Source organism: Streptomyces sp. NPDC001750, from assembly GCF_042892615.1.
In the GTDB taxonomy this organism is placed as follows: Bacteria; Actinomycetota; Actinomycetes; order Streptomycetales; family Streptomycetaceae; genus Streptomyces.
Window position 1 is genome coordinate 225,661 of sequence record NZ_JBIAUE010000007.1, and the last position, 56,743, is coordinate 282,403.

Consider the following 56,743-nt stretch of genomic DNA (forward strand, 5'->3'; position numbering starts at 1 on the left):
CGGCCCGGCGCGTCAGTTCTTCCTCGATCAGGCGTTGTCGATCAGTGCTCGGTGCGGGTTGTGGTGCTGGGGTGTCGACGGGGTGTACCCAGAAGATGGAGTTGCCACCGGGCAGGGCCGTTATCCCGGTGAAGCGCATGTCGCCGGCAAACCAAATCAGCCCTCGCCCATCTGTGAGGCCGATCCATGTTTCGTGGGGCATGGCCGGGGCGAGGAACTGGCGGACTGCCTCTCCTTGGGGGTCGAGTAGTAGCAACCGCCTGGTCTGGTTTCCAGGGATGGCGTCCACGCGGCATGGCCATGCCTGCCACGGGCTTGTCAGGACTGCCGAGGATATTTCCTCAAGTTTGGCTGCTTTGCGTTTTAGTGTGCCGACGGCTGATCCGATCAGGGCTCCCAAAATCAAGGTTGTGAAGAGGAATGAGAGGAATGCGCCCCATTGCTTGGAGACGATGCCGATAATGCATGAACCGATGAAGGAGATAGTCAGAACTTTCCCAGTTGACGGAAGGTCGCGTTGCTTCTGCGCGATCTCGTCGCGCGCTCTCTCCACTTCCGGCCGTAAAGCGGCTGTCAGTTCGGCGGCGGGCAGTGACGTGACCTGGTACCCGAACTCTTCCGCCAGCACAGCGCCCCCCGTGGCAGTCCATGACCTGTGGAGCCATTGAACCGCCAAAGGCCCTGCGTCCGGCAGGGGTTGAACAGGCCAGGGGATGGGGTGGTGCAGTGGTGAGGCCCTGCTCCCGGGGGATGTGGGGCGGCGGCCTCGGTCCGTAGCGGCGCCGAGCCAGGAGCGCGGAATGGGACGGCTTCTGCGGTACGGGCGGGGTCCGACATGCCCGGGGCGTCCGACAGGGTGGGGCGCGGTGTCGGACGGGGCCGTCTACGGGGTGGGCTGCCGGACGGGGAAGGATCCGGGGATGGGGCGGCCGGCGCGGGGAGTTCGGATGCGTCGGACGACGCGGAAGGCGGGTCGGGCGCCGGGTTTCGGTGGGGTGGGGGCGGTCTTCTGGGCAGGGTTCGGCTTGGCCATGGAGGGGCCTGTCCTGCGTGGTCGGGGCCCGTCCGGCAAATGCGACTGCTGCGGGCCTACTGTGTGTCAGGCGGCGTGCCGGCCGGCGAAGTACCGGCCGCGGGCTGAGCAGATGTGGCGTGGTGTTGCACCATCGCCGTCGGGGAGGGGCTGGAAGGGACCGCGGGAGTCGGTGACGCGGCCGTACAGTCACAAGGCCGCGTACTCGGCGTCGGGCGTCGGCCGGTCCCGGGGCCTCTCGGGCGCCCCGGAACTGGGCGAGCGCGTCCCCGGCGGGCGGTCGCTGGAGGCTTCGGCGACCGCGTCGGCGCAGTCGAGCAGCTGCTCATGTACGGCCGTCATGGTGTCGAGGATGTCGATGCGGCAGGGGGCGGGGGATTCGCCGGTGCCGGATCCGTCGCGTGCGCCACGCCGGCATACGTTGGGCCATGGTTGGGCCGCGAATCGGAAAGAGATCGACCCCTGACCCGTTTTCCCAGGTCAGGGGTCGATCATTCAGGGTGAGTAACGGGACTCGAACCCGCGACATCCTGGACCACAACCAGGTGCTCTACCAGCTGAGCTATACCCACCGTGTCCGGTCGTTTCCGACCGGCCGAGAAAAAGTGTACAGGGTCCGGGAGGGTGCTCGCGCCACAGTTGTTCGGCCGTCGCCCGGAACCCCCGAAAGGCCCATGACCAGTGACTTCGCCACGGGCCGCGGCGTGTCCGCGAAGCCCCGCCGTACTGCCCGCCCCGTACGCTGCGCGCGGGCCGGGCGGTACGGCGGCGCTCCGTGGGCCCCGGCCTACGGAGCGGGCGGCGCGACGCGCTTCGCGATGGCCTTGGAGTGCTCCGAGTCCGGCCCGGGCTGCGGGACGAAGACCGCCTCGCGGTAGTAGCGAAGCTCCGTGATGGAGTCGCGGATGTCCGCGAGCGCCCGGTGGTTGCCGTTCTTCTCCGGGCTGTTGAAGTACGCCTTCGGGTACCAGCGGCGCGCCAGCTCCTTGATCGAGGACACGTCGACGATCCGGTAGTGGAGATAGCCCTCCAGCGCCGCCATGTCCCGTGCCAGAAACCCGCGGTCGGTGGAGACCGAGTTCCCGCAGAGCGGGGCCTTGCCGGGCTCCTTCACGTGCTCGCGGACGTACGCCAGCACCTGGGCCTCGGCGTCGGCCAGGGTGGTGCCACGGGCCAGCTCGTCGAGGAGGCCCGAGGCGGTGTGCATCCGGCGCACCACCTCGGGCATCGCGTCCAGGGCCGCGTCCGGCGGGCGGATCACGATGTCCACCCCTTCGCCGAGCACGTTCAGCTCCGAGTCGGTGACCAGCGCGGCCACCTCGATGAGTGCGTCGTCCGCCAGCGAGAGCCCGGTCATCTCGCAGTCGATCCACACCATGCGGTCGTTCATGGCCCCACCCTACGGGGCGCTCCTCTGCCCCGGCAGGGCCGGGCGTCCGGTGACGTATGCGTCGGGGCCCGGCTTCCCGAGCTCCGGCACTCCCGCCGCGACTGCCGACGGCGTCACGACATGAGGCCCCGGCGTCATGGCCGCACCGCGCCGGCCCACCGCACCCGCCTGGGCGGGCACGATCGTCTCCAGCACGTCACCGCTCCCTTCGACGCCTCCGCCCTGCGGACGACGGGCCCGGTAGGCGGCCCGGTACGCGGCGGGGGAGGAGCCCAGCTGGCGCCGGAAGTGCCCGCGCAGCGCGACCGGCGAACGGAAGCCGCAACGGCCCGCGACCTCGTCGACCGAGTACTCGGACGTCTCCAGCAGCCGCTGCGCCTGCAGCACCCGCTGGGTGATCAGCCACTGGAGCGGCGCGCTTCCGGTGAGCGAGCGGAACCTGCGGTCGAAGGTCCGCCGGCTCATGTAGGCGCGCGCGGCCAGCGTCTCCACGTCGAACTGCTCGTGGAGGTGCTCCAGCGCCCAGGCCACGACCTCGGCGAGCGGGTCGGAGCCGATCTCCTCAGGTAAAGACCTGTCGAGGTAGCGCTCCTGACCGCCACTGCGCCGCGACGGCACGACGAGCCGACGGGCCAGCGCCCCGGCGGCCTCCGTGCCGTGGTCGGTGCGGACAATGTGGAGGCAGAGATCGATCCCGGCGGCGGTCCCGGCCGACGTGAGCACATCGCCGTCGTCGACGAAGAGTTCACGCGGATCGACGTGGACCGACGGATAGCGCTTGGCCAGCGTCGGCGCGTACATCCAGTGCGTGGTCGCCGGGCGGCCGTCCAGCAGGCCGGCCGCGGCCAGCACGAACGCGCCGGTGCACAGCCCGACGATGCGGGCCCCCTCCTCGTGGGCGCGGCGCAGCGCGTCCAGCGCCTCCGCGGGCGGTGGCGAGGTGATCGAACGCCAGGCGGGCACCACGACGGTGCCGGCCCTGCCGATCGCCTCCAGTCCGTAGGGCGCGGTGAATTCGAGTCCCCCGGTGGTTCGCAGCGGTCCCTCTTCCCCGCCGCAGACGAGCAGCCGGTAACGCGGGACTCCCGCGTCCTGTCGATCGATTCCGAACACGGAGAGCGGGATCGAGCTCTCGAAGATGGGGCCGCCGCTGAAGAGCAGCACGGCGACGACTTCTCGTCGTCGTCGGCCGCTGAGCTTCCGTGCAGCCTCCGTTGCGGTGGCGGAGTCCTGGCTCATGACGCTAAGCCCCCCTCGGTGTTCGCGTCTTCCTGGTCCTTGCGGGCCTGTCGCTCCTGCACTTTTCCCCTCGGTCCTGCACGGGTCCCCGGTCCTCGATACCCAAGATCGAATCTACTGCGTCCCGTGCTGCAGTCGTGACAAGTTCACCAACCGGCGTTATGTCGACAAGGCAACTTGGCGGGAAGCATTCGATCACGAAGCGTTTCACTCGGCAGCCCTCCATGGAAGGGCGTCTGGCCTTGATGGCCCGTCCCCGTCCCGTCTTCGACGGGCAGAATCGTACCGCGCGGTCTCTTCCTTCCTGGTGGCAAGGGGGTTGATCGGCCATTTCGGCAAGGGGCCTATGGGGGTGAGAAGTTGGCTGAAAATAGATGGTTGTGTATACGTGATTCAGTCAGTAGACCGGCGCACAACCCCGTTGCCCGACTGCTTCTTTGCGCCCCCCTGGGCAGGTCGGGCGACCGATCGTCCCGTATGTCGGGGTGCTGTCGACGAGCGAACGGATTCCGACCTGCGGGCCGGTATCGGTCCGTCGTCGGGTGACGGGGGCCGGGGTGGGGTGGCGGGGGCGGGTGGGGAGGGCGGGTGTCGACGAGGCGGGCCGCCGTCGCGCCGGCCCCTCGCGGGGCGGTGATCCACTCCGTGCGGAGGCTGCGATTCCGGGGCGGTGCGGGGTTGCGCGGGGGCGGGCGGCGGTGTGACGGACGGGGCTGCGGAGCCGCCGCGGAGTCACGGAGGGGAACCGTCCGGGGGCGTACCGGAGTCGCTCCCGTCGGTGTACGGCGCAACCGGCATTGCCATACGGGTCCGCCTCGGGCATGCTCCGTGAAACGTCGCGCGCGCTTTGCGCGGGTCTGGGCAGTGGAGGAATGGCGCCGTACCCTTGGGGGTAAGGGGTTGGGAAGATGATTCCCGGACACCGCCACACCGCCCGCTGACACTCTTTCCCACGTCGCTCTCCTCACGAGGACTCTCTTCGCCGAGACACCGATGGCCGGTCACGAAATCCCCGAACCCGCCGACCGCAAGCAGGTGGCCGACCCCGTGTCGGGCCCGCAGGCGGCCGAAGAAACACGTCATTCCTGCGACCCTGCCTTCCAACACGGGGTCGTCGTCGGCTTCGACGGCTCGACCTCCAGCGAACGTGCGCTCGCGTACGCCATCGGCATGGCCCGTCGATCGGGTTCCGGCCTGATCATCGTCCACGTCGCCAACCGGCTGCCGACCACCGTCTGGGCGGGCTGCGAGCCGCCCGTCTTCGTCGACGTGCCCGACCACCGCACCGAGGTGCTCGGCCTGGAGCTCGCCTGCGCGGACTACCTCTCCGAGGTTCCCTGGGTGCTCGTCGAGCGTGGCGGGGACATCTGCCACGAGCTGGAGGAGGTCGGCCGGGAGTACTCGGCCGACGCCATCGTCGTCGGTTCCACGCACGGCGTCGTCGGCCGCATCTTCGGCTCGGTGGCGGGACGCCTCGCGCGGCGCGCCCAGCGCCCGGTCGTCGTCATTCCCTGAGCGGGAGAGCGGCGAGGCCGTAGGGCGCGTCGGCCGGTGGGCGGCCCCGTCCGCGCGGCGGCTGTCTCCGCGCGGCCCGGCCCGGTGCGCATCGGGCCCGCCGGTGCGCACCGGGCCGTCGTGGATCGCGCTCCGTCGCCTCCGTCGGCGCCGCTCCCGTCGTTCCGCCGTTCTCGCTGCCTCCGCTGCCTCCGCCCCTTCCGGGGCCTTCGCCCGTATTGCCCGTGACGGCGTCCCGGACCGGTCCGTCGTTCCGTAGTACGTCGCCGCGGTCGCCCTGGTCGCCACCCCCGTTGTAGGGGGCCGACCCGGCCGTGAGGTGTGATCCACTCGCCCGACGTGGCGTCAAGTCGCCTCTCGGAAACCGGCGATCCGCCGGGTGATGGTGGTGAAGTACCGGTGCGCGAAAGGTGCATATCGCTCAACGGGTTGCAGGGCGGGCGCTTGCGGCGGGCGTCCGCCGAGGGCGACGGCCGCCCGGGCGCGAGCCGTTGGTGCCGTCGGCCCCGGACGCGCCGTGCCGTTGTCGGCTCCGCGGGCGTTCGGTATCGGTCACTCACGAATGTGCCCGAGGGGCCGACAGGGGCCGGTACGGGAACGGCCCCGCACCCACCGCGACAGCGGGTGCGGGGCCGTTCGGCCGGGTGTGCGGCGGGCGCCGGGAGGACGGGACCGCCGCGACCGAGGCGGGTCTACTCGACGGTGACGGACTTCGCCAGGTTGCGCGGCTTGTCGATGTCCCGGCCCATGGCCAGCGCCGTGTGGTATGCGAAGAGCTGGAGCGGGATGCCCATCAGGATCGGGTCCAGCTCGTTCTCGTTCTTCGGCACGACGATGGTGTGGTCGGCCTTGTCCTGCGGCTGGTGGGCGACGGCGAGGATACGGCCGCTGCGGGCCTTGATCTCCTCCATCGCGGCACGGTTCTTCTCCAGCAGGTCGTCGTCCGGCACGATCGCGACCGTCGGCATGGCGGGCTCGATCAGCGCCAGCGGGCCGTGCTTCAGCTCGGAGGCGGGGTAGGCCTCCGCGTGGATGTACGAGACCTCCTTGAGCTTCAGGGACGCCTCGCGGGCCACCGGGTAGCCGCGCACCCGGCCGATGAACATCATCGACTTGGCGTCCGCGTATTCGGCCGCCAGCCGCTTGATCTCGTCCTCGTTCGCCAGGATCTCGTCGATCTGGGCGGGCAGCCTGCGCAGCCCGTCGATGATCCGCTTGCCGTCGGCGACCGACAGGTCCCGGATCCGGCCCAGGTGCAGGGCGAGCAGCGCGAACGCGACGACCGTATTGGTGAAGCACTTGGTGGACACGACGCAGACCTCGGGCCCGGCGTGCACGTACGTGCCGCCGTCGGCCTCGCGGGCGATGGCGGAGCCCACCACGTTGACGACACCGAGCACCCGGGCGCCCTTGCGCTTGAGCTCCTGGACGGCGGCCAGCACGTCGTACGTCTCACCGGACTGGGAGACCGCGATGTACAGGGTGTCCGGGTCGACGACCGGGTTGCGGTAGCGGAACTCGGAGGCCGGCTCGGCGTCCGAGGGGATCCGGGCCAGCTCCTCGATCAGCTGCGCGCCGATCTGACCCGCGTGGTACGAGGTGCCGCAGCCCAGGATCTTGATCCGGCGCACCCCGCGTGCCTCGCGGGCGTCCAGGTTGAGACCGCCCAGGTGCACGGTGGCGAACCGGTCGTCGATCCGGCCGCGCAGCACCCGGTCGACGGCGTCGGCCTGCTCGGAGATCTCCTTGTGCATGTACGTGTCGTGGCCGCCCATGTCGTACGACTCGGCCTCCCACTCCACGGTGGTGGGCGTGGCCGTCGTGGACGAGCCCTCCGTCGTGTACGTACGGAAGTCGTCGGCCTTCAGGGTGGCCATCTCGCCGTCGTCGAGGGTGACGACCTGGCGGGTGTGGGCGACGAGCGCGGCGACGTCGGAGGCGACGAACATCTCCTTCTCGCCGATGCCGAGGACGACCGGGGAGCCGTTGCGGGCGACCACGATCCGGTCGTTGAAGTCGGCGTGCAGCACGGCGATCCCGTACGTGCCCTCGACCGAGCGCAGCGCCTCGCGGACCTTCTCCTCCAGGCTGTTCGCCTGGGCTCGGGCGATCAGGTGGACGAGCACCTCGGTGTCGGTCTCGGAGAGGAAAACGACACCGTCGGCGACGAGCTTCGCACGGAGCTCGGAGGCGTTGTCGATGATGCCGTTGTGGACGACGGCGACCTTGTTGTCGGCGTCCAGGTGCGGATGCGCGTTCTCGTCGCTCGGGGCGCCGTGGGTGGCCCAGCGGGTGTGGGCTATGCCGGTGGTGCCGCTGAAGCGCTTGGGGACACGGGCCTCCAGCTCACGGACCCGGCCCTTCGCCTTCACCATCTTCAGGGCGGCGGGCTTCCCCGCCGACGCCTTGCCGGTGATGACGATGCCCGCGGAGTCGTACCCCCGGTACTCCAGTCGCTGCAGCCCTTCCAGCAGCAGCGGGGCCACATCGCGCTTCCCGATATATCCGACGATTCCGCACATAAAGTCTCTGCCCCTCCATCGATGTACTTGTCGTGCCCGACGCCCGGCCCTCGCGGTCGCGCCGTCCTCATTGGCCGGGCCGGCTCTCGCGGTCCTGCCGGTCCTTCGGCCGCTTCGGCTCAGCCGTAGACGATGCGGCGCAGCTGGCGGAGCGAGAGCTCCGGTGGCGCGACCGCGCGGTGCGGCAGCTCGGCCGCGATCCGCTCGAAGATCTCCGCGTTCACCAGGCCACCGGACTGAAGTTCCCGGTGACGGCGGCGCACGAAGTCGTCGGTCGTCTCGTCGAAGTACGCCAGCACGTCGAGTACCACCCGGGCGGCCTCACCGCGCTGGAGCGCGGTGCTGCGCACCAGGTGGTCGATGAGGTCGTCATGCGACGGGCGGCGTTCGAGCACTCGTTGATATTGCGGTGGAAGGGGCGCTGACGCAACAATCCTGCCCGATATCGGGCAGAAGCGAGTGTGATTACGCTCTCGAGCGGGTCTGGAACCGGCAAGAGCGGTCAGAGGCGTTTCAGTACGGCCTGCTTGGCCGCGGTGAACTCGTCCTCGGTGAGCACCCCGCTCCGATGCAGCTCGCCGAGTTCCCGGAGTCGTCGCAACAGCACGTCGTGATCGTCGGCGGCCGGTGGCGCGTCCGGTGCGGGAGCCGGGGTCGGGGTCGCCGCGGTCGGGCCGGGGGGCGTGGCCGTGGCGGTGGCCGGGGGAGTCGCGGGGGCCTTCGAGAGCCGCGCCCCCTCGGCCGCACCGCCCTCGTCCGGACCCGCCCCGATGGCCCCCGCCGCCGTCGCCCCGATCGCCGTGCCGGATGCCGCTGCTGCCGCGCCCGGAATCGCGGCTGTGCCCGGTCCGGCGGTGTCGGGGGCCATCGCGTTCGGGAGTCTGACCAGGACCGCCGCCGCGACGAGCACCGCCGTGTACTCCTTCTTGGACAGCCCCCACAGGTCCAGCGCGTACGGGTCGTACTCGGCAGCCGGGGCCGGTGCGGAACTCAGTCCGGCCACGCCCCGGAAGAAGCGCAGATGCCCGTTCGCCAGACCGATGGACGGCATCCAGTGGACCCCGGTCACCTCCGACACCGGGAAGGCGACCGGACCGCCGGAACTCTTGACCTCCTCGGCCTTCCAGTTCCAGGTGAGCCGGACGGTCTCCCCGTCGAACGAGGCCGTGCCGTCCCCGCCGCCCCCGGCGACCGGCACCGAGGGGCCCGGCAGCAGGAAGCCGTCGGTGGGCCCGGACGGCACCTGTTCGAGCAGCAGGGCGTTGCGTACCTCCTCGACGAAGTAGTCCGCCACGCCGCCGCGGTCCTTCTCCACGGCCAGCTGATACGGATCCGCGGCGTCCTTGAGCCGGCCGTCCGCGGCGCGCAGGACCGGGCAGGCCCCGTCGCGCAGCCGCAGCCGCAGTCGGCCGCCCTTGCGGTGGGGTTCGAAGGAGATGCCCGCCACCGCCCGCAGCGGGACGGTGAGTTCGCCCAGTTCTCGCCGGACGGGGTGCACCCCCCTTCCCTGGCCGGGCACGATCCGTACCGTCTCGCCGTCGAAGGTCCATGTCCCGTCGTGCTGGGTTATCTCCGCCATGGGGCGGATTCTCTCAGGCGCGCTCAAGGGGAGGCGATCCGCGCATTGACTGTGCGTGGGGCGGGCGCCCGTCGCTCCTCCCCGCCTCCTCGGCTCGCTGCTGCTCGTCATGGCGGCCGGTGCCGGGACGCGTACAAGGCGTGGCTCGGCGCGCAGGGGCCGCGGTTCTCGGCGCTCGGCATCGACTGCTACCGGGCGCCGGAGGTGCCTTGGTCGGCGGAGTCCCCCGGGGCGGCGTAGGGGGCCTGAGGAGACTCCTGGGGATGGCGGGGGAATGCCGGGCGGCGGAGCGAGGTGGTCCTCCGGGGCGCGGAACGAGGCGTACGCCCGCGCCCCGGCGAGGCTCGTCCCGGGGCTCCCCGTACTCGTTCCGGGCCCCGGGGAGTCCCGACCGCCGGGATCTGTTCCGCGGCCGGGCAGGGGAGGAAGCCGTCGCCCGAAGGTGAATCGGTGTGATCGGTGAGCGGTCGTCGACCGCTGGCATCGGGGCCGGGGCCCGGCTCACCAGATCAGTACGCCGCCGCCCACGGACCGCGCCCGCCGGGCGGCGGCGGTGATGTTGGCGAGCCGGACCGCCACGTAGTCCTCCCAGTAGCCGCCGCGTGCGGCGAGCATCGCCGTGTGTCGCCCCAACAATGCGCATTCCGTGAGGAATTCACCGATGTCCTCCGGCTCCACGCGGAGAATGCCGTCGGCCAGCTCGGGGAAGAACCTGGCCCCGAGCGCCCGGGTGTACCCGGAGCCCCACAGGCCGGTCCGAGTGCTCTCGAACCCGGCCATGTCGCTGCCGTCCTCGGGGTCGTCGAGCAGTCGCGACGTTCCGTCCCCGTCGTAGACGAAGGTGTGCACCAGCAGTGTCATGAACCGTCCCCCGCCAACCCGTTCCCGTTCCGCCGACCGCGTCATCCTGCCTCGCGGCATGGTGTGCGTGCCCGCGCATTGATGATGTGACCGCATCAAGATCACCATTGGGCTCCACCGGAATATGATCGGCGTATGTTCGAGGGTGAATTGGTCAGGCTTCGCGCGCTGCGCGCGGAGGACGCGGAGCACCACGTCCGGTGGCGCAACGATCCGGAGGTGGTGCACTGGGCCACGGCCGGCGACCCGTGCTTCGGCCCGGTCACGGCGGAGGCCGTCGGGCTCGCCTTCGAGACCATGCTGCGGCTGAGCCCGAGGGAGTCGGCCGTTTTCACCGTGGAGGACCTGGCCGACGGCATGGTGATCGGCATGGCGGACTACCGGGACCTGGACCCGTTCGCCGGGTGTGCCACGGTCGGCATCACCATCGGCGAGCGGGACCGCTGGGGCCGCGGCCACGGCTCGGACGCGCTGCGCCTGCTGGTGGGGCACCTGTTCGGGGCGTACGGGCTGCACCGCATCGAACTCGATACCTGGAGCGGCAACGAGCGGGCCGTCCGCGCCTTCACCCGGGCGGGCTTCCGCGAGGAGGGCCGCCGCCGGGAAACCGTGCTGGTGGCGGGCAGGCGGTACGACACCGTGTTGTTCGGGATGCTCCGCGAGGAGTGGCCGGGCCTGCCGGGCTGACCGGATCAGCCGGGGTCAGCCGGTCTCCGCGCGCCTCCGTGCCGTCCGCCACGAGCCGGTTCGTGAACCCGACACGGCTCGGCCGCTCGTACCCCCGCCACCGCGTCGCCGGGGACGGGGCCGACGGCCTGACGCCCGCGCGCCGCCGTTTCCCGGGCGTTCCCGGAAGCGGCGGCGCACAGGCTCCGTGGCAGGGGGCAGGGTCAGGCCGGGAGGCCCAACTCCCTTGCGATCAGCATGCGCTGGACCTCGCTCGTGCCCTCGCCGATCTCCAGGATCTTGGAGTCGCGCCACATCCGGGCCACCGGGTACTCGTTCATGAAGCCGTAGCCGCCGTGGATCTGGGTGGCCTCGCGGGCGTTGTCCACCGCGACCGTCGAGGAGTACAGCTTCGCGATCGCCGCCTCCTTCTTGAAGGGCTCGCCCGCCGCCAGGCGGGACGCCGCGTCGCGCCAGCCGAGTCGGGCCATGTGGGCGCGGGCCTCCATGTCGGCGATCTTGAACTGGATGGCCTGGTTGGTGCCGATCGGCCGGCCGAAGGCGTGGCGCTCGTGTGCGTACTTCACCGACTCGTCCACGCAGCCCTGCGCCAGGCCCGTGGACAGGGCGGCGATGGCGATCCGGCCCTCGTCGAGGATGCGCAGGAACTGCGCGTAGCCCCGGCCCTCCTCGCCCAGCAGGTTGTCCAGCGGGACGCGGACGTCGGTGAAGGACAGTTCGCGGGTGTCCGAGGCGTTCCAGCCGACCTTGGAGTACGGGGCGGCGACGGTGAAGCCGGGGGTGCCGGACGGGACGATGATCGAGGAGATGAGCGGGGCGCCGTTCTCCTTGCGGCCGGTCACCGCCGTGACCGTGACCAGGTCCGTGATGTCCGTACCGGAGTTGGTGATGAAGCACTTCGAACCGTTGATCACCCACTCGCCGGTGGCCTCGTCGCGCACCGCCGTCGTACGCGTGCCGCCCGCGTCCGAGCCGGCCTCCGGCTCGGTCAGCCCGAACGCGCCGAGCGCCTCGCCCGCGCACAGCCTCGGCAGCCACTTCCGCTTCTGCTCCTCCGTGCCGAAGCGGTAGACCGGCATCGCGCCGAGCGACACTCCGGCCTCCAGCGTGATCGCCACGGACGAGTCGACCCGGGCCAGCTCCTCCAGGGCGATCCCGAGGGCGAGGTAGTCCCCGCCCATGCCGCCGTACTCCTCCGGGAACGGCAGCCCGAACAGACCCATCCGTCCCATCTCCCGCACGATTTCGTACGGGAACTCATGACGCTCGTAGAAGTCCCCGATCTTCGGGGCGACCACATCGTGCGCGAACTCCTCGACGGTGCGCCGCAGTTCCTCGTGCTCGGCGGTCAGCCGGTGGTCCAGGGGCATGGCAGGTCACTCCTTGTGGGCGACTGGGACGGTGCGGGGGGACAGGGGGCGTCGCATGGCGGTGGTCACCGCGCCGACAGCGCGCGGACGGTACGGGAGGGGCTGGGACGGCCCAGTCGCCCGGCGAGCCACACGCTGGTGGCGGTGAGCGCTTCGAGGTCGACCCCGGTCTCGATGCCGAGGCCGTCGAGCATCCACACGAGGTCCTCGGTGGCGAGGTTGCCGGTCGCGCTCTTCGCGTACGGGCAGCCGCCGAGGCCGCCCGCCGAGGCGTCCACGGTGGTCACCCCGTGCTGGAGAGCGGCGAGGGTGTTGGAGAGGGCCTGGCCGTACGTGTCGTGGAAGTGCACCCCGATGGTGTCGGTGCGCACGCCCTCCTCGTTCAGCTCGGACAGCAGGTCCAGTACGTGACCGGGCGTGGCCACGCCGATGGTGTCGCCCAGGGACAGCTCGTCGCAGCCCAGGTCCATCAGTGCCTTCGCGACCCGGACGACCTGGTGGACGGGGACGGGCCCCTCCCACGGGTCGCCGAAGCACATCGACAGATAGCCCCGGACGTGCACCTTGTCGTCCTTGGCGCGGGACACGACCGGCTCGAACATGGCGAGCGACTCGGCGATCGTGCGGTTGAGGTTGCGGGAGGCGAACGTCTCGGTCGCCGAGCCGAACACGGCGATGCGGCGGGCGCCGAGCGCCAGCGCCCGGTCCAGCCCGCGCTCGTTCGGCACGAGGACCGGCAGGGCCGCGCCCCCGATGTCGCGGAGCCGGGGGAACAGGTCCTCCGCGTCGGCCAGTTGGGGCACCCACTTGGGGTGCACGAAGCTGGTGGCCTCGATGGTGGTCAGGCCGGCCGCGGCGAGGCGGTGGATGAACTCCGCCTTCACCTCGGTCGGTACGACGGTCTTCTCGTTCTGGAGCCCGTCGCGGGCGCCGACCTCGTGGATGCGCACCCTGGGCGGCAGATCCTGGGCGGGCACGGTCATGGGCAGGGTGCGGGGGGTCATGCGGTCCTCCCCGGAAGTCGTGGTCATGCGTCCTCCCCGGGAGAGGTGGCGGACGCGTCGCCGGGACCGGTTTCGGCGGGGGCCACGACGGCCAGGACCTGGTCCATGGCGACCGTGGCACCGGCGGTGACGTCCAGTTCGATCACGGTCCCGGCGTGCGGGGCGGAGATGACGTGCTCCATCTTCATCGCCTCGACGACGAGCAGGCTCTGACCGGCCACGACGTCGTCCCCGACCGCCACCTTCACGACGGTGACGGTGCCCGGCATGGGGGCGGCGAGGGTGTCGGCGCCGGAACGGGCGGCCCCGGCCAGCGACGCCGCCACCGGGTCGTGGTCCTGTACGTGCCAGGTGTCGCCGTCCCGGCCCAGCCAGACCTCGTCCGGGGCCGCCGCGTAGGTGAACGCGTGGGTGACACCGGCGAGTTCGACGACGATGCGGTGCTCGGAGATCTCGACCGCCCGGGCCGTCTCCCGGCAGCCGGGCATCGGGGCGAGCGGGCCGCACGCGCCCGTCGCGGGCTCCGGCGGCTCAGCGCCCTCCCCGACATGGCCGAACGCCAGCTCGGCGCCCGTCGCACGGGTGCGCAGCGAGACCTGCACGGGGTCGCGGCCCGGCAGCCGGAAGTCGTACACGGTACGGGCCGGGGTGCCGCCCAGTCGCCAGCCGTTCGGCACCGAGAAGGGGTCCATCCAGCCGTTCGGTGACGAGGACGGGTCCACCCGGCCGTTCGGCACCGAGAACGGGCCATTCCCACCGGAGGAGTCCTTCGGGGCGTCGGGTCCGGGGGACTGCCGCAGCAGCGCCGCCGCCGCGTACACCTCCTCCGGCACGCCCTCCGGCACCAGATCGTCGACCTCGCGCTCCACCAGGCCGGTGTCCAGTTCGCCCGCCGCCACCGCCGGGTGGGCGAGCAGACGGCGCAGGAAGCCGGCGTTCGTCGGGACGCCGAGGATCACCGTGTCCGCGAGCGCGGCGCGCAGCCGACGCAGCGCGGCGGCGCGGTCGGGCCCGTACGCGATGACCTTCGACAGCATCGGGTCGTACAGGCTGCCGACCTCGCCGCCCGCGCGCAGCCCGGAGTCCGTGCGCACGCCGTCGCCCTGCGGCTCGTGCAGTGCGAGGACCGTGCCGCCGGACGGCAGGAAGCCGCGGGACGGGTCCTCGGCACAGATCCGGGCCTCGATCGCGTGGCCGGTGAGAGTGATGTCCCGCTGCTCGTACGGAAGTTGCTCGCCCGCAGCGATCCGCAGCTGCCACTCCACCAGGTCGAGTCCGGTGATCAGCTCGGTGACGGGGTGCTCGACCTGGAGGCGGGTGTTCATCTCCATGAAGCAGTACGCGGCCGGGTCGTCGCCCGGGACGATGAACTCGACCGTGCCCGCGCCGACGTAGCCGCAGGAACGGGCCGCCTGGACGGCCGCCTCGCCCATCGCCGCCCGGGTCTCCTCGTCGAGCAGAACGGACGGCGCCTCCTCGATGATCTTCTGGTGGCGGCGCTGGAGGGAGCACTCGCGCTCGCCGAGGTGGACCACGTTGCCGTGGGTGTCGGCCAGCACCTGGATCTCGATGTGCCGGGGCCGGTCGATCCACCGCTCCACGAGCAGGGTGTCGTCGCCGAACGAGGCGCGGGCCTCGCGCCGGGCGGCGGCGATCTCGTCCGCGAGCAGCGCCTCGTCACGCACCAGCCGCATGCCCTTGCCGCCGCCGCCCGCCGAGGGCTTCAGCAGCACGGGGGTGCCGATCTCCCGTGCCGAGGCGACCAGTTGGGCGTCGGTCAGTCCGGTACCGGAGGAGCCCGGTACCACCGGAACCCCGGCTGCCGCGACCGTCTCCTTGGCCCGGATCTTGTCGCCCATCAGCGAGATGGCGTCGGCGGGTGGGCCGATGAAGACCAGCCCCGCCTCCGCGCAGGACCGCGCGAAGCCCGCGTTCTCGGCGAGGAACCCGTACCCGGGGTGGACGGCCTGGGCGCCGGTGCGGCGGGCGGCGTCCAGCAGCGCGGGCACGCTCAGGTAGCTCATGGCGGCGGGCGCGGGGCCGATCCGTACCGCCGTGTCGGCCTCCCGCACATGGCGGGCGTCCGCGTCCGCGTCGCTGAACACGGCGACCGAGCGGACGCCGAGGGCGCGCAGCGTACGGATGACCCGTACCGCGATCTCGCCGCGGTTGGCGACGAGAACGGTGTCGAACATCGTCATCTGTTCCTCACATCGCATCCGGAGGTCATCTGCTGCACATCGCACCTGGGGGTCATCCGCACCTCGCGTCCGGAGGGCATCCGCTCCCCATCTCTTCCGGAGGTCATCCGTTCCTCACTCATGGAAGGCATCCCTTCCTCACATCCGGAAGACGCCGAAGCCGGGCGCTGCGGGGTCCTTTTGGGGAAGCGGAGCGTTTGCGCACGCGGTCAGGGCGAGCCCCAGTACCTGCCGGGTCTCCGTCGGGTCGATCACACCGTCGTCCCAGAGCCGGGCCGTGGCGTAGTAGGCGTTGCCCTGGGTCTCGTACTGTTCGCGGATCGGGGCCTTGAACGCCTCCTCGTCCGCCGCGCTCCAGTCGTCGCCCAGCTGGTCGCGCTTGACCGTGGCGAGGACGGAGGCGGCCTGCTCGCCGCCCATGACGGAGATCTTCGCGTTGGGCCACATCCACAGGAAGCGGGGGGAGTAGGCCCGGCCGCACATGGAGTAGTTGCCCGCCCCGTACGAGCCGCCGACCACCACCGTCAGCTTCGGTACGCGGGTGCAGGCGACCGCCGTCACCATCTTCGCGCCGTGCTTGGCGATGCCGCCGGCCTCGTAGTCGCGCCCCACCATGAAGCCCGAGATGTTCTGGAGGAAGACCAGCGGAATGCCGCGCTGGTCGCACAGCTCGATGAAGTGGGCGCCCTTCTGGGCGGACTCGGAGAACAGGATGCCGTTGTTGGCGACGATCCCGACCGGGTGGCCGTGGATGTGGGCGAAGCCGGTGACCAGCGTCGTGCCGTACTCCGCCTTGAACTCGGCGAACCGTGAGCCGTCCACCACTCGGGCGATCACCTCGCGCACGTCGTACGGCGTGCGCGAATCGACGGGGACGGCCCCGTACAGCCCGGCGGGATCCGCCTTCGGCTCCTCGACCGGCCGCACCGGCCACGGCAGCGCCCCGCGCCGCGGCAGCGTGGAGACGATGTTCCGCACGATCCGCAACGCGTGCGCGTCGTCCTCGGCGAGATGGTCGGTCACGCCGGACGTACGGGAGTGCACCTCGCCGCCGCCCAGTTCCTCCGCGGTCACGACCTCGCCGGTCGCCGCCTTCACCAGCGGCGGGCCGCCCAGGAAGATCGTGCCCTGGTTCCGTACGATCACGGCCTCGTCGCTCATCGCGGGGACGTATGCCCCGCCCGCCGTGCACGAGCCCATGACGGCGGCGATCTGCGGAATGCCCGCCCCCGACATCCGGGCCTGGTTGTAGAAGATCCGGCCGAAGTGCTCCCGGTCCGGAAAGACCTCGTCCTGCATCGGCAGGAAGGCGCCGCCGGAGTCGACGAGGTACAGGCAGGGGAGACGGTTCTCCAGCGCGACCTCCTGCGCGCGCAGGTGTTTCTTCACCGTCATCGGGTAGTACGTGCCGCCCTTGACGGTCGCGTCGTTGGCGACGATCACGCACTCCCGGCCGCTGACCCGGCCGATCCCCGCGATCACCCCGGCCGCCGGGGCGGCACCCCCGTACAGCCCCTCGGCCGCCAGCGGGGCCAGCTCCAGGAACGGGGAGCCCGGATCGAGCAGGGTGTCCACCCGGTCGCGGGGCAGCAGCTTGCCGCGCGCCACGTGCCGGGCACGGGCCCGCTCGCCCCCGCCCAGCCTGGCCGTGGCGAGCCGCGCGCGCAGCTCGTCGGTGAGCGCGAGATGCGCCGCCTCGTTGGCCTGCCAGGTCTCGGAGGCGGGATCCGCCGCGCTCACCAGCACCGGTGCCTGCTGCATCGTGTCGAGCCCCCTTGCCCGTACCGCTCGCTGTCCGTACCGCTGTCCACTGTTGTCCGTACGGCCGGCCACTGCCGTCGCGCGGTCGAGTTGTTAATGACCGTTAACGTCTCTCGCCTTCAGGTTAACGAGCGCTAACAGGGTTGTCTAGAATGAATCCTCATGAGCACCAACGCCGCCGCCCGCGTCGCGGCCCCCACCCGCCGCGAGCAGATCCTCAAGGAGGCCGCCCGCCTCTTCGCCGAGCGCGGCTTCCACGGCGTCGGCGTCGACGAGATAGGGGCCGCCGTCGGCATCAGCGGGCCGGGCCTCTACCGGCACTTCCCCGGCAAGGACGCGATGCTCGCCGAACTGCTGGTCGGCATCAGCGAGCGACTGCTGGCCGGCGGGCGGCTGCGGGTGTCGGAGGACGCGGCCCGCGCGGACGGCTCCCCGCGGGCCCTGCTGGACGCGCTCATCGAGGGGCACATCGACTTCGCCCTCGACGACCGCCCCCTCATCACCCTGCACGACCGTGAGCTGGACCGCCTCCGGGACGCCGACCGCAAGCGGGTCCGCCAGCTCCAGCGGCAGTACGTCGAGGTGTGGGTGGACGTCGTCCGCGAGCTGTACCCGGACCTTCCCGAGCACGAGGCGCGCGCCGCCGTCCACGCCGTCTTCGGTCTGCTGAACTCGACCCCGCACCTGGGGCGCCCCGACGCGCGGCCGGACCGCGCGGACACGGCTGCGCTGCTGCAGCGACTGGCGCGCGGTGCGTTCGAGGCAGCGGCCTGTCGCTAGTGCTGTGGCCGGGAAGGTTTGCCGGGTGGCTCGCGGCGTCCGGTGCGGTGCATCGCAAGGCGGAGCATCGTCCGCGTACTGGACGTACGCGGGTGATGCGACAACACCGCGAGGTGCCGTGCCGGGCATCGCGAGCCGGTGAACCTTCCCGGCCACAGCACTAGTGCTGTGGCCGGAATGGTTCGCCGGGAAGCAGCGGCGTCCGGTGCGGCGCGTCGCAAGGCGGAGGATCGCCCTCGTGCTGGACGTACTCGGGTGATGCGACAACGCGGAGAAATGCCGTGCCGGGCGTCGCGAGCCGGTGAACCCTTCCGGCCACAGCACCAGGTGTATTGAAGACCTGCGTTGCGCGGCCCCTTCCGTCTGCTCGGGGTCTGCACCACGGCGCAGTGCAGAGCCCGAGCCGTGGTCACCGTGCGCGGCCTGTCACCTCCGATACCGCTGCGCCACTGCCGTGAAGGCGGCCTTGGGTTCCCATTCCATGTCGGCGTAGGTCTGTCCCCGGCATCCTTCGAGGAGTTTGACGATGCCCAGGCCGGCCCGGTCCAAGTCGTCCCTGGGGTCGCCGTCCGGGCGGTGCGGGTAGCCGGGCAAGGCGAACAAGAACACGAACGCGCTGTCCACGCCCTCGGTCTCGAAGATCTCCAGTAGTTCGCTCAGATATGCGGCCTGGCCGGCCTCGTCACGCTCGTATATACCGTTCAGCCGTACGGGGGCCTTGGTCTCCGGGTCGTACTCGACCACTTCCAGCACCCGCCCACCGCGGTCTCCCGCGCCGCGGTAGGCCGCGGTGCCGAACCCGGTGATGGCGAGCGGCTTCGGGCCTTGGGTCAGGGTGCGCACCGCGTCCCGGAACCGGTCGGCGACCTCGGCGGAGCGGATCAGCTCGAACGTCACAATGTCGAAGGGAGTCCAGTCGACCTGCTCGAACTGGATGGACGCGTAGGTGAGCCCGCCCTGGAAGCGCTCGCGGACCGTGGCCGCGGCCTCGCGGAGGAATGCGTTGATGCGCACGCCGAGCTCGCGCATCGCTTCGGCCCGCCGCTCGGGTGGGCTCATCAGCCGCTCGACCCGCTCCTCGGGGCTCTCCCCGGGCAGGAACCCGCGGTTCATCACGCTCAGCTCGACCCCTGCGACGAACACGACTGTGGCCCCCTGCTGCCGGAGCCGTTCCGCACGCTCGGCGCAGTCGCGGAAGAGCATGAGGATCCGCTCCGGATCCAGCTCCAGCGGATAGGGCGAGAACCAGACCTCCATGCCGAGCTCGGCGGCGGCACCGGCGGCCAGCTCCAGTCGGTCCGGGTCGCCGCCGATGATCTGGACCGCGTTGCAGTGCAGGTCGTCGCGGATGATGGCGAGCTCGCGCCGGACCACCGCGGGGTCGAAGTGCTCGCGGGATATCTGGCCGTGCACGACGAATCCGGTGTCGTAGGTCATTCCTCTTGCTCGCACGGCGATGTCCTCTCTGTCGGTCTCGGTCAGGTCGAGGCTGACAGGAAAAGTGCGTGCCAGCAAGTTTGTGCTGCGATTAATTTTGCGCTGACGCAACTTTGTGCGTACGTAGCCCTGTGTGGAACGCTGACGCCGTGACGACACCACCACCAGGGCTGCGGGAGCGGAAGAAGCAGGCCACGCGCGAGGCGCTACGCGAGGCGGCCCTGCGCCTGGCCGTGGAGCGCGGACCCGACCAGGTGCGGGTCGAGGACATCGCTGCGGCGGCCGGGGTCTCGCCGCGCACCTACAACAACTACTTCGCCAGCCGCGAGCAGGCGATCGTCTCTGCTGTCACCGCGGACCGGGAGGCGCGCATCGCGGCGGCGGTCGCGGCCCGGCCCGCAGGAGTGCGCCTGGCCGACGCCGTCACCGAAGCAGTGGTCGAGCAGTACACGAACACCGGCGAGCGCGAACACAAGGCGCTGCTGCTGATCACCACGCAGACCGCACTGCGTGACGCGTTCCTCGATGCCGCCGCCGGCATCGAGCCTCCTCTCGCGGCGGTGATCGCCGAACGCCTAGGTGACGCCGGAGCGCACACAGCCCGAGTTCTCGCGGCGAGCGTGGCCGCGGCGGTTCGCATCGCGTTGGAGGGCTGGCTCCGGCCGGCCGGGAACGCGGAGGCCGCCGAGAGTTTCGCCGCCGGAGGACTGGTCATGCCCTCCGGCTCGCTGCCCGACCAGCTCCGCATGGCGCTGGCCCCGCTCGCGCCCGCGTTCGACGCCGCCGAGCAACACACCCAGCCGTGAAGCCGACCGTGCTTCCGGCTCCGGGGGCGCCCTGAATATATGAATTGATGCGGCGGAGCGGAGGTCATTCCTCAAATTCCCTTTCCTTTTTCTTCGCGGGCTCCGTCGCTCAGGTGTCGCGATGATCCCCAGGCATATGGTTTGAGCTGTCCCGCCACGCCTGATGGGGAATTTGAATGAAAACATGTCAGGTTTCGGTCGTTGTCCCCTGTTTCAATGAGGACGAGGTGATCGACGCATTTCATCGCGCGCTCGTCTGCGCCCTCGACTCGACCCGTCGGACCTTCGAGATCTGTTATGTCGACGACGGCAGCAGCGATCGCACCAGACTCAGGATCGGTTCGCTCGCCACCGCCGACCGGCGGGTCCGCTACACGTCCTTCAGTCGCAATTTCGGCAAGGAGGCGGCCATGCTCGCGGGGCTGCGCATGTCCCGCGGCGACTCCGTCGTCCTCATGGACGCAGACCTCCAGCACCCGCCCGAATTGCTGCCGCGCATGCTGGAACTGCGGCGCTGCGGCTACGACCAGGTCGTCGCACGACGGGACCGTACGGGGGAGAGCGCCCTGCGCACCCTCCTCAGCTCCGTCTACTACAAGGCCATGGGCCGGTGCATGGATGTCGAGGTCGTGGACGGGGAAGGCGATTTCAGGCTGCTGTCGCGCGACGCCGTGGACGCCGTGCTCGCGATGCCCGAGACGAACCGGTTCTCCAAGGGGATCTTCTCCTGGATCGGCTTCGACACGGTCAGCTTCACCTACCAGAACATGCAGCGTGCGGCGGGACGCTCGAAGTGGGGCGGCAGGCGGCTGTTCAACTACGGGATCGACGGGCTGATCTCGTTCAACAGCCGCCCGCTGCGCCTGGCCATCCACGCCGGTCTCGCGCTCGCGCTCACGGCATTGGGATACGCCGTGTGGATCATCGCCGAGGTGGCCCTGCACGGCGTCGTCGTGCCCGGCTACACCACCCTGCTGACCACCGTCGTCGCCCTCGGTGGAATCCAGCTCGCGACGCTCGGCGTCATCGGCGAATACGTGGGGCGCATTTACTGCGAGACGAAACGCCGTCCGCACTACGTGGTGAGTGAAACGAACGATACGGCGAAGGCGAGGGCACTTCCGCGGGTCGACGGACGGCGGGCGGACGGCCGCCCGGGGCCGCCGGCCACCGCGGCCGAGCGGTCACGTGCGCGGCCGTCCGGGGCGACCGCGATCGGCGCATCCAGATTCCGTACGTTGCGCCAGTTCATCGCATTCGTGGCGATCGGCTTCATCAATACGGCGGTATATCTGGCGGTGTACGTCTCGCTGAACAATTGGATTCCCTATCTGGCCGCGCACGTCGTCGGATACATGATCAGCGTTCTGGGTTCGTTCCTGCTCAACTCGTACATCACCTGCCGGACGAAGCCGACCTTGCAGGCCCTCTTCCGGTATCCGCTGTCGAGCGTCGTCAATCTCGTGCTCACCGGGACGCTGCTCTACATCGGCGTGAGTCATCTGGGTCTGGGCAAGAACGTCGCCGCCCTCGCCGCGGGAATCCTCGCCACGCCGTTCTCGTTCCTCCTCGCCCGATGGGCCATCGACACCGGCGCGGACCTGGCCCGTCGACGTACTACCGCACCGGCCGGGAGCCGCGCCGGACACACCGCGCCCTGAGCCTCCGTGCCGTCCGCGAACCCCTAGCGCACGACACACAGACACCCGCATCGCGACACGGACACGCGTGGCGACAGAGACACGCATGGCGTGAGCCCCGTACGGAAGGTCCCAGCGCACATGACCGCGGAAACGCCGAAGACCGCCGACGACGACGAGCGACGGAGTGGCGGGGGTCCGACCCGCCCGGACGGCGGCGCGGAAGCCGCCCCGGACTCCGGGACCACCCCCGACGCCGGGAGCGCCCCGGACTCCGACCGTGTGGGCCGGTGCGTGACGAACCGGATCCCGGTCCGGGCGCTGACGTTGCTCACCCTCCTGCCGGTCGCCCTGCTCGGCACGGCCTTCTGGATCGGCCGCCTGGTCCGTCCGGGCGCGGACGACTGGTGCTTCCTCCCGGTCGTGCGCGACGAGGGCGCCGCCGGGATGATCGCGAAGTTCTACCTCCAGGACAACGGACGGGTCGCCAACGCGCTGCTCGTCGTCGCGTACGGAGCCTTCGGCGTCGCCGGACACCAGTGGTTCGCCCTGGTCAGCGGAGTGGTCATGCTGGGCGTCCTCTGGGCACTGGTCGCCTCCGCGCTCGGCAGGGCCCGGCTGACCGCGCCCCGCGGCCTCGCCCTGCTGGTGGCGGCGATGGCCACGGCCGTCTTCCTCCTGGCCACATCGAACACGTACAAGGTGTTCTACTGGCCCGCCTCCTCCGTCTCGCACACCGTCTCACCGGTCCTGGCCTGCGCCGCCGTGATTCCGCTGCTGCGGGCGCGAACCCGCCGGGGGTGGGGCTTCGCGCTGGGCGTCGCGCTCGTGGCCGGGGTCTTCATCGGCACGTTGTCGGAGGAGACCGCGGTCGTCGTCCTCGTTCTTCTCGCAGCTGTCCTGCTGCTCAGTCTCCGGACGGTTCCGGGGCCCACCCGTACCCGTACCCGCGTCTGGTGCGGGGTCGCCGTCGCCGGGGTCGTGATCGGGGCGGCCGTTCTGTACCTGTCACCGGGCGCGCGCACCCGCCGCGAACGGTTCGGCGCCGACTCCACCACCATGCTCGGCCCGCAGGCGCTGGGCGACGCGCTGCGGTCCTTCGCCGACATCCTGGGAACGGTCCTCACGACGTGGCAGTACCTGGGGGCGGTCGCGGTCGGTGTGCTGCTGGGACTGCTGGTACGCCGCGACGGACGGCGGAGGGACGGACGCGGGACGGAGGGGCCGGGCACGGACGGGCCGGGGACGGACGGGCGACGGGCGGAGGGGCCGGGAACGGACGGGTTGGAGATGGACGGGCCGGGGACGGACGGGCTCCTGGGACGTCGCCCTCTCGTCCTCCTGCTCGTCGGCTTCCTCGCCTTCCTGGTCGCCGGATACCTCTGCACCGTCGTCGCCCGCCCCGCCTTCGGGACGAGCGTGGCGCTCGCGCCCCGCGTCTGGGGCGACTTCCTGCTGCTCTACGTGCTGCTCCTGGTGTGGGCCGGAGCTCTGCTGGGGCGGGCGCTGCTGAGGCGTGCGCGGCGCTCGGGCCGACGCGCGAGGGGCGCGCGCACGGTGACGGTACCGACGGCGGTCGCGGCGGCCCTGTGCGCGCTGACCTGCGTCGGGCTCGCCGTCCCGCTCTTTCGGCTGGAACAGCAGATGGACGTACGTGCCCAGCGCTGGGACCGCCAGGACCGTTCACTGCGGGAGGGAGCGGCGCGCGGGGCCCGAGTGCTGCCGTACACGCCGGTGTCGGTCAGCGGGATGGGGGAGCCGTTCGGCGGCAACGGGAAGAGGCTGTGGCCGGGGCAGTGCGTCGCCCGGTACTACCACCTGGAGAGGATCACGTACTCGACGCGGCTTCCCTGAGTGCACCTTCCCGGAGCCGAGCCCGGCCGACGCCCGGTTCGGCGGGTGCGGGAGGGCGCGGCAAGGGCCGACGGAGGAGGGCGGAGGAGGACCGGCCCTGTCACAGCAAGAGCCCGGCACACTGCGCACACCTGACGGCACAATGGGTTCATGCCGATACCCAGACGTGCCGCCCTTGTCGAACACCTCGTCCGTACGCGCATCGCCGGAGACGTCGCCACACCCCGCGACAACAATCTCTCCCATTACCGCAAGCTCGCCAACGGCGACCGTCACTACTGGCTGGGCCTGGAACTCGGCGACCGGTGGTGCGACGAGCAGGACGTGCTGGCCGTGATGGCCGAGCGCTGCGGGGTCAGCGACGACCCGGAGCACCGGTTCGGGCAGGACACCATCGACCCGGAGCTGACCGTCGGCGCCCTGGAGCGGATGGCGGCACGGCTGCGGAAGGCGGCGGAGGCTTCGGAACGGGTGCTGTTCGCGACCGGGCACCCGGGCGGCCTCCTCGACGTGCACCGGCAGACCGCGCACGCGCTGCGGGCCGCCGGATGCGAGATCGTACGGATTCCGTCGGGGCTGGTGGCCGACGAGGGCATGGTGTTCCAGTTCGCGGACGTGGCGGTGCAGGAGCGGGGCGCGACGCTCTGGCACACCCATTCGCCCGCCCCGATGGCCGCGATCCTGGACGGTCTGGAACGGGAGGGCCGCCCGCTGCCCGACCTGGTGGTGGCCGACCACGGCTGGGCGGGGTGCGCGGGGCAGCGGGGGCTGGACGCGGTGGGGTACGCGGACTGCAACGACCCGGCGCTGTTCCTCGGAGAGGCGGAGGGGACGCTCCAGGTGGTCGTGCCGCTGGACGACCACGTGCTGGATCCCCGCTTCTACGACCCGCTCACGGACTATCTCCTGGACGCGGCAGGACTGCTCTGAAACGGGCGCCGGACGGGAGCGCGACGCTTCCGGCGCCGGTCCGGCTCGTCCCCGACCGGCGGAACGGTCGGGGACGGCGGACGGAGGGCCCCTGGAACGATCGGGGGGAGGGACCCGTCGGCGAGAGGGGCCCTTGGATCAGTCCGTCGTCCGGCGCAGGACCAAGGAGACTCGTCGTGGAGCGGGAACTTGATGGGGTGATGGGTGTGGGCGATCGCGGAGATCTGTTCACGATTCATCGGCGCAGCGTGCCAGGGCCGTGCCCGCTGCACATGCGCATTTCGGCACCGGCCGACGTTCGGCACCGGCCGTTGCGGGGCTGCGCGCGGGCCGGTACGGGCGGCACCGAGCGGCGGCACGGTGGCGGCCCCGCACGGGCACGGGCCGGCGCCGGGGTCGGCCCGTGCCCCGGTCACCGGGGTACCCGGACCACGCCCTCCTGGATCACCGTGATCGCCAGTCGGCCGTCCCGCGTGTAGATACGGGCCTGGCCGAGGCCGCGCCCGCCGGACGCGGACGGCGACTCCTGGTCGTACAGCAGCCACTCGTCGGCCCGGAACGGCCGGTGGAACCACATGGCGTGGTCCAGGCTCGCCCCGACCACGTCACCGACCGCCCAGCCCCCGCGCCCGTGCGCGAGCAGTACCGAGTCCAGCAGCGTCATGTCGGAGACGTACGTCGCCATGCAGACGTGCAGCAGCGGGTCGTCGTCGAGCTTGCCGTTGGTGCGGAACCACACCTGCGAGCGGGGCTCGCGAGGCTGCCCGACCGTGGCGAACGGCGGCTCGTCCACGTACCGGAGATCGACCGCGGCACGCGCCTCGATCAGCCGGTCCACCACCCCCGGATCGCTGAAGCGGTCCGCGTACCGGGGCAGCATCTCCTCGGCCGTCGGCAGCGTCTCCGGGTCCGGGGCCGGCAGCATCGGAGCCTGGTGCTCCAGCCCCTCCTCGTACCTCTGGAACGATGCCGAGAGGTGGAAGATCGGCTGCCCGTGCTGGACGGCGACGACGCGGCGGGTGGTGAAGGAACGCCCGTCCCGGATGCGGTCGACGTCATAGACGATCGGCGCGCCCGGATCGCCCGGCCGCAGGAAGTACGCGTGCAGGGAGTGGGCGGCCGGGACCGCGAGCCCCTGACCGGAGGACGGGTCGGAACCGCTCGTTCCGTCGCCGGGGACGGTACGGCCCGCGGCCACCAGGGCCTGGGCCGCGACCTGGCCGCCGAAGACCCGGGGGATGACCGCGGAACGGCTCGTGCCCCGGAAGATGTCCCGCTCGATCTGCTCCAGGTCGAGCAGATCGAGCAGGGAGTCGAGTGCCGTGCTCATCGAAGGAACGCGCCCGTCCTACAGGCCCATGGACTTGGCGATGATCGACTTCATGACCTCGTTGGTGCCGCCGTAGATGCGGTTGACCCGGTTGTCCGCGTAGAGGCGGGCGATCGGGTACTCGTTCATGTAGCCGTAGCCGCCGTGGAGCTGGAGGCAGCGGTCGATGACGCGGTGCGCGACCTCGGTGCAGAACAGCTTGGCGGACGCGGCCTCGGCGGCGGTCAGCTCACCGGCGTCCAGAGCCTCCAGCGCGCGGTCGGCGACGGCCTCGGCGGCGTCCACCTCGGCCTGGCAGGCGGCCAGTTCGAACTTGGTGTTCTGGAAGGACGCGACCGTCTTGCCGAAGACCGTGCGCTCCTGCACGTACTGCTTGGCGAACGCGACGGCGGCCTTGGCCTGCGCGTACGCGCCGTAGGCGATGCCCCAGCGCTCGGACGGCAGGTTCTGGCCGAGGTAGTAGAAGCCCTTGTTCTCCTCGCCGAGGAGGTCCTCGGTGGGCACCTTCACATCGACGAACGCCAGCTCGGCGGTGTCGGACGTGCGCAGGCCGAGCTTGTCGAGCTTGCGGCCGATGGAGTAGCCCTCGGACTTGGTGTCGACGGCGAACAGGGAGATGCCGAAGCGGCGGTCCTCGGCGGTCGGCGCGGAGGTCCGGGCGCAGACGATCACGCGGTCGGCGTGGACACCGCCCGTGATGAACGTCTTGGACCCGTTGAGCACGTAGTGCGTGCCGTCGTCCGAGAGCTTGGCGGTGGTCTTCATGCCCGCGAGGTCGGAGCCGGTGCCCGGCTCGGTCATCGCGAGGGCCCACATCTCCTCACCGGAGACGAACTTCGGCAGGTAGCGCTTCTTCTGGTCCTCGGTGGCCAGCATCTTGATGTACGGCAGGGCGAGCAGCACGTGCACACCGGAACCGCCGAAGTTGACGCCCGCGCGGGCGGTCTCCTCGTACTGGATGGCCTCGAACTTGTGCGTCTCCAGACCGGCGCCGCCGAACTCCTCCGGCACGTTGATGCCGAACAGGCCCAGCTCGGCGAGCTTGCCGTAGAGCTCGCGCGGCACGATGCCCTGCTGGAACCACTCGTCGTAGTGGGGGACGACCTCGGCCTCGATGAAGGCGCGTATGGTCTCCCGGAACGCCTCGTGGTCCTCGTCGAATACCGTACGGCGCACGGGTGCCTCCTTGATCAGCTGCGGGCGGGTTCGGCCGGCCCCGGTTGGCTTCGGTCCGCTGTGAGCGGGGCTTCTGCCGGACTGGCTAAGCGCTTGCTCAGATAATGTCAGAAGTTACCCGGCGGTCACTGCCGCTGTCCAGAGCCGTCCGTCCGGGACCGGTGGTCGGCGCCCGGATCCGTGAGCCGGGCGGCCCCGAGGGCCGGGCGGACCGCGTCGTGCGTGTCCGTCGCACGGCGAGCGGTCCGAGCCGCCGACCTCTCACAACTGCTCGTCGACATCGGACCCGGCGGACTTCCAGGAAGTCCGCCGGGTCCGATGTCGACGAGCAGTGCTGTTTTCCCCACCCCTCGGGCGCTCCCCGGCCGGTGACCGGGGAGGAGGGCGAACGGCGCACCTCCGCGGTGCGCCTCATGCGTGCGTCCCCGCTTCTCCGGTCACTGCGGCTGGAAGGAGCGGATCTGGTAGTTGCCCTGGAGGTTGCCGCCCTTGCCGGAGGGGGTGGAACCGACGCGATTGTTGTAGTTGGTGCCCGTGTAGTACTGCACGCGATGGCCCGTCGAGTTCCACACGGAGCGGACGTTCTGGCCGCGCTGGATGAAGGAGCAGTTGTCGGCGGTGTTCGCACGCTTCTTGTCCGACCACTGACAGCGCGTGCCGCCTCCGTTCCAGTCGCTGTAGATGCAGAAGTACCCGGCGGTGCAGTTGTACGCGGCGGCCGTCCTCGGGGCCCCGGCGGAGGCGGCCTCGCCGGGCGAGGCGGCGGCGGGGCCGGTGGCGAGGCCGAGGGCCATGGCGATGGAGGTGACGGCGAGCGCGGTGAAGCGGTTCATCGTGGATGCCTTCCTGCTGACAGCGACCAGGGCTTCCCCTGCCGGTGATCAGGGCTCCGTTCCTGATCACCGGCAGCGTGGCACGGCCGTGATCTGCGCAGACAGGCGCGGATGCAGGGCGCTCGAAGCGCGCCGGGCGACGGTGACGCTCCGTCGCGCACCGGCGTGAAACGCGGGCGGGGACAGGTGCGGACGGGCATGGACGGACGCGGGCGGGCGGGGGTGGAGGAGCGTCTCGACCACGGGGAAGCGCGGGAGCGTCGCCAGGGCCGACGGCGTGAACGGCTGTGTGCTGCTTGCGAGTTGCGCCTCGCGCACAACCGTCCAAAATACGAATAATTGCAATATCTCTTTCAGTCGGTACCGAAGCGGGAAACTGGCTGGACGACAACGTCGCCCTGCCGTGACCGATCGAGACACGGAGTCCTGCGCCGACGGCTCCGCATCCGGACATCAGCATCCGGACATCAGCTGTCCACTGTTGAGTTGAACGGAGTCACCGGACCCGACCCGTTCCGGGTGGCTCCTCGACGAGGAGTTCCGATGCACCCAGGACAGGCCCCGCCGCACCGTGCGGCGTCCGATACCGCCGTATCCGACACCGCCCCGCTCGACAGCGTCGTACTCGACATCGCCGTCCGACTTCTCGACGACTTCTCCGGGGCCGGGCGCGCGACCCCCGATCCCGGCATCCCCGTACTGGCCCGCCTCGTGGCGGAGACGTGCGGTCCGGCGGGGCCGGGCGCCGGGACGGGTGTCGGCTGTGCGGTGGGGCCGGGCGCGGGGCGTGCGAGGGCGAGTGCCGAGCGCGCGGTGGAGGCGTGGGCGCGGTCCATCGGTCACGGGCCCGGTCATTGCGGCCTGTACGACGGAGGGTTGGCCGGGACGCTGGTCGGGCTGAGGCTCGGCGCCCGTATCCACCCGTCCCTGCACCGGGCCGCCGACAGACTCCGCGACCACCTGCTGGACCAGGCATGGAGACGCCCATGGCGGACCGTGGACGTCGGGCTGCCCGACTACGACCTCGTCGGCGGACCGTCCGGCACCCTGCTGGCGTTGTGCGTCGGCACAGCGCAGCCGAAACGCAGCCAACTCATGCCGTTCACCGCGCACTTGACGGAGCTGTGCGACAGCGGCGACCTGTACCGGCTGCGTGTCGGGCAGTACTCCGGCCATCCGCGCCTGGGCTGGTTGCAGGGCCGGGTCAGCACGGGCATGGGCCACGGTGTCGCCGGGCTCGTCACCGCGCTCGCCGCCGCCGTCCGCCACGTGGGCCCGTGGCCGGAACTGCTGGACGCCCTGCGCGGTGCCACTCGTTGGCTGGTGCGGCAGTCGTTCGACGACGCCCGGTCCGTCCGGAGCTGGGACGGCGCCGGACTCGACGGCCCGCCGCCCGCGGGTGTCCGGGCCCGTCAGGCGTGGTGCTGCGGCAACCCCGGTGTCACCTGGGCCCTCTGGGACGCGGCGGACGCCCTGGGTGACCGGAGTCTGGCCGGCTGGGCGGCGGACGCGTTCACCACCCTCGCGGAACGGTACGACGAGGACGTCCATCTCGTCGGCGCCCCCCTGGCCGACCGGCTCTGGCTGTGCCACGGCGCGGCGGGCGTGCTCGTGGTGGCCGACGCGTTCCACCGGCACGCCCGCCTCCCGGCCGCCGCCACGCTGGGCTCCCGGATGGCGGAGTACCTGGTGCGTCGGCTTCCCGCCGCCCTCGCCGCGTCCGCCCCGACCTCAGCGGTCGCTTCCGCCCCCGTGCCCGCCTCGGCCTCCGGTGAACCCCGGACCTCCGGCGTATCACGGACCTCCTTGCTCGTCGGTGTCCCGGGAGCCCTGAGCGCCCTGCTCACCGTCGTCCACGGTGCCCCGCGCGACTGGCTGCCCTGCCTCGGCCTGCGGTGACGGAACGGGCGGATTCGCGGACGGGGTCCACGGGGCCCGCTCGGGTACGGCATGCGCGGGGCCCGCGCTCGTACGGGTTCCCGTGCGCGTCCGCTCAGCGCGTCCGCAGGGCGAACCACAGCTCCGTCCGCACGTCCATGTCGTCCAGGTCCGCGTCCAGCAGCACCGCGCAACGGGCGATGCGCTGGCGGACCGTGTTGCGGTGGACCCGGAGGGCCGTCGCGGTGCGGTCCCAGCTGCCGTGCAGGCTCAGCCAGCAGCGCAGGGTCTCGGCCAGTGGTTCGGTGAGCGGGGCGAGGAGCGCGCGGGCGTGCGCCTCGGCCCGGTCCGGGGGGACCAGTGCGGCCAGGCCGGAACCGGTGTCGGCGCGGTGACGGGCCAGCGGGGCGCGGGTCGCCGCCGCACGGCCCAGGGCGCGGGACGCCTGGCCGTCGGCGGCTTCGAGAGCAGTGATCGCGGCGGGGGCGGAGGCGCCGAGCGTCCAGCCCGGCTGAGGGGTGATCCGCTCGCCGCCGGGGGTCAGTACCCGCACGGCGTCACGGCCCCGGCCCGCGTCGACCAGGGCCGAGCCGAGCGCGGCGCCCAGCGCTCCCGCCGTGAGCGGGTCGACGGGACCGTCGTCGGCGCGACGGGCGTGCACCACCGTCCACTCCTCGGTGCCGCCGAGAAGCGGTGCCACGTCCTCCGGGGCCGCGCCCAGCAGCAGCCGCACCAGGGCGGCCGACCGGCCCGCCGCGTCGGCGCCCTGGTGCGGGGCGGCCAGCAATGACAACAGCACGACCGCGACCCCGGCCACGGTGTGATCGCCCGCCGAGCGCCGCTCCGTCGCCAGCGCCAGCGCCAGGACCAGGCCCTGCCCTCCGCCCAGCGCGTACGCGGACAAGTGCGCCCCGCGCACGGTGTCGGTGGCGGACGCGGGCGCGGGGCGCATGGCGGTGGACACCACCCGCGCGAGCCGGGTCAGGCCCTCGCCGACGTCGGGGGCCGGGGGGCGGCCCGCCGCGTGCAGCTCCTCGCCGTCCGCGGAGAGCAGCACCGCCCGGCCCTCCAGCTGCGCCGCCAGCTGATGAAGTACCGCCGGAACCGGGTCCGGGCGGGCCGCCGCCGAGGCCAGTGCCTGCTGGGCACGGGTCACCCGGCGCAGTTCACGGTGCCGGGCCTCGGCCATCAGCCGCCACACCGCCCGCGCGATCGCCGTGAACCGGGTCCGGGGCGGCACCTCCACCAGCGGCAGCCCGTGCCGGTCGCACGCCTCGATCAGCGCCCCCGGAACCGTGTCGAACACCGGCGTCACCCCGAATCCCAGCGCCGCCGCTCCCGCCTCCACCAGCCGGGACACGTACGCGTCCGGGTCCTTGAGCAGCACCCCGGCGCTCAGCAGCAGCTCGCCGCCGAGCAGATACGGGTACGGATCGGCCATCTCCGAGGTGTGCACCCACAACAGCTCCGCCTCGGGCGGCCCCGCGATCCGGCGCAGCCCGAGTTCCGTACGGGCCAGCAGCTCCGTGAGCGGAATCGGGGGAGTGGGCGGCGGAGTGACCCCGACCGGGGTCTGCGGCCTGGTCTGTGACATGGACGAACCATCCATCGCATACGGTGATGATGGATAAAACGTACACTTCACCGCTGCGCGCGGGCCGCCTACCGTCGTTCGCACGCGCCCCTGCGTACTGCACGCACGACCGCGTACCGGTGGTGCGAACGGCGATGTCTGCCCGGAAGGCGGCACCAGCGCGTACGCCGCCCTCGGCGGACAGGGCGTACGACGTGACGCATGACGGGGCGCGCCACCGCGTATGCCGTGTGCCGCCACCCGCCCCGCCACCGGGCAGCGAGTGCGAACACGAGACCCGAGATACGAGACACGAGCCACAGAGAGGCCCCCGCCATGAGCAGCAACGAAACGCCGCGCGGTCCCGTCGACTCCTCCCGCGTCCCCCGGTACGCCGGCCCCGCGACGTTCGCCCGGCTGCCCCGCCTCGACGAGGTCCGCACCGCCGATGTCGCCGTCGTCGGCGTGCCCTTCGACACGGGGGTCTCCTACCGCCCGGGTGCCCGCTTCGGCGGCAACGCGATCCGTGAGGCGTCGCGCCTCCTGCGCCCGTACAACCCGGCGCAGGACGCCTCGCCGTTCGCGCTCGCGCAGGTCGCCGACGCCGGTGACATCGCCGTGAACCCGTTCGACATCAACGAGGCCGTCGAGACGATCGAGTCCGCCGCCGACGACCTCCTCTCCACCGGCGCCCGGCTGATGACGCTCGGCGGCGACCACACCATCGCGCTGCCGCTGCTGCGTTCCGTCGCGAAGAAGCACGGCCCGGTCGCGCTGCTGCATTTCGATGCCCACCTCGACACGTGGGACACCTACTTCGGCGCCGAGTACACCCACGGCACCCCGTTCCGCCGGGCCGTCGAGGAGGGCATCCTCGACACCTCCGCGCTGTCCCACGTCGGCACGCGCGGCCCGCTCTACGGCAAGCAGGACCTGGACGACGACGCGAAGATGGGCTTCGGCATCGTGACCTCCGCCGATGTGATGCGGCGGGGCGTCGACGAGGTCACCGACCAGCTCCGTCAGCGCATCGGTGACCGGCCGCTGTACATCTCCGTCGACATCGACGTACTGGACCCGGCGCACGCCCCCGGCACCGGCACCCCCGAGGCCGGTGGCCTCACCTCGCGCGAACTCCTCGAAATCGTCCGGGGACTGGCCTCCTGCAACCTGGTCTCCGCCGACCTGGTCGAAGTCGCCCCCGCGTACGACCACGCCGAGATCACGTCCGTCGCCGCCTCCCACACGGCGTACGAACTGACCACGGTCATGTCCCGGCAGATCGCGGAAGCCCGCGTGAAGTGAGCCACGACCACCACGACGAGCGGCCGCGGCTCGGCCCCGGGCAGATCGCGGCCGCCCTGGCCCCTCCGCCCGGGCGCAACGGGGGCGACCTCGTCGTCGAGACCCTCCAGGGTCTCGGTGCCACCACCGTCTTCGGCCTGCCCGGACAGCACGCGCTGGGCATGTTCGACGCGCTGCGCCGCTCGTCACTGACGTACGTCGGGCTGCGCGTCGAGAACAACGCGGGCTTCGCCGCCGACGCGTACGGCCGGATCACCGGTGAGGCGGCGCCCCTGCTGCTCTCCACCGGACCGGGGGCCCTCACCTCGCTGGCCGCGCTGCAGGAGGCGGCGGCGGCCTCCGCGCCGGTGCTGGCGATCTCCGCCCAGGTCCCGGTCGCGGGCCTGGGCGGCGGGCGTCATGGCTATCTCCACGAACTGCGGGACCAGCAGGCGTCGTTCCGCGACATCGTGAAGTCGGTCCACACCGTGCGTACGGCCTCGCAGATCCCGTCGGCGATCGCAGCGGCCTGGGAGTCCGCGCTGACCGCCCCGCACGGGCCGGTCTGGGTGGAGATCCCGCAGGACGTGCTTCTCGCCGAGACCGTTCTGCCCGTCGTCACGGCGATGGACGCCGGCCCGCGTACGCCGCACGCCCGCCCCGAACTGATCGCCGTGGCGGCCGAGTCGCTGTCGAAGGCCGAACGTCCAGCGGTCGTCGCGGGCGGCGGAGTCGTGCGCTCGGACGCCTCCGGCAAGTTGCTCGCGCTGGCGGAACGGCTCGACGCGCCCGTCGTCACCACCTTCGGTGGCAAGGGTGCCTTCCCCTGGGAGCACCCGCTTTCCCTCCAGTCCTGGCTGGAGGACCGGCACACGACCGACTTCCTGGAATCCGCCGACGTGCTGCTGGTCGTCGGCTCCGGACTCGGTGAACTCTCCTCGAACTACCACACGTTCCGCCCGCGCGGCCGGGTGATCCAGATCGAGGCCGACGCCGGGAAGCTGGAGGCCAACCATCCGGCGCTCGGTATCCACGCGGATGCCCGCGAGGCCCTGTCCGACCTGCTCGAGTCGGTCGGCCGTCGCGAGGACCCGTCGGCCGCGGACCGCGTCCGCGCGGTGCTCGAAGCGGTACGGGACCGGCTCGCCGGACAGGAACTCGCCCTGGAACAGCGGCTCCTGGCCGCCGTCCGGCAGGCACTTCCCGACACCTCCCCCAGTTTCTGGGACATGACGATCCTCGCCTACTGGGCGTGGTCGGCGTTCGACGCCCGCCACCCGAACACGATGCACTCGGCGCAGGGCGCGGGCGGTCTCGGCTACGGATTCCCGGCCGCCCTCGGCGCGGCCGTCGCCGACCCCACCAAGCCGGTCCTGGCGGTGTCCGGCGACGGCGGGGCGATGTACTCGATCGCGGAACTGGCCACGGCCCGCCAGCACGACCTCCCGGTCACCTGGCTGATCGTCGACGACGGCGGCTACGGCATCCTGCGCGAGTACATGACGGACGCCTTCGGCGAGGCCGCGGCGACCGAACTCTCCCGCCCGGACTTCGTCGCCCTCGCCGAGTCCTTCGGCGTCCCGGCGATCCGTACGAACCCCGAGAAGCTGGCCGCCGACCTGGCGAAGTCCCTCGCGGAGCCGGGCCCTTCGGTGGTCGTGCTGCCTGCTCGGCTGAGGATGTTCGAGCCGACGCACCTGTGAGGGGCGGGCGGCCGGGAGGGCCGGTGCGGTTCGGTGCGGCCCGGTGGCCGAGGGGGCGGTGCGGCTCGGTGCGGCTCGGTGGCCGAGAGGGCGGTGCGGTTCGGTGGTCGGACGGTTCGGTGTCCGAAGGGGCGGTGCGGCTCGGTGGCCGTTCACGGTGCGACGGCTGCTCCGGCGGTGCCCGTGATCTTCCGGATGGCTTCGAGTCCCGCCTCCCGGCCGCGGAGGAACTCCTGCTGCTGGTCCGGGTTCAGGGAGCCCGGCAGATCCTTGGTGGAGGGCATCAGGTCCGGGATCGTCCGGAAGACGGTGCCGGCCGCGGCGCCGTTGCCCCGCATCCGCGCCCAGTGCAGCGACTTGCCGACCGTGTGCAGCGGCGTGGTCATCTCCGTGCGGGGCCTCTTCGAGGCCCTGAGCCTGGTGTTCTCGCGGCCCAGCGCACGGAAGTCGATGTCGCCCAGTCGCTGGAGCATCTCCAGGGCGGCGTACAACTGCCCGCACAGGTGGGCGTCGGTGGGCCGGTCGTCCGACATGCTCTCTCCCCGTTCCGTCGGCGGAAGCACATTCCTACCCCGGCCCGCCGCGCGGGCAACAGGGGCGCGCCGTGTACAACCTTTCCGCCCGTCGGCAGTCATCGGTGACAGGTGCGCAGGGGCGCGCCGGACTCAACGGCCCAGGGGGGAACGCCACATGAATCAGCCCGGTACGACCCGAATACCACGTCGGGCGCTCGCCGTCGCGCTCGCCGCGGGCGTGCTCGCGCCCGTGATGCTCGGCGCCGCGTCGCCCGCCGCCGCGGCCACGCCGACGGTGGCCTGCACGTCCGGCAAGGCGGGGCTGGCCGCCAAGTTGTCGAAGGACATCACCGCCGCGCTCAAGGCGCGCAAGTCGACGACGGCGGTCGCGCTCTACGACCGGACCAGCAAGACGAACTGCACCCTGCGGGCGACGACGAAGTACGACTCGGCCAGCGTCGTGAAGGCCACCGTGCTGGCGACGCTCCTGTGGGACAACAAGAAGCACAACCGCTACCTCACCGACCGCGAGACCAAGCTCGCCACCGCCATGATCACCAAGTCCGACAACGACGCGACCACCGCCCTGTGGAAGCAGCTCGGGGTGACCAGGATCAAGGCGTTCCTCAAGGCGGCCGGGATGACGCACACCGTGCCGGGCTCGGGCGGGTACTGGGGTCTCACCCAGATCACCGCCCAGGACGAGCTGCGGCTGCTGACCCTGCTGACCGCCAAGAACTCCGTGCTGAGCGACAACTCCCGGACGTACGAGCTGGGGCTGATGCGAAAGGTCGTCTCCTCGCAGCGCTGGGGCACGCCCGCCGGTGCCCCGTCCGGGGTGACCGTCCAGCTCAAGAATGGCTGGCTGCCGCGCGCCACCCACGGCTGGCGGGTGCACAGCGTCGGAGCCTTCACCGGCAAGGGGCACGACTACGCGATCACCGTGCTCACCCACGACAACAAGACGATGAACGACGGCATCAACACTATTCAGGCCGTCGCCCGCGCCGTCCACAAGGACCTGAACCCGGCCGTCGCCGCGAAGCAGACCACCACCATCGCCCCGCCCGCCGCCCCGCAGGAAGCGGTTCCCGCGGTGCCGGAGGCTCCGGCGGTGCGGATGCTCACCGCGACGCCGCGTTCGTAGCCGATCCGCCGACCGGCCCGTCGGTCGATCCGCCCGGGTGGTCAGCCACCGACCGCCCGGGCGCCGGCCTCCGCCTTCGCCTCCGCGCCCGATTCCGGCTCCGGCTCTGCACCTGCGTGGGCGGTGAACGCCACCCGCAGGGTCTCGCCGTCGAACTGCATGCTGAACGTGGAGTCCATGGCCCGTGCCAGGCGGACCAGCAGCGGCACCGTGGGCATGGTGCCGCCGAGCTCCAGCTTGGAGACCTGCGGCTGCGTCATTCTGGCGCGCCGCGCCAGCTCGGTCTGCGCGATGCCGATCTCGGTGCGGCGGTCGTAGACGGCCTGGCCGAGGTCGTAGCGGAGCCGGATCTCCTCGCGACGTTTCTCCAAGTCCGGATCCTCGGAGATCCCCTGGGCGACCTTCTTGTCACGAGCGATCTTCCAGTGCGCGTGGCTGACCATCACCGGCCCTTCCTCTCGACATCCACATTGCGTGTGTATACGGCGTGTGCCGCTGCGTGCTCGGCCTCGCATAGTGCTTTGGCGCGTTTGGCCCGCGCCACTTCAGCGGCCTCCCGCTGTCGGGTCTTGCGGAAGACGGTGAGCAGAACGACCCTGCGGCCCGGGGCGAGCCAGTAGGGAATCCTCGTGGCGTTCCGATTGCAGCTCAGGTGGAATCTCAGTTCGCGGACGCCGTCGCCGAGGTGCCGGGAGTACGGCTCTCCGAGTGTGGTCGGTCGTTCCCCCAGCAGGTCGGTGACGTGCTCGACCGCGAGATAGTCGTCGACGCTCAGATTCATCAGCCACAGCCGAACCTCGGGTTCGATCTCGATGGTGTAACCACTATCCATACACTGGAACGTATATATGCTCCAGTGTATGGGGGTCGGGTTTGCTGTGCATCGACCCGTACGAGTGAGTACACCTGGAGTCGTTGACTAGTGCCGGGAGCGGCACTAGGACGGCCCGAGAGCCGGACCGCCTCCGGCCGAAGTCCGAGCCGACCTGCGACCAAGGTCCCGAACCGCCCCCGTGTTTGTCACGACGGGATGAAATCCGCTGCCCACGGCGTTGGTGCCTTCCGGTAGAGCAGGTCGATCGGGAGGGCACCGGTGACGGACGCAGGGCACGCGGAGGGCGCGAAGCGCTCGGGAGGCGGCGCGACGGGCGCGGCGCGGGCCCCGGGCTGGGTGCGACGGCTGAGCGGCTACGCGTGGCGCTACCGGCGCAACGTACTGCTCGCGCTCGGGTCGTCGCTCGCCGGCATGGCGGTGATGGCCGTCGTCCCGCTGATCACCAAGGTGATCATCGACGATGTGGTCGGCGACCACACCGGGTCGCTCGCCGTCTGGACCGGGCTCCTGCTGATCGCGGCCGTCCTGGTGTACGTGGCCACGTACATCCGGCGCTACTACGGCGGACGCCTCGCCCTGGACGTCCAGCACGACCTGCGCACCGAGATGTACGGGACGCTCACCCGGCTCGACGGGAAGCGGCAGGACGAGCTGTCCACCGGGCAGGTCGTGGGGCGTGCGACCAGCGACCTCCAGCTGATCCAGGGGCTGCTGTTCATGCTCCCGATGACCATCGGGAACGTGCTCCTGTTCATCATCTCCCTGGTGATCATGGCGTGGCTCTCGCCGCTGCTGACCCTGGTCGCGCTAGCCGTCGCCCCCGCCCTCTGGTACATAGCCCGCCACTCCCGTGCCCGGCTCTTCCCGGCCACCTGGTACGCCCAGGGGCAGGCCGCGGCCGTCGCGGGGGTCGTCGACGGGGCCGTCTCCGGGGTCCGGGTCGTCAAGGGGTTCGGACAGGAGGAGCAGGAGACCGGCAAGCTGCGGGAGGTCGGGCGGAAGCTGTTCGCCGGGCGACTGCGGGCGATCCGGATGAACTCCCGCTACACCCCCGCCCTCCAGGCCGTGCCCGCGCTCGGCCAGGTCGCGATGCTGGCCCTGGGCGGCTGGCTCGCCACCCGGGGCGAGATCACCCTCGGCACATTCGTCGCGTTCTCCACCTATCTCGCCCAGCTCGTCGGCCCGGTCCGGATGCTCGCCATGGTCCTCACCGTCGGCCAGCAGGCCCGCGCCGGTGTCGAACGCGTCCTGGAACTGATCGACACCGAGCCGACCATGAAGGACGGCACCAAGGAGCTGCCCGCCGACGCCCCGGCGAGCGTCGAGTTCGACGACGTACGGTTCGGCTACGCCGACGGCCGCCCCGTCCTCGACGGGTTCTCGCTGACCATCGAGCCCGGCGAGACCGTCGCCGTCGTCGGCGCGTCCGGCAGCGGCAAGTCCACCGTCTCGCTGCTGCTGCCCCGCTTCTACGACGTGACGCACGGCGCCGTCCTGGTCGGCGGCCACGACGTGCGCGAGCTGACCCAGGAGTCCCTGCGCGCCGCCATCGGCCTCGTGCCGGAGGACAGCTTCCTGTTCTCCGACACCGTCCGCGCCAACATCGCCTACGGGCTCCCCGGCGCCACCCAGGAGCAGATCGAGGAGGCGGCCCGCGCCGCCCAGGCCGACCGGTTCATCGCGGAGCTGCCCGAGGGCTACGACACCAAGGTCGGCGAGCACGGACTCACCCTCTCCGGCGGCCAGCGCCAGCGCGTCGCGCTCGCCCGCGCCATCCTCACCGACCCCCGGCTGCTCCTCCTCGACGACGCCACCTCCGCCGTCGACGCCCGGGTCGAGCACGAGATCCACGAGGCCCTGCGGCAGGTGATGGCCGGGCGCACCACCCTGCTGATCGCCCACCGCCGCTCCACCCTCGGCCTCGCCGACCGCATCGCCGTCCTGGAGAACGGACGGCTCGCCGACATCGGCACCCACGCCGAGCTGGAGAGCCGTTCCGCGCTCTACCGGCGCCTGCTCACCGACCCCGACGAGCTGGGCGGCACCTCGCCCGGACACCGGCCGGCCGCCTCCGCCGACACCACCGCCGAGGACGACCGCGCGCTCCAGGAGGAGCTCGACGCCGAACTCGACGCGGAGTACGACGCGGAACGCGGCATCAGCCCCCGCCTGTGGGTCCGCAAGGACGAACCGCGCGACAACGGCGCGGCCGGCATGCCCGCAACGCCCGAACTGCTCGCCCAGGTCGAGGCGCTGCCACCGGCCACCGACACCCCCGACATCGACGAGCGGCGGGCCGTCCGCTCCGAGGAGTCCTACGGGCTGCGCAGGCTGCTGCGCGGCTTCGGGCTGCCGCTCCTGGTGAGCCTGCTGCTGGTCGCGGTGGACGCGGGCGGCGGGCTGCTGCTGCCGGTGCTGATCCGGCACGGCATCGACCAGGGCGTCACGCAGCTCGCGCTCGGCGCGGTCTGGGCGGCGTCCGCGCTGGCCCTGATCGTCGTGCTCGTGCAGTGGGCGGCCCAGATCGGCGAGACCCGGATGACCGGCCGCACCGGCGAGCGGGTGCTCTACTCGCTCCGGCTGAAGATCTTCGCGCAGCTCCAGCGGCTCGGTCTGGACTACTACGAGCGCGAGCTGACCGGCCGCATCATGACCCGGATGACGACCGACGTGGACGCGCTGTCCACGTTCCTCCAGACCGGTCTGGTCACGGCCTTCGTCTCCGTCGTCACCTTCCTCGGCATCATGGTCGCCCTGCTCGTGCTGGACGTGCAGCTGGCCCTCGTCGTCTTCACGACCCTGCCGGTGCTGGTGATCGGCACGTACTTCTTCCGCCGCAAGAGCGTCCAGGCCTACGAACTGGCCCGGGAACGCATCAGCGTGGTCAACGCCGACCTCCAGGAGTCGGTCTCCGGGCTGCGGATCGTGCAGGCGTTCCGCCGCGAGCACGACGGCGCGCGCCGGTTCGCGGAGCGCAGCGCCCACTACCGCGAGGCCCGGGTCCGGGGGCAGTGGCTGATATCGGTCTACTTCCCGTTCGTGCAGCTGCTGTCGTCGGTGGCCGCCGCGGCCGTGCTGATCGTCGGCGCGGGCCGGGTCGACAACGGCACCCTCACCGCGGGTGCCCTGGTCGCGTACCTGCTGTACATCGATCTGTTCTTCGCCCCGGTGCAGCAGCTCTCCCAGGTCTTCGACGGTTACCAGCAGGCCAGCGTCTCGCTCCGCCGCATCCAGGAGCTGCTGCAGGAGCCGACCTCCACCGGGGCCCCGGACGAACCGCTGGACGTGCCGTCGCTGCGCGGCGAGATCGCCTTCGAGAACGTGTCCTTCGCGTACGGGAGCGGCGACGGCGCCGATGACGGCCACGTCGGAGCCGGTGGTTCCGAGGGCGCCGGGGCCGTCCGGGACGCCGAGGGCGTCGAGGAGGCGCTGTCCGGCATAGATCTGCGGATTCCGGCCGGTCAGACGGTTGCGTTCGTGGGTGAGACCGGGGCCGGCAAGTCCACCCTGGTCAAGCTCGTCGCCCGGTTCTACGACCCGACGGGTGGCCGGGTCACGGCGGACGGCACCGACCTGCGCCGCCTCGACCTCACCGCGTACCGGCACCGGCTGGGGGTCGTGCCGCAGGAGGCGTACCTCTTCGCCGGCACGGTCCGGGACGCCATCGCGTACGGGCGGCCGGAGGCCACCGACGCGGAGGTGGAGGCGGCGGCGCGGGCGGTCGGTGCCCACGACATGATCGCCACCCTGGACGGCGGCTACCTCCACGAGGTCGCCGAGCGGGGCCGCAACCTGTCCGCCGGGCAGCGCCAGCTGATCGCGCTCGCCCGCGCCGAACTCGTCGACCCGGACGTCCTGCTGCTCGACGAGGCGACCGCCTCCCTGGACCTGGCCAGCGAGGCCCTGGTCAACCAGGCGACCGACCGCCTCGCCGGCCGGCGCACCACCCTGGTCGTCGCCCACCGGCTGACCACGGCCGCCCGCGCCGACCGGGTCGTGGTGATGGACCACGGCCGGGTCGTCGAGGACGGCACGCACGACGAACTCCTCGCCGGGGACGGCCACTACGCCGGGCTGTGGCGCACCTTCATAGGGGAGGACGTGGGGGAGGACGAGCCCGCGGGAGTGTGAGCGGGACTCGTCCTCGGTACGGCCGTCGGGTGCGGCTGCGGGTGCCGGCCGCCGCCCTCGGCCGTCACGGCGCCGATGTAGGCGCCGTACTCCCGGCGTGGGGAACGCTGCCGCGCGCGGGCGAAGTGGGCGACCCACTGGTACGCCGGGGTGTGCGCCTCCCGTGCGCCGCCGCCGCGGTGGTCGTCGGCCCTGTCGCAGTCGTCGTGGCCCGCGGTGTCGCCGCGGTGGCCGGGACGGCCGTGGCGGCGGTGGGAGTGAGAAGGGTGGCGGCGATCAGTGCCGGGGCGAGGGCGGGCCGGCCGTGGAGGTGCGAACGGGCCCGCGAAGTGCCCTCTGGAGTACGGAATCGGGGCATGGCGGTGTTCCTGCCCTTCCTGCGACTCTGTCTTGTGGGAGCCATGCTGTGGCGATTCGGTTGCGCGGAGGGGAGAGCGCGTCGGATGCAACCTCCGGACGGACTGCTGCGTCGTACGCATGTATGTATAGATGTCGAGTAAGGGCGCGCGTTTGAGCAGGGGGCGGGCCAGGGGGATGGATCGGGGGTGTGGGTCGCCGATGAGCGCGGGCACGGGTGAGGCCGGGCGGACGCGTGGGGCGGGACGGGCCGGACGGACGGGTGGGGGCACGCTGGTGCGTCTTCTCGTCCTGTCGCTCGCGACCGCCCTCGCGCTGATGCTCACCGGCACCGTCACCGGCAGGGCCGACGCCGCGACGTCCTGTGCCGGGCGCCTGGCGAAGACGGTCCCGTTCAAGACCGGCGAGCTGCGCGTCTACAAGAGCCGCGCCTACGCCTGCGCCGTCGCGATCGCCAAGAAGCCCGGTCCGAAGCGCGTGATGTCCGTGACGATCCAGCCGCGCGGCGGCAGGCCGGTCGTGGACAGCGGCCGGTACGCCAGACAGGCGGGCCCGGTGACGGTCCACGCGCTGAACCGGTGCGTCCGGGCCTCGGCCCTCGTCGAGGGGAAGTCCGGTTCCACGGGCTGGATCCTCTGCTGACGCCCCCAGCCTCTCTTTTCGGTCACCAACTGGGTCTGGCGGCACGGGTGTTGCCCCGCTAGGTTCGCGATGACTGTTGTGAATCCTGGGGAGGGTGCATGCGCAAGGCGCTCAGAGGTGTCCTGTCGCTCGCGGTGCTCGTCGGCACGGTGAGCGCCACCGGGGCCATGGCCGGGGCGGCCACCGCCGCACAGCCGACCACGTCCCGGGCCGCGACCAGCGGCGAGAGTGGTACGAACGCGGATATCAAGGACCGCATTCTGGCCATCCCAGGAATGAGCCTCATCGAGGAGAAGCCGTACGCTGGTTACCGCTACTTCGTCCTCGAATACACCCAGCCGATCGACCACCGGCGCCCGTCCAAGGGAACGTTCCAGCAGCGCCTCACCCTGCTGCACAAGGACACGTCCCGCCCGACCGTCTTCTACACCAGCGGCTACAACGTCTCGACGAACCCGAGCCGTTCCGAGCCGACCCGGATCGTCGACGGCAACCAGGTCTCACTGGAGTACCGGTTCTTCACCCCGTCGCGTCCGTCGCCCGCCGACTGGTCCAAGCTCGACATCCGGCAGGCCGCCGACGACCAGCACCGCATCTTCACCGCCCTCAAGCGGATCTATACCAAGAACTGGCTGACCACCGGCGGTTCGAAGGGCGGCATGACCGCGACGTACTACGAGCGCTTCCACCCGGGGGACATGGACGGCGTCGTCGCGTACGTCGCGCCCAACGACGTGGTGAACAAGGAGGATTCGGCGTACGACCGGTTCTTCGCGAACGTGGGCACCAAGGAGTGCCGCGACCGGCTGAACGGGGTGCAGCGCGAGGCGCTGATCCGCCGCGGACCGCTGGAGGAGAGGTTCCGGGAGTACGCCGAGGCGAACGGCTACACCTTCAGCACCCTCGGCTCGCTCGACCGGGCCTACGAGGCCGTCGTCATGGACTACATCTGGGCGTTCTGGCAGTACAGCCTGCTGGCCGACTGCGACACCGTTCCGGCCGACGCCAAGTCCGCCCCCGACCAGGCGATCTGGGACTCGGTCGACACGATCTCCGGCTTCTCCGCCTACACCGACCAGGGTCTGGAGCGGTACACCCCGTACTACTACCAGGCGGGCACGCAGCTCGGCTCGCCCGACATCAAGCAGCCGTGGCTCGGCGGGCTCAGCCGTTACGGGTACCAGCCGCCGCGTAACTTCGTGCCGCGCGGCATCCCGATGAAGTTCCAGCCGTGGGCGATGCGTGACATCGACACCTGGGTGAAGCACCGCGCCAACCACATGCTCTACGTCTACGGCGAGAACGACCCGTGGGGCGCCGAGCGCTTCCGGCTGGGCGCGGGCGCGCGGGACAGCTACGTGATGACGGTGCCCGGCGGCAACCACGGTTCCAACGTGGCGCAGCTCCCCGAGAACGACCGGGTGAAGGCCACCGCGGCCATCCTGCGCTGGGCGGGTGTCGCCCCGGCCGCCGTGCAGCAGGACCCGGCGCAGGCGAAGCCGCTCGCGAAGTTCGACGCGCGGCTCGACGTCCGGCAGGACGGCCGGGACGTGGTGAACGAGCACGGAGTGCGCCCGTAATCGGTTCGTGTCCGGGGGGAGGGGCCGCGCGCGGCGCGCGACCCCTCCCCCCGGACTTTCCGGGGCCGGTGGGCGGTGCGCGGGGTCCGGCCCCGTGCACCGCCCTCGCACATCGGCGAGGGGCCGGGTGTCAGTACCGCAGCCCGTGGCCGACCGGGTACAGCACCCGCGCCGGATCGTCCGCGCGCTGCACCGGCACCGGCAGGGTGCCGCGCGGGCGGGCGTGCCCGGCGATGACCCGGGCGGCGGCGCGCAGTTCGACGTCGGTCCAGGAGTACGCGGCCAGGCTCGCCGCGAACCCGGTGCCCGCCAGCTGCGCGATGTCGTACGGATTGCGGATCGCGATCGTGATCACCGGGATCCCGGTCGCCGCGAGGGCGCTCACCAGGGTGCGTTGCGAACTGGTCGCGGACACGTTGTACGTCCCCACGATCACCGCGTCCTTGCCCCGGGCGGCGGCCACCGCCTCGTCGATCTTCGCCCGGGTGGGCGCGGTGCCGGTGGACAACGCCGTTGCCGCGAAGCCGAGTTCGGTGAACGCGGTGGCGAGGGTGGTGGTCGGCGGCCCGGTGGTGCCGGACGGGGAGGCCGGGTCGGCGCCGACCACGAGCAGTTTCTTGTGGGAGCGGCGGGAGAGCGGCAGCACCGCGCCGTCGTTGGCGAGCAGGGTGGTGGTGCGCTCGGCGATCCGGTCGGCGGCGGCGAGGTGGGCGCGCGTCCCGACGACCCGGTCCACGTCCTTGTGGCTGACGAACGGGTCGTCGAACAGGCCGAGCTTGGTCTTCAGCCGCAGGATGCGCAGGATCGATTCGTCGATCCGGTCCTCGCTGAGTTCGCCGCTCTTCACGGCCGCCAGGACGGCGTTCCAGGCGACGGCGAGGTTCGGCGGGTTGAGCAACTGGTCGACGCCCGCCTTCAGGGCGAGGACCGGCACGCGTTCGTCGCCGTACTTCGTCCGTACGCCCTCCATGTCGAGTGCGTCGGTCACCACGACCCCGTCGTAGCCGAGTTCCTCGCGCAGGACGCCGGTGAGGATCGGCCGGGACAGGGTCGCCGGGTCCTCGGACGGGTCCAGTGCGGGTACCACGATGTGGGCGGTCATGATCGAGTCGATGTCCGCGGCGATCGCGGCCCGGAACGGCGGCGCGTCCAGCCGCGCCCACTCCTCGCGGGTGTGGGTGATGGCCGGCAGACCGGTGTGGCTGTCGGTGCTGGTGTCGCCGTGGCCCGGGAAGTGCTTGATCGTCGCGGCGACGCCGCCCGTCTGATACCCCTTCACCTGCGCGGCGACCATCCCGGCCACGGACCGCGGGTCGGAGCCGAAGGAGCGCACGCCGATCACCGGGTTGGCCGGGTTGACGTTGACATCGGCGTCCGGCGCGTAGTTCTGGTTGATGCCGAGCGCGGCCAGTTCGGCACCGGCGATGTGCCCGGCCCGGCGCGCGTCGGAGCGCGAACCGCCCGCGCCCAGCGCCATCGCGCCCGGCATCAGCGTGGCGGGCTCGCCCACCCGGCACACGATGCCGTGCTCCTGGTCGGTGGAGACGATGAGCGGCAGGGGAGTGGGCCCGGCGAGCCCGGCGCGCTGGATGCCGTTGGAGAGGTCGGCGATCTGGTGCGGGTCGCGGGTGTTGTGGGCCCAGACGAAGTAGATGATCCCGCCGACGTGGTACTTGGCGATCAGCTCGGCGGCGGTGCGGACCCCGATCTGGGCCAGGTTGGCGTCGATGTCGGCCTGGTCGGGCGCGGTGGCGGAGTGCCCGTACACCCGCATCACGAAGAGCTGCCCGACCTTCTCCTCCAGGCTCATGCGGGAGATGAGCCGCTTGAGGCGCTTGGTGGTGGCGGCCGACCTGTGGTGCCCGGCGGGGTGTCCGCCGCGCGCGGCGGCCTGGGAGCCCGCGGCGGGGGAGGCCACACCGGCGGGGGCGGCGACCCCGCCCGTGACGGCGACCGCGGCGGTGGCGGCGGTGACGGTGAGAAGCGTGCGTCTGGAGGTGCGGTGGGGCACGTGAGCTCCTTCGGCCTTGCTCGGGGATCGGGAACGAGGTGGTGAAAGAAACTTCCAAGGAGCACGGATATCCAGAAAATAACTTCCGGTCAAGGGTCCGGTCCGATACGGGCGATGACACGTGGAGGTGTGGGCGGAAATGCGCAGGGCCCGCCGGTGCCGCGACATGGCTTGGTGCCGAGGCCCGGCGGGGCGCGGACGGGCCCGGACGTCTCGAAGGACTGGCCGGTCCGGTCCCGCGGCGAGTGCTCGGCGCGCGGCCCGTCGTCGCACGGGTGACAATGGTCGTGTTCATCGAGGACCGCGGAACCGGGCGACGCGTGGTCGGCGGCCGATCGATGGAACGGGCGTGACCACGTGACCGCGCCGCGCAGGAGCCCCGCCGAATTCCGGAGGGTGGCGGTGGCGACGATGCGGTAGGTCGGAGAGATGCACGTGGCGGAAGGCGCTGCGGTGTCATTCGGCGCAACCGAGACCGCCCGCCTCAATCAGACGCACTGCTGAGCGGACACACCGCCCAGCGACGACCGGGGTGATCCCGTGACTTCGTGCCCAGGCTGCGGCGCCGAGGTGCCGAGGGGTGTCCGGACCTGCGGGCGCTGCGGCCGACCCCGGAGCGACCGGTTCGACGAGGGCTCCGGCAACCACGACGGCCGTCGGAGCCCCCGGCCGGACCGTCCGCCGCCCCCGCCGGAGGGCCGTCCTGGCCCCCGTCCGGGCAGCGGCGACCGTCCGTCTGCCGAGCCGCCAAGGCGGCGCGGCGCACCGGATTCCCCACCGCCGCCCGTCGGCCCCGTGAGCGTCGTCGAAGGGCAGGTGCACGGCGCCCAGTTCCGGACCGAGCAGCAGCGGGACATCTCCGAGACGGTGTGTACCTTCCGCGTCGAGCGGTACGACGACTCCAGGAACCGCGTCCAGCTCATCCCGGTGGAGATGCGCGGATACCGGCTGGAGGGCTCCATCAGCGACGGCGACTGGGTGCGGGGGACCGGCAGGATGAAATCCGGTACCTTCCACATGACCGAGGTGGAGAACCTCACGACCGGGGCCGGCGTCCGCGCCAAGCGCATTCCCCGGATCGCCCTGGTCTTCGTCTTCGTCTTCTTCGCCCTCATTCTCGCGTTCATGATCTGGGGCGCCGTCCAGATGTTCGGCACCGGCTGAGCCAGGAGCCCGCGACGCCCGTCGAAAGCCTCACCACGCAGGACGTGGACTGAGCGACTCACCACCCCATGCCGGGGGCGGGAGCCGACCTCCTCCTCCGCCTCACGCCAGGCCGAGTGTGGTCCCGTGCTCCTGCAGCGCGGAGACCGCCGCCGTGATCGCGGGCCGCCGGGCCGCCTCCGTACGCCACAGCGCGTACAGCCGCCGTACCGGTACGGGATCCAGCGGCACCGCCACCACGCCCGCGGGCAGTGGCCCGCGCCCCAACCGCGGGATCATCGCCACCCCGAGACCGGCGGCGAGCAGGGCGAGCTGGGTGTGGTTCTCCTCCGCCTGGTGCCGGATGTCCGGCTCGTGACCCGCCGCTCGCAGCGTCCGTACGAGCCAGTCGTGGCACACCCTTCCCGGCGGCTGGCAGATCCACCGCTCCTTCGCCAGCTCCTCGCGCCGCACCGCGTCCCGCCCCGCGAGCCGGTGGCCCTCGGGAACCAGCAGATCGCACCGGTCGCCGCCGATCACCGCCTGTGCCACGCCCTCCGGGGCGGGCAGCGGCGCGATGTCCCAGTCGTGCGCGACCGCCAGATCGATCACGCCCTTGGCCACCAGGTCGACCGAGAGATGCGGATCGACCTCGGTCAGCCGGACCTCCAGCGCCGGATGGTCCCGTTCCAGCCCGGCCAGCACACCGGGCAGCAGCCCGCGCGCCGCCGACGCGAACGCGCCGATCGACAGCCGTCCCGTCGGCAGCCCCCGGCGCTCCTCCAGTGTGGTCTCCGCCTGTTCCACGATCGCCAGCAGCCGCTGGGCCGTCGCGGCGAGGTGGAGCGCCTCCTCGGTCAGCGCGACGCCGCGCCCGCGGCGTTCGAGGAGGGTGGTACGGGTTTCCCGCTCCAGCTTGGTGATCTGCTGCGAGACCGCCGACGGGGTGTATCCGAGCGCGGCGGCGGCGCCCGCGACGGAGCCGTGGACGGAGACCGCGTGCAGCGCGCGCAGCCGGGAAAGATCGAGCACCGCGGCCTCCGGGGTTCTCGCCGATTCATCGGGGGCTGATCGGTACCGGGTTCGGTGGTCGGGTTCGGTGGTCGGTACCGCATTCATCAGCGTTGCTCAATTCCACCATGAAGGAATCAGCGCTGGTGCTACATGGTCGGCACGGGTGATCCTCGGTGCATGCGTCCCCTCCACATAGCCCTGGCGGCCCTGGTCGCCGCCGTCTGGGGTGTGAACTTCGTCGTCATCGAAGTCGGCCTCGGGCACTTCCCGCCGCTGTTGTTCTCCGCCCTGCGCTTCCTGGTCGCCGCGCTGCCCGCGGTCTTCTTCGTCGGCCGGCCCAAGGTCGCCTGGAAGTGGATCGTGGGCGTGGGCCTGGTCCTCGGCGTGGCCAAGTTCGGGCTCCTCTTCATCGGCATGGACCGCGGCATGCCCGCCGGTCTCTCCTCGCTCGTGCTCCAGGTCCAGGCGGTGTTCACGGCCCTCTTCGCGGCACTGGCGCTCGGTGAACGGCCGGGGAGGGTAAGGATGCTGGGCATGGCCGTGGCGCTCGCGGGCATCGGAGTGGCGGCGGTCGACGAGGGGACGAGCGGACCGGTGCTCGCCTTCGTCCTGGTGATCGTGGCGGCCGCCTGCTGGGGCGTGTCCAACGTGCTGACCCGCAAGGCGGCCCCGCCCGACTCCCTCAACTTCATGGTCTGGGTCTCCACCGTGCCGGTCCTGCCGCTGCTCGGCCTCTCCCTCGTCTTCGAGGGCTGGGACCGCGACGCCGCCGCGCTGGCCGCGCTCGACTGGAGCGGCGTCGGAATCATCGTCTACGTCGCGTGGATCACCACCGTCTTCGGCTTCGGCGCCTGGGGCTACCTGCTGCGCCAGCACCCGGCGTCGTCGGTGGCCCCGTTCACCCTGCTGGTGCCCGTCTTCGGGATGTCCTCGGCCGCACTGCTGCTGGGCGAGTCGGTGAGCCCGCTGCGGTGGTGCGCGGCTGCGCTGCTGGTGGGCGGAGTGGCCCTCACCTCGCTCGCCGGGACGCGGCGGGGGCGTGCGGCGTCGGGGCCGGAGTCGAAGCAGGCGTCGACGGGGCCCGAGCCGACGGCGGCGGTGGAGGGTGTGGACGCTGGGCCGGGCCGGGAATCTCCGGTGTCTCGTGTCGTCTGACTTCGCCAGGTGCGGTCGTCCTCGCTGAGGCGGACATCGTCACTTCGTCTTGTGGCCGTCATGGTCTCGCGCATGACATCCCCTCGACCGTTCGCCCTGTGCGGCGAGCAGCACGAGTTGCTCAGCCGACGAGCCAACACGCTCCCGTCGGGCGGGAGCTCGGACCCCGCCCCCGGTACCGGAACGCCCCCGCCCGCGCGGAAACGCACAGCGCGGCCAGCCCGTCCCGCGCGCGCCGGTCTGGCCACCCACGCATGCGCGGAGGCCATCTACACAGGGGGACCCACAAGGCAGCCGACCGAATCCAGAGCGAGGTGCCAAGGGAAGGTTGCGGGCTCACCACGCTTCGGAGGGTGCGACTCGTACCCATCCGGCCCGTCGAGAAGGACTACGCCTTGCGCCCGCAGGTCCGCGATGCTGCGGGCCACCGCCGGCTGGCTTCCCTGCGCCTGGTTGAAGTAAGGCATGGCCACCACCGGAACCCCCAGGTGCACGCCCTCGGAGACCAGCCCCAACGCCAGGGTGTCCGCGATTCCGGCACCCCACTTGTTCAGGCTCGTGCAGGACAACGGGGCCACGAGCATGGCGTCCGCCTTCGGTAGCGCGTCCCGCTCCCCAGGCAATTTGTACTGCGACCGCACTCGATGCCCCGTCAGCGCTTCCAGCTCACCGAGGCGCGGTTCCCACCAGCGGGCAGCCGACGGTGTCAGGACCAGGCAGGTGTCCCATCCTCGTGCCTGCGCCAGGCCCACTCCCTTGTCGACGTATTCGGTGGGGCCGGCCGCACAGGCAATGAGATACAGCACTCTCGTCATGCCTGGAGTCCACATCGGGCGGCCAGCGCGCGCAACTCGCCGCTTGGGAGGGGCGTTGCGGCAAGAACGTCCTTCACCAGCGCCATGGTGCCGGGCCTCCCCCGGAACTCTTCAGGGGCAAGCCTGGCAGCCTGAACGAGAGAGGCCACGGCAGCCTCTCTCTTCCGTGTCAAGAGTTGAGCGCGGGCCAGAGTGATGAGGTGCCCGGCCCGACGTTCATTCCTCAGCTTTCGTACATCCGCATCGGTCACGGCCTCCGCGGCGTCCAATGCCGACCAGCCGTCCTCGAAACGGGCCAGGACGTCCACCCGGTGCAGCGCGACGTTCGTCGGGCCGAAGTTCGTCCAGTCCATGTTCAAGTCCGCGCCCTGCTGGTCGGCCACTTCGCCGGCCTGATCGACGTGCTCGATGGCGGCCCGGACCCTGGATGCCGTTCGTTCCTGGGCGGACGCGCTGACCGCGGCCGACAGATACAGCATGCCGAGGGTCGACAGACCGAGCGGTCCGGCCGTTGACAGATCGTCCTGGAGGCGCCGCGCCGCCGCTACGGCGAAGCTGACGGCTGCTGCGGACTGCCCCTGGGAGGCAAGGGACTTGGCGACCCGACGGGATGCGGCACCGATGGTCACCGCATCCCCGGACTGTTCTGCCGCAGCCAGGGCCCGGTCTGCGACGACCGCAGCCTGCACGGCTGTCGCCGGTCCGTACTTGTGGAGGAAGCTCGTTGTCAGTTGCAGTACTCGGGAGTGGAGGGCGTGTGCTCCCGCTGCCTCGTCGCCTGCGCGGGCGGCCGTACGGCCAGAGCCGACGACGAGGGCGGGAAGCTCGCGGCCGAGCGCCAGGTAATGGCAAGCCTGGAACGCTTCACAGCAGTAGACGAGACGCTGGCGCAACTCGTCGAGCGGCAGCGGAGGAGTGTCGTCCTCCGCACCGCTGTACAGCACGTCGATGACAGCCGCGGCTTCTGCCGACGGCTGGCCGGGAGTCGCGGCCGGTGAAGGAGTGTCGGTCAAGAGTTGTTCCAGGGGGATCCGCAGTACTTCGGCCGCCTTCACGACCACCGACAGGCGCGGATCCTGCTGCCGTTGACCGCCCTCCAGATCTTGCACCCATCTATGGGTTTGTCCCATCAGCCGCCCGAAGTCGGTTTGTGTGAGGCCACGACGCTCTCGCCAGTAGGCGATGCGGCGACCGATGCGACCAGCGTTCATCAAGGTCTCCCGAACAGCGCACGCACTTTGCGTGCCCATCACGGTTGTACCGCGCCCTACGGTGCGGGCAGAGGAGATCCGCAGAAGTCTGCGCCCAATGAGTATCGAGAGGAACCAGGGGTCGACGTGGTGATGACGATCAAGGTGTACGAGGTCGACCGGCACGGCCGGACGCGCGTGATCCGTCCGAAGGCCGAAGTCGTTCCGGCCAGGACTGTGGCCCTGTCGACCGCGCTCCCGCCGTGCCGGTGCGACCAGTGCAAGGGGGTGCGATGACCACGCGGCCCGCGCAGTCGAAGCCGCCCGTGCGGCCCGGCTTCGGCTGGTGCCACTGGCACAAGGGTCCGTCCGGGACCGCGGTTCTGGTCGACGTCATCGAGCAGGGCTCCGGCCCCGGGATCGGCCTGTACGCGTGCGCCCCGTGCCGGGAACAGCGCCGCATTCACCCATACGGCGAGCAGCCGTGATTGCGCCCGCACCGGCCACCCGGGAAGCGCTCGCGCCCGCGTGCCGGATCGGCGAGCACGGGGAGTGTCCGGGCCGGGTGTCACCCGTCGGACGGGGGGCTCCGGAGTGGGAGGTGCCCATTGAGACGCGGTGGTGCGCATGCCCCTGCCACCGCGTCGGATGACACCGTTGAGAGGAAACGGGGGTGCCTGCTGCGTCCCAGGTGCGGCCGGCCCGGCTCGGCGTGGGGGCGTCCGTTCCGGCTGGCACACCGAAACGGGGTAGGAACCGCCCGGCCCGCGACGAGGGTGGACAACGGGCGGGTGCGTGGTCAGGGGATCGGTTGCATCTCGTCGGGCAAGTCGACCACCGTCGAGGTCATCCGCCTCAGGAGCACTCGCGGCCCGATGGGGCCGTCTGCCGGTGCGGTCGAGACCAGGTGCCGTGCTCTGTCGATCACTTCATCGATCGGGCCCGACCCCGCAACGAAATCGGGCACTGTCGCGACGAGTTGCATGAGCGCGCCGCGGGTTCGGCACAGGAGTACGGCGACCTCGGCCTGGCCAGGGAGGCGCTGCTCTTCGAGAATCTGCTCCAGATCCTCGAAGATGCCGATCAACACTGTTTCGGACAGAGGCCACCTGCGCAGCCCCGGCAAGCACCCGCTCCACGGTTTCCGTGCTGTTGTCGATCTCGGCTGCATCGACCTCAACGCCCACACCGTGTGGGCCTTGCTCGCCTCTCGCCGTGGCCTTCTCACCGCCGACCCCCACTTGAACCGGCTCCTCGTCGACCGGGTCGCGGTCCTTCTGGACAGCAGCGCGATCTCCTCTCAAACCAGGCGGGAGTTGGAATCCGTGCATTACGGTCTGACCCTGCACATCTGATCAACTCCACCGGAGGGGACGCCATGACGGACGCTGGCAGCACCAACCACGACACGGGGACAACTGGCTACCTGCTGGAGATGGGCGCCCTGAAGCGAGGAAAGCGCAGCGGCTGGTGGATTGCGGGTGTCAAGGACCCGGAGACGATCGCCGAGCACTCCTGGCGCACTGCGGTCGTCGGCTCCGTCCTGGCCATGATGGAGGGCGCCGATCCTGCCAAGGTCGCCCTCTTGTGCACCTTCCACGACACGCAGGAGACCCGTGTCGGCGACATCCCGTGGATCGGCCGTCGGTACATCAACGTGGCCAAGAACGAGGACGTCACAGCCGATCAAGTCGCCGACGCACACCCTGTTGTCGCCAACGGCATCAAGGCCATCGTCGACGAATACGAGAACAGCGACTCTCTCGAAGTACTGGTCGCCCACGACGCCGACAAGCTGGAGTGCATGATTCAGGGGCTGGAATACCTCCAGCAGGGCTACCCGGCGGCACAGGAGTGGGTGGACTCCACCAGGGCGAAACTCAAGACGCCTTCTGCTCTCGCACTTGCCGAGGCTGCGCAGACGATGTCCCTCGCGGAGTGGCAGCGCACCTACCTCCGGTAGGGCCTCACGTCCCTCGATTCAACGGGCGGTGTCGGCGGCGTTCCCTGTTCGGGACGCCGCCGACCAGGCGAAGGCCACGCCCCGCTCGGCAGCCGCATCCTGGCGAGGTCCGAACACGCGGCGGCACCGCGGGTGGGAGACCGGCCCCTCGTTCCTCGCAGCCCGGCAAGCCGTCGCTCCCGCGCGGATCTGCCGCGGCGCCCTACCGCCCCGCCGCCCCCAACCGCAGCAGGTGTTCCCGTCCGGCGGCCAGCAGGTCCGGCAGTTCCGCCGCAGCCGGGTGCCACCGCTTCTCGTACTCCCAGCAGACCCAGCCGTCCCAGGCGTCCCCGCCGAGCGCGTCCAGAGAGGCGGCCAGCGGCAGTACCCCGGCGCCGAGCGGCAGCGGCGTCGGGTCGTCCGCCGAGGCGATGTCCTTGACCTGTACGTAGCCCAGGTACGGGGCCAGCACCGCATGGCTGGCGGCCGGGTCCTCGTTCGCGAGCCAGGTGTGCATGACGTCCCACAGCGCGCCGATCCGCCGGTGGCCGACCGTGCCGACGACCCGGGCCACGTCGGCGCCCGCCCGGTGCGAGTCATGGGTTTCGAGCAGAACGCGCACGCCCAGGTCCTCGGCGTGCGGCGCGGCGGCGGCCAGCCTCCGGGCGGCCGTCTCGTCGGCCGTCGCGGGGTCCTGGCCGCCGGCGCCCGGGAAGACCCGTACGTTCTGCGCGCCCAGGTCGTGGGCCAGCTCCACCAGGGCGGCGATCTCGTCCAGCACGGGCCCGTCGTCGCCCTCGGCCGCGACCCGGGCGTACCCGGCGACGGTCAGGATCTCGACGCCGTGCTTCTCGAACTCCTTGGCAACGGCGGCCCGTTCGGAGGCCGAGAGGCCCGGGTGCGCCGGCTCCTCCGGGTGGGCGCGCAGCTCAACGCCCTGGTAGCCGTGTTCGGCGGCGAGCCGGACCACATCGGCCATCGGCATGCCCGGCACCCCGAGGGTCGAGAAAGCGAGCTTCACTGCGTGGTCCTTCCGTCGTCGCCGTTCGTCGCTGCTCCGCCAGGCTCCCGGAGGCTCGGCACGGCTCCTGGCGGAGGCTCAGCACGGCTCTCGGAGCAGCTGCTCCAGACTACCCAGCAGCCGCAGCGCGTCCGCCCGCTGACGGGTGTCCAGCCGGCCGCCCGCGCCCGGCGTCCCGGTATCGGCCGGCGCGTACGCCACCACCCGCAGTGCCGCGGCGGCCTGCCGGGCGAACATCGCGAGCAGGTCCAGTTCCCGCAGGTCCGTACGGGCGCACGGCGACGGGTCGAGCACCTCCAGCACGCCGAGCACCCGGCCGTCGCTGATCAGCGGGGCCGCCATCAGCGCGCTCGGCACGTACTCGGTGGACTCGGCGAGCGACCGGTCGAAGGACGGGTCGGCATTGAGGTCGTCCACCACCATCGGCTCGCCCGAGGTCGCCACCCAGCCCGCGATCCCACGCCCGGCCGGGAAGCGGCGGCCCACCAGGAACTCCTCGCCCTGTCCGGAGACCGCCTGGAACACCAGCTCGTCGGCCTCCTCGTCCAGCAGGAAGACCGAGCTCGCCGCCGCGCCGAAGATCGCCCGCGCCACGTCGACGACGGACTGGAGGAGTTCGCGTCGGGCCGCGGTTACCGCCGGGAGCGTCTCCTGGGCCGTTCCCGGAGTCGCTGACGTCACTGACGCTGATTCGGTTCTCGGAGTCATCAGACCTCTCCTGCCGGATCGGAGGGCCGCGGGCCGAACCGCACGTTCGCCGCGGAGAGATAAAGAGCGTTCTTGAGCTGGAAGGCCGTCATCCTGGGGTGTGCCGACAGGAGACGCGTGCACAGCCCGCTGATGTACGGGGTCGCGAAGCTGTTCCCGGTGGTACGGATCGACGTGCCGCCCAGCCAGGGCACCGACACGTTCTGGCCGGGGGCGAAGAACTCCACCGGCGGTTCGGGGTTGTAGAGGTGCAGATCCGGGTCGTCCTCCTGGTGGCTGCCCACCGAGATCACCGACGCGAACCGCCACGGATAGCTCTCCACCGGGCTGTTGTGCGCCGAGGCGACGACGACCGAGCGGCTGAAGTAGGCGTGGTCGGCGAGCGCGTGCAGCTCCTGGGCGAACCGGGCGCGGGTGGTGGACAACGACAGGTTCACCACGTCGAAGCCCTGTTCGACCGCCCACCGCAGCCCGGCGAGCAGGACGTCCCCGGTGCCGGAGAACCGTTCTCCCAGGACCCGGACGCTGTACAGCTCGCACTCCGGGGCGGTCCGGCGGATGATCCCCGCGCACGCGGTGCCGTGCCCGCAGGTGTCCCCGGTGTCGGTCTCCCTGACCTCGGTGTCGCCGGTCTCCGGGTCCTTGACCACCACCCAGGAACCGGCCACCGGCCCGATCCCCGGGTGGTCGCGCTCGACCCCGGAGTCCACCACGCAGACCCGCACACCCCGCCCGGTGCCAGGCACGCGGCCGCCGTCGCCACCGCCGTCGCCGGGCCGGGGACCGGGGTCGGCCCGCACCACCACGTCGTCGGGGCCGCGCCCCCGCAGACTCCACGTCAGCCCCGCGTTGGGCGAGGGGGCGTGTGCCGGGGCCGGTCGAGATGCCGGTGCGGGTACGGGTGCCTGTCCCGGTCCTGGTCCGGGGGCCGTGTCCGTGGTCGTCATCCTCAGCTCTTCTCCGTCGTGGCCGCCGCCGGTCCCGCGGCGAGCCGCGCCGCCCACCGCTCGCCCGGCAGATGTCCCTTCTCCGCGAACCGTTCCCGGGCCTCCCGCGCCGCCGCCGCTGCCCCGTCCGGATCGTCCAGCAGCGCCAGCGTCCGCGCCCGGTCCAGCGACGCGGTGGCCCGCACCAGCGGCGAGTCGGTCAGCAGGGCGTCCTGTACGGCGCGGTCCGCGCGGCGCAGGGCCGCTTCCCGCTCCCCGGCCTCCGCCGCCAGCCGGGCACGCAGCCCGGCGAGGTCCACCCGGTCCGCGTGCGGCAGCGTCCGGGGCGCCCCGACCTCTTCGAGCCACGGACCGGCGGCGTCCGGCCGGCCGTCGTCGAGCAGCAGCCGCGCCGCCTCCAGCGCGATGGCCGGCCGCATGGACCGGGCCCCGGCGCGCGCCGCCGCGCGGTCCGCCCGGACGAGCAGGCCCAGGGCCGGATCGGTGTGTCCGAGCAGCGCCTCGACCGTCGCCCGGAACACCGGGATGAAGACCTCCGCCTCCGCATAGCCCAGGTCCTCGGCCAGTTGTTCCGCCTCGGCCAGGCACTCCCCGGCCCGGTCCGCCCGGCCGTGCAGCGCGTGGAGCACGGCCAGCGGACAGTTCAGCGTGGTGCGTACGGCGGGCCGTCCGGCCCCGTGCGCGGCGAGGAGGTCCCCGCAGCGCGCCACCGCGACCGCTACCGGCTCCGGGCCCCGCCACAACGAGATCCCGATGGCGCCGAGCGCCGCCGCCCGTTCCGGTTCGGCCTCGGCCCGCACCGCGTGGTCCAGGGCCAGCGTCAGATCGCGGTCGGCCTCCTCGTGCCGTCCGGCCCGCTGCAGCTGTTGTGCCAGCCGCAGCCGGGCCCGCGCCTGGCCGACGGAGTCGCCCGCGGACTCGAAGAGCGGCAGTACCGCGCGAGCGGCCGAGGACACGCTCACCGCGCCCGGGGCCAGCGACGCCAGCGCGAGCCTGGCGTGCGCGGCCTCCACCGGAGCCGCCTCGATGGTCAGAACCTGCCTCAACACGCGCTCACCCTCCTCCGGGTGACCGAGCGCCAGCCGTACCTCGCCGAGTCGACGCAGCGCCGGTGCCGCGGCGGGGTCGCCCGGCGGATGCAGCGCCACGGCCCGCTCCAGCAGCCCCTGCGCCCAGTGCAGATCGGAACGGGCCAGCGCCTGCG

47 protein-coding genes, 1 tRNA gene and 1 pseudogene (2 of these 49 running past the window's edge) are annotated in these 56,743 nt (G+C 71.5%); 19 read left to right on the plus strand and 30 right to left on the minus strand.

The genetic code is table 11. The features are described from left to right. The 5 genes from ACFYY6_RS14625 to ACFYY6_RS14645 form a co-directional block, all read right to left on the minus strand. Nucleotides 1-628 carry the 5' portion of a hypothetical protein gene (locus tag ACFYY6_RS14625; protein WP_389193312.1) on the minus strand. The gene continues 29 nt to the left of window position 1, outside the view, so the window shows 628 of its 657 coding nt (coding positions 1-628); it begins with the start codon at nt 626-628; its stop codon lies off the left edge, out of view. Nucleotides 629-1,222: 594 nt separating this feature from the next. Beyond that, the gene (locus tag ACFYY6_RS14630) at nt 1,223-1,375 is read right to left on the minus strand and encodes a hypothetical protein (RefSeq protein WP_386610288.1); all 153 of its coding nucleotides are present in this window, start codon (nt 1,373-1,375) and stop codon (nt 1,223-1,225) included. Between the two features lie 157 nt (nt 1,376-1,532). After that, a tRNA-His gene (locus ACFYY6_RS14635) sits at nt 1,533-1,605 on the minus strand. Between the two features lie 215 nt (nt 1,606-1,820). Then, a complete protein-coding gene (orn, locus tag ACFYY6_RS14640; RefSeq protein WP_073783223.1) occupies nt 1,821-2,423 on the minus strand; it encodes an oligoribonuclease in 603 nt (200 codons plus the stop codon). Nucleotides 2,424-2,432: 9 nt separating this feature from the next. Beyond that, nucleotides 2,433-3,662, minus strand: coding sequence for a helix-turn-helix domain-containing protein (locus ACFYY6_RS14645; RefSeq protein WP_351519013.1), 1,230 nt, complete (start codon nt 3,660-3,662; stop codon nt 2,433-2,435). Nucleotides 3,663-4,655: 993 nt separating this feature from the next. Between ACFYY6_RS14645 and ACFYY6_RS14650 the strand changes: the two genes are divergently transcribed. Next, nucleotides 4,656-5,177 (plus strand): universal stress protein, encoded by a 522-nt coding sequence (locus tag ACFYY6_RS14650; RefSeq protein ID WP_351519014.1) that lies wholly within the window; start codon nt 4,656-4,658, stop codon nt 5,175-5,177. A 692-nt stretch (nt 5,178-5,869) separates the two neighbouring features. Here the strand turns inward: ACFYY6_RS14650 and glmS are convergent. The 4 genes from glmS to ACFYY6_RS14670 form a co-directional block, all read right to left on the minus strand. Further along, a complete protein-coding gene (gene glmS / locus ACFYY6_RS14655) occupies nt 5,870-7,699 on the minus strand; it encodes a glutamine--fructose-6-phosphate transaminase (isomerizing) (protein ID WP_351519015.1) in 1,830 nt (609 codons plus the stop codon). Between the two features lie 119 nt (nt 7,700-7,818). Then, nucleotides 7,819-8,094: a hypothetical protein gene (locus tag ACFYY6_RS14660; RefSeq protein WP_073783215.1), complete on the minus strand. Its 276-nt coding sequence runs from the start codon at nt 8,092-8,094 to the stop codon at nt 7,819-7,821. Nucleotides 8,095-8,201: 107 nt separating this feature from the next. Continuing rightward, nucleotides 8,202-9,278, minus strand: coding sequence for a DUF4429 domain-containing protein (locus ACFYY6_RS14665; RefSeq protein WP_351519017.1), 1,077 nt, complete (start codon nt 9,276-9,278; stop codon nt 8,202-8,204). A 501-nt stretch (nt 9,279-9,779) separates the two neighbouring features. Beyond that, the gene (locus ACFYY6_RS14670; protein WP_360117758.1) at nt 9,780-10,139 is read right to left on the minus strand and encodes a hypothetical protein; all 360 of its coding nucleotides are present in this window, start codon (nt 10,137-10,139) and stop codon (nt 9,780-9,782) included. 135 nt (nt 10,140-10,274) lie between these two features. Between ACFYY6_RS14670 and ACFYY6_RS14675 the strand changes: the two genes are divergently transcribed. Continuing rightward, entirely contained in the window at nt 10,275-10,826 is a 552-nt protein-coding gene (locus ACFYY6_RS14675; protein ID WP_351633657.1) for a GNAT family protein, read from the plus strand. 203 nt (nt 10,827-11,029) lie between these two features. Here the strand turns inward: ACFYY6_RS14675 and ACFYY6_RS14680 are convergent, their stop codons facing one another. The 4 genes from ACFYY6_RS14680 to ACFYY6_RS14695 all read right to left on the minus strand — a co-directional run bounded on the left by ACFYY6_RS14680 (nt 11,030) and on the right by ACFYY6_RS14695 (nt 17,162). Then, entirely contained in the window at nt 11,030-12,196 is a 1,167-nt protein-coding gene (locus ACFYY6_RS14680; protein WP_351519026.1) for an acyl-CoA dehydrogenase family protein, read from the minus strand. A gap of 65 nt (nt 12,197-12,261) precedes the next feature. Continuing rightward, on the minus strand, nt 12,262-13,200 hold the full coding sequence (locus tag ACFYY6_RS14685) for a hydroxymethylglutaryl-CoA lyase (protein ID WP_351519042.1): 939 nt from the start codon (nt 13,198-13,200) through the stop codon (nt 12,262-12,264). 23 nt (nt 13,201-13,223) lie between these two features. Then, on the minus strand, nt 13,224-15,395 hold the full coding sequence (locus ACFYY6_RS14690; protein WP_389193395.1) for an acetyl-CoA carboxylase biotin carboxylase subunit: 2,172 nt from the start codon (nt 15,393-15,395) through the stop codon (nt 13,224-13,226). Nucleotides 15,396-15,539: 144 nt separating this feature from the next. Continuing rightward, entirely contained in the window at nt 15,540-17,162 is a 1,623-nt protein-coding gene (locus ACFYY6_RS14695) for a carboxyl transferase domain-containing protein (protein ID WP_351519027.1), read from the minus strand. Between the two features lie 162 nt (nt 17,163-17,324). On the opposite strand from ACFYY6_RS14695, the gene ACFYY6_RS14700 reads away from it, so the two are divergent. Continuing rightward, nucleotides 17,325-17,942, plus strand: a complete 618-nt coding sequence (locus ACFYY6_RS14700) for a TetR/AcrR family transcriptional regulator (RefSeq protein ID WP_351519029.1) — start codon at nt 17,325-17,327, stop codon at nt 17,940-17,942. A gap of 426 nt (nt 17,943-18,368) precedes the next feature. Here ACFYY6_RS14700 and ACFYY6_RS14705 read toward each other — a convergent pair whose 3' ends face one another. Continuing rightward, a complete protein-coding gene (locus ACFYY6_RS14705; RefSeq protein WP_351519044.1) occupies nt 18,369-19,379 on the minus strand; it encodes a hypothetical protein in 1,011 nt (336 codons plus the stop codon). A 149-nt stretch (nt 19,380-19,528) separates the two neighbouring features. Between ACFYY6_RS14705 and ACFYY6_RS14710 the strand changes: the two genes are divergently transcribed. The 4 genes from ACFYY6_RS14710 (at nt 19,529) to ACFYY6_RS14725 (ending at nt 24,609) form a co-directional block, all read left to right on the plus strand. Continuing rightward, complete coding sequence (locus tag ACFYY6_RS14710; protein WP_351519030.1) at nt 19,529-20,185, plus strand: helix-turn-helix domain-containing protein; 657 nt, start codon at nt 19,529-19,531, stop codon at nt 20,183-20,185. A 176-nt stretch (nt 20,186-20,361) separates the two neighbouring features. Beyond that, on the plus strand, nt 20,362-21,846 hold the full coding sequence (locus ACFYY6_RS14715) for a glycosyltransferase (protein WP_389193317.1): 1,485 nt from the start codon (nt 20,362-20,364) through the stop codon (nt 21,844-21,846). Nucleotides 21,847-21,966: 120 nt separating this feature from the next. Next, the gene (locus ACFYY6_RS14720) at nt 21,967-23,679 is read left to right on the plus strand and encodes a DUF6056 family protein (protein WP_351633646.1); all 1,713 of its coding nucleotides are present in this window, start codon (nt 21,967-21,969) and stop codon (nt 23,677-23,679) included. Between the two features lie 150 nt (nt 23,680-23,829). Beyond that, nucleotides 23,830-24,609, plus strand: a complete 780-nt coding sequence (locus ACFYY6_RS14725) for a phosphatase (RefSeq protein WP_351633643.1) — start codon at nt 23,830-23,832, stop codon at nt 24,607-24,609. A gap of 412 nt (nt 24,610-25,021) precedes the next feature. Here the strand turns inward: ACFYY6_RS14725 and ACFYY6_RS14730 are convergent, their stop codons facing one another. The 3 genes from ACFYY6_RS14730 to ACFYY6_RS14740 form a co-directional block, all read right to left on the minus strand. Then, on the minus strand, nt 25,022-25,939 hold the full coding sequence (locus tag ACFYY6_RS14730) for an acyl-CoA thioesterase II (RefSeq protein WP_351519036.1): 918 nt from the start codon (nt 25,937-25,939) through the stop codon (nt 25,022-25,024). An 18-nt stretch (nt 25,940-25,957) separates the two neighbouring features. After that, nucleotides 25,958-27,115 carry an acyl-CoA dehydrogenase family protein gene (locus ACFYY6_RS14735; protein WP_351519037.1) on the minus strand — a complete coding sequence of 386 codons (1,158 nt, stop codon included), beginning with the start codon at nt 27,113-27,115 and terminating at the stop codon, nt 25,958-25,960. Between the two features lie 437 nt (nt 27,116-27,552). Continuing rightward, complete coding sequence (locus ACFYY6_RS14740) at nt 27,553-27,948, minus strand: peptidase inhibitor family I36 protein (protein WP_351524881.1); 396 nt, start codon at nt 27,946-27,948, stop codon at nt 27,553-27,555. A 543-nt stretch (nt 27,949-28,491) separates the two neighbouring features. Between ACFYY6_RS14740 and ACFYY6_RS14745 the strand changes: the two genes are divergently transcribed. Next, on the plus strand, nt 28,492-29,847 hold the full coding sequence (locus tag ACFYY6_RS14745; RefSeq protein WP_351524880.1) for a lanthionine synthetase LanC family protein: 1,356 nt from the start codon (nt 28,492-28,494) through the stop codon (nt 29,845-29,847). 94 nt (nt 29,848-29,941) lie between these two features. Here the strand turns inward: ACFYY6_RS14745 and ACFYY6_RS14750 are convergent, their stop codons facing one another. Further along, the gene (locus tag ACFYY6_RS14750; RefSeq protein WP_389193322.1) at nt 29,942-31,435 is read right to left on the minus strand and encodes a PucR family transcriptional regulator ligand-binding domain-containing protein; all 1,494 of its coding nucleotides are present in this window, start codon (nt 31,433-31,435) and stop codon (nt 29,942-29,944) included. Nucleotides 31,436-31,735: 300 nt separating this feature from the next. On the opposite strand from ACFYY6_RS14750, the gene speB reads away from it, so the two are divergent. Continuing rightward, entirely contained in the window at nt 31,736-32,704 is a 969-nt protein-coding gene (gene speB, locus ACFYY6_RS14755; protein ID WP_388649803.1) for an agmatinase, read from the plus strand. Next, nucleotides 32,701-34,386: a thiamine pyrophosphate-binding protein gene (locus ACFYY6_RS14760; RefSeq protein WP_351524877.1), complete on the plus strand. Its 1,686-nt coding sequence runs from the start codon at nt 32,701-32,703 to the stop codon at nt 34,384-34,386. Before speB ends, ACFYY6_RS14760 begins: the two co-directional genes overlap by 4 nt. Before the next feature lie 152 nt (nt 34,387-34,538). Here the strand turns inward: ACFYY6_RS14760 and ACFYY6_RS14765 are convergent, their stop codons facing one another. Beyond that, nucleotides 34,539-34,919 (minus strand): hypothetical protein, encoded by a 381-nt coding sequence (locus tag ACFYY6_RS14765; protein ID WP_351524876.1) that lies wholly within the window; start codon nt 34,917-34,919, stop codon nt 34,539-34,541. Nucleotides 34,920-35,076: 157 nt separating this feature from the next. Between ACFYY6_RS14765 and ACFYY6_RS14770 the strand changes: the two genes are divergently transcribed. Next, on the plus strand, nt 35,077-36,048 hold the full coding sequence (locus tag ACFYY6_RS14770; RefSeq protein ID WP_351524875.1) for a serine hydrolase: 972 nt from the start codon (nt 35,077-35,079) through the stop codon (nt 36,046-36,048). Between the two features lie 41 nt (nt 36,049-36,089). On the opposite strand, the gene ACFYY6_RS14775 is transcribed toward ACFYY6_RS14770, so the two are convergent. Both ACFYY6_RS14775 and ACFYY6_RS14780 read right to left on the minus strand, forming a co-directional pair. Then, complete coding sequence (locus ACFYY6_RS14775; protein ID WP_351524884.1) at nt 36,090-36,491, minus strand: helix-turn-helix transcriptional regulator; 402 nt, start codon at nt 36,489-36,491, stop codon at nt 36,090-36,092. Beyond that, complete coding sequence (locus ACFYY6_RS14780; RefSeq protein ID WP_389193325.1) at nt 36,491-36,880, minus strand: type II toxin-antitoxin system RelE/ParE family toxin; 390 nt, start codon at nt 36,878-36,880, stop codon at nt 36,491-36,493. The genes ACFYY6_RS14775 and ACFYY6_RS14780 overlap by 1 nt, the downstream gene beginning before the upstream one ends. A gap of 339 nt (nt 36,881-37,219) precedes the next feature. Between ACFYY6_RS14780 and ACFYY6_RS14785 the strand changes: the two genes are divergently transcribed. The 3 genes from ACFYY6_RS14785 (at nt 37,220) to ACFYY6_RS14795 (ending at nt 43,593) form a co-directional block, all read left to right on the plus strand. Then, entirely contained in the window at nt 37,220-41,014 is a 3,795-nt protein-coding gene (locus ACFYY6_RS14785; RefSeq protein ID WP_389193398.1) for an ABC transporter ATP-binding protein, read from the plus strand. 558 nt (nt 41,015-41,572) lie between these two features. Next, entirely contained in the window at nt 41,573-42,013 is a 441-nt protein-coding gene (locus ACFYY6_RS14790; protein ID WP_351626302.1) for a hypothetical protein, read from the plus strand. A 98-nt stretch (nt 42,014-42,111) separates the two neighbouring features. Then, complete coding sequence (locus ACFYY6_RS14795) at nt 42,112-43,593, plus strand: S28 family serine protease (protein ID WP_389193328.1); 1,482 nt, start codon at nt 42,112-42,114, stop codon at nt 43,591-43,593. A gap of 130 nt (nt 43,594-43,723) precedes the next feature. Here the strand turns inward: ACFYY6_RS14795 and ACFYY6_RS14800 are convergent, their stop codons facing one another. Continuing rightward, nucleotides 43,724-45,604, minus strand: a complete 1,881-nt coding sequence (locus ACFYY6_RS14800; protein ID WP_389193331.1) for a glycoside hydrolase family 3 protein — start codon at nt 45,602-45,604, stop codon at nt 43,724-43,726. Between the two features lie 795 nt (nt 45,605-46,399). Between ACFYY6_RS14800 and ACFYY6_RS14805 the strand changes: the two genes are divergently transcribed. After that, nucleotides 46,400-46,768, plus strand: coding sequence for a hypothetical protein (locus ACFYY6_RS14805; protein WP_386607989.1), 369 nt, complete (start codon nt 46,400-46,402; stop codon nt 46,766-46,768). A 102-nt stretch (nt 46,769-46,870) separates the two neighbouring features. On the opposite strand, the gene ACFYY6_RS14810 is transcribed toward ACFYY6_RS14805, so the two are convergent. Then, nucleotides 46,871-47,779, minus strand: coding sequence for a LysR family transcriptional regulator (locus ACFYY6_RS14810; protein ID WP_351524627.1), 909 nt, complete (start codon nt 47,777-47,779; stop codon nt 46,871-46,873). 159 nt (nt 47,780-47,938) lie between these two features. On the opposite strand from ACFYY6_RS14810, the gene ACFYY6_RS14815 reads away from it, so the two are divergent. Continuing rightward, nucleotides 47,939-48,916, plus strand: coding sequence for an EamA family transporter (locus ACFYY6_RS14815; protein ID WP_388649813.1), 978 nt, complete (start codon nt 47,939-47,941; stop codon nt 48,914-48,916). 269 nt (nt 48,917-49,185) lie between these two features. Here the strand turns inward: ACFYY6_RS14815 and ACFYY6_RS14820 are convergent, their stop codons facing one another. Then, nucleotides 49,186-49,731 carry a flavoprotein gene (locus ACFYY6_RS14820; RefSeq protein ID WP_388649816.1) on the minus strand — a complete coding sequence of 182 codons (546 nt, stop codon included), beginning with the start codon at nt 49,729-49,731 and terminating at the stop codon, nt 49,186-49,188. Then, a complete protein-coding gene (locus ACFYY6_RS14825) occupies nt 49,728-50,942 on the minus strand; it encodes a helix-turn-helix domain-containing protein (RefSeq protein WP_389193334.1) in 1,215 nt (404 codons plus the stop codon). The genes ACFYY6_RS14820 and ACFYY6_RS14825 overlap by 4 nt, the downstream gene beginning before the upstream one ends. 272 nt (nt 50,943-51,214) lie before the next feature. Here ACFYY6_RS14825 and ACFYY6_RS14830 point away from each other — a divergent pair, with 272 nt between their 5' ends. Then, nucleotides 51,215-51,409 (plus strand): hypothetical protein, encoded by a 195-nt coding sequence (locus tag ACFYY6_RS14830; RefSeq protein WP_351626321.1) that lies wholly within the window; start codon nt 51,215-51,217, stop codon nt 51,407-51,409. Between the two features lie 311 nt (nt 51,410-51,720). Here ACFYY6_RS14830 and ACFYY6_RS14835 read toward each other — a convergent pair whose 3' ends face one another. Next, complete coding sequence (locus tag ACFYY6_RS14835) at nt 51,721-52,008, minus strand: DUF6415 family natural product biosynthesis protein (protein WP_386607980.1); 288 nt, start codon at nt 52,006-52,008, stop codon at nt 51,721-51,723. On the opposite strand from ACFYY6_RS14835, the gene ACFYY6_RS14840 reads away from it, so the two are divergent. Together ACFYY6_RS14840 and ACFYY6_RS14845 are read left to right on the plus strand one after the other, a co-directional pair. Then, nucleotides 51,998-52,276 carry a hypothetical protein gene (locus tag ACFYY6_RS14840; protein ID WP_386607978.1) on the plus strand — a complete coding sequence of 93 codons (279 nt, stop codon included), beginning with the start codon at nt 51,998-52,000 and terminating at the stop codon, nt 52,274-52,276. The two genes, ACFYY6_RS14835 and ACFYY6_RS14840, sit on opposite strands and share 11 nt — an antisense overlap. 23 nt (nt 52,277-52,299) lie before the next feature. Beyond that, nucleotides 52,300-52,884 carry an HD domain-containing protein gene (locus tag ACFYY6_RS14845; protein ID WP_351524620.1) on the plus strand — a complete coding sequence of 195 codons (585 nt, stop codon included), beginning with the start codon at nt 52,300-52,302 and terminating at the stop codon, nt 52,882-52,884. A 202-nt stretch (nt 52,885-53,086) separates the two neighbouring features. Here ACFYY6_RS14845 and ACFYY6_RS14850 read toward each other — a convergent pair whose 3' ends face one another. The 4 genes and pseudogenes from ACFYY6_RS14850 to ACFYY6_RS14865 form a co-directional block, all read right to left on the minus strand. Beyond that, entirely contained in the window at nt 53,087-53,884 is a 798-nt protein-coding gene (locus ACFYY6_RS14850; RefSeq protein WP_388649826.1) for a sugar phosphate isomerase/epimerase family protein, read from the minus strand. A 78-nt stretch (nt 53,885-53,962) separates the two neighbouring features. Further along, a complete protein-coding gene (locus ACFYY6_RS14855; protein ID WP_389193339.1) occupies nt 53,963-54,592 on the minus strand; it encodes a GAF domain-containing protein in 630 nt (209 codons plus the stop codon). Next, nucleotides 54,579-55,539, minus strand: a pseudogene (locus ACFYY6_RS14860) (S8 family serine peptidase); the annotation flags it as partial. The gene ACFYY6_RS14855 and the pseudogene ACFYY6_RS14860, both read right to left, overlap by 14 nt. A 2-nt stretch (nt 55,540-55,541) precedes the next feature. Next, nucleotides 55,542-56,743, minus strand: partial view of an adenylate/guanylate cyclase domain-containing protein gene (locus ACFYY6_RS14865; RefSeq protein ID WP_389193342.1) — the end only. It continues 2,419 nt past the right edge of the window; 1,202 of the gene's 3,621 nt are visible here — the last part of the coding sequence; its start codon lies off the right edge, out of view; it ends in the stop codon at nt 55,542-55,544.

Excerpts from the sequence above, each read along its gene's own strand:
- ACFYY6_RS14630 (WP_386610288.1), bottom strand. The coding sequence starts at position 1,375 with ATGACGGCCGTACATGAGCAGCTGCTCGACTGCGCCGACGCGGTCGCC.
- orn (WP_073783223.1), bottom strand. The coding sequence starts at position 2,423 with ATGAACGACCGCATGGTGTGGATCGACTGCGAGATGACCGGGCTCTCG.
- ACFYY6_RS14645 (WP_351519013.1), bottom strand. The coding sequence starts at position 3,662 with ATGAGCCAGGACTCCGCCACCGCAACGGAGGCTGCACGGAAGCTCAGC.
- ACFYY6_RS14650 (WP_351519014.1), top strand. The coding sequence starts at position 4,656 with ATGGCCGGTCACGAAATCCCCGAACCCGCCGACCGCAAGCAGGTGGCC.
- glmS (WP_351519015.1), bottom strand. The coding sequence starts at position 7,699 with ATGTGCGGAATCGTCGGATATATCGGGAAGCGCGATGTGGCCCCGCTG.
- ACFYY6_RS14665 (WP_351519017.1), bottom strand. The coding sequence starts at position 9,278 with ATGGCGGAGATAACCCAGCACGACGGGACATGGACCTTCGACGGCGAG.
- ACFYY6_RS14670 (WP_360117758.1), bottom strand. The coding sequence starts at position 10,139 with ATGACACTGCTGGTGCACACCTTCGTCTACGACGGGGACGGAACGTCG.
- ACFYY6_RS14675 (WP_351633657.1), top strand. The coding sequence starts at position 10,275 with ATGTTCGAGGGTGAATTGGTCAGGCTTCGCGCGCTGCGCGCGGAGGAC.
- ACFYY6_RS14680 (WP_351519026.1), bottom strand. The coding sequence starts at position 12,196 with ATGCCCCTGGACCACCGGCTGACCGCCGAGCACGAGGAACTGCGGCGC.
- ACFYY6_RS14685 (WP_351519042.1), bottom strand. The coding sequence starts at position 13,200 with ATGACCCCCCGCACCCTGCCCATGACCGTGCCCGCCCAGGATCTGCCG.
- ACFYY6_RS14690 (WP_389193395.1), bottom strand. The coding sequence starts at position 15,395 with ATGTTCGACACCGTTCTCGTCGCCAACCGCGGCGAGATCGCGGTACGG.
- ACFYY6_RS14695 (WP_351519027.1), bottom strand. The coding sequence starts at position 17,162 with ATGCAGCAGGCACCGGTGCTGGTGAGCGCGGCGGATCCCGCCTCCGAG.
- ACFYY6_RS14700 (WP_351519029.1), top strand. The coding sequence starts at position 17,325 with ATGAGCACCAACGCCGCCGCCCGCGTCGCGGCCCCCACCCGCCGCGAG.
- ACFYY6_RS14705 (WP_351519044.1), bottom strand. The coding sequence starts at position 19,379 with ATGACCTACGACACCGGATTCGTCGTGCACGGCCAGATATCCCGCGAG.
- ACFYY6_RS14715 (WP_389193317.1), top strand. The coding sequence starts at position 20,362 with ATGAAAACATGTCAGGTTTCGGTCGTTGTCCCCTGTTTCAATGAGGAC.
- ACFYY6_RS14720 (WP_351633646.1), top strand. The coding sequence starts at position 21,967 with ATGACCGCGGAAACGCCGAAGACCGCCGACGACGACGAGCGACGGAGT.
- ACFYY6_RS14725 (WP_351633643.1), top strand. The coding sequence starts at position 23,830 with ATGCCGATACCCAGACGTGCCGCCCTTGTCGAACACCTCGTCCGTACG.
- ACFYY6_RS14730 (WP_351519036.1), bottom strand. The coding sequence starts at position 25,939 with ATGAGCACGGCACTCGACTCCCTGCTCGATCTGCTCGACCTGGAGCAG.
- ACFYY6_RS14740 (WP_351524881.1), bottom strand. The coding sequence starts at position 27,948 with ATGAACCGCTTCACCGCGCTCGCCGTCACCTCCATCGCCATGGCCCTC.
- ACFYY6_RS14745 (WP_351524880.1), top strand. The coding sequence starts at position 28,492 with ATGCACCCAGGACAGGCCCCGCCGCACCGTGCGGCGTCCGATACCGCC.
- ACFYY6_RS14750 (WP_389193322.1), bottom strand. The coding sequence starts at position 31,435 with ATGGATGGTTCGTCCATGTCACAGACCAGGCCGCAGACCCCGGTCGGG.
- speB (WP_388649803.1), top strand. The coding sequence starts at position 31,736 with ATGAGCAGCAACGAAACGCCGCGCGGTCCCGTCGACTCCTCCCGCGTC.
- ACFYY6_RS14765 (WP_351524876.1), bottom strand. The coding sequence starts at position 34,919 with ATGTCGGACGACCGGCCCACCGACGCCCACCTGTGCGGGCAGTTGTAC.
- ACFYY6_RS14770 (WP_351524875.1), top strand. The coding sequence starts at position 35,077 with ATGAATCAGCCCGGTACGACCCGAATACCACGTCGGGCGCTCGCCGTC.
- ACFYY6_RS14775 (WP_351524884.1), bottom strand. The coding sequence starts at position 36,491 with ATGGTCAGCCACGCGCACTGGAAGATCGCTCGTGACAAGAAGGTCGCC.
- ACFYY6_RS14780 (WP_389193325.1), bottom strand. The coding sequence starts at position 36,880 with ATGGATAGTGGTTACACCATCGAGATCGAACCCGAGGTTCGGCTGTGG.
- ACFYY6_RS14790 (WP_351626302.1), top strand. The coding sequence starts at position 41,573 with ATGAGCGCGGGCACGGGTGAGGCCGGGCGGACGCGTGGGGCGGGACGG.
- ACFYY6_RS14795 (WP_389193328.1), top strand. The coding sequence starts at position 42,112 with ATGCGCAAGGCGCTCAGAGGTGTCCTGTCGCTCGCGGTGCTCGTCGGC.
- ACFYY6_RS14815 (WP_388649813.1), top strand. The coding sequence starts at position 47,939 with ATGCGTCCCCTCCACATAGCCCTGGCGGCCCTGGTCGCCGCCGTCTGG.
- ACFYY6_RS14820 (WP_388649816.1), bottom strand. The coding sequence starts at position 49,731 with ATGACGAGAGTGCTGTATCTCATTGCCTGTGCGGCCGGCCCCACCGAA.
- ACFYY6_RS14825 (WP_389193334.1), bottom strand. The coding sequence starts at position 50,942 with ATGAACGCTGGTCGCATCGGTCGCCGCATCGCCTACTGGCGAGAGCGT.
- ACFYY6_RS14830 (WP_351626321.1), top strand. The coding sequence starts at position 51,215 with ATGACCACGCGGCCCGCGCAGTCGAAGCCGCCCGTGCGGCCCGGCTTC.
- ACFYY6_RS14840 (WP_386607978.1), top strand. The coding sequence starts at position 51,998 with ATGCCGATCAACACTGTTTCGGACAGAGGCCACCTGCGCAGCCCCGGC.
- ACFYY6_RS14845 (WP_351524620.1), top strand. The coding sequence starts at position 52,300 with ATGACGGACGCTGGCAGCACCAACCACGACACGGGGACAACTGGCTAC.
- ACFYY6_RS14855 (WP_389193339.1), bottom strand. The coding sequence starts at position 54,592 with ATGACTCCGAGAACCGAATCAGCGTCAGTGACGTCAGCGACTCCGGGA.